This window comes from Acinetobacter sp. PW68, from assembly GCF_020982655.1.
Taxonomy (GTDB): Bacteria; Pseudomonadota; Gammaproteobacteria; order Pseudomonadales; family Moraxellaceae; genus Acinetobacter; species Acinetobacter towneri_A.
Genome location: NZ_JAHZSX010000001.1, coordinates 2,709,457 through 2,766,785, shown reverse-complemented (window position 1 = coordinate 2,766,785; position 57,329 = coordinate 2,709,457). Strand labels below are relative to the sequence as shown.

Below are 57,329 nucleotides of genomic sequence, written 5' to 3'. Positions count from 1 at the left end.
GTTAATTGATGGGGTTAGCGTAAGCGAAGCTCTTGATCGAAGCCCCAGTAAACGGCGGCCGTAACTATAACGGTCCTAAGGTAGCGAAATTCCTTGTCGGGTAAGTTCCGACCTGCACGAATGGCATAATGATGGCGGCGCTGTCTCCAGCAGAGGCTCAGTGAAATCGAATTCGCCGTGAAGATGCGGTGTACCCGCGGCTAGACGGAAAGACCCCGTGAACCTTTACTGCAGCTTGACATTGAACTTTGACCTTACTTGTGTAGGATAGGTGGGAGGCTTTGAAACTTGGACGCTAGTCCGAGTGGAGCCGTCCTTGAAATACCACCCTGGTAATGTTGAGGTTCTAACTCTGTCCCGTTATCCGGGACGAGGACCATGTCTGGTGGGTAGTTTGACTGGGGCGGTCTCCTCCTAAAGAGTAACGGAGGAGTACGAAGGTGCGCTCAGCGTGGTCGGAAATCACGCGTAGAGTATAAAGGCAAAAGCGCGCTTAACTGCGAGACCCACAAGTCGAGCAGGTACGAAAGTAGGTCTTAGTGATCCGGTGGTTCTGTATGGAAGGGCCATCGCTCAACGGATAAAAGGTACTCTGGGGATAACAGGCTGATACCGCCCAAGAGTTCATATCGACGGCGGTGTTTGGCACCTCGATGTCGGCTCATCTCATCCTGGGGCTGAAGCAGGTCCCAAGGGTATGGCTGTTCGCCATTTAAAGAGGTACGCGAGCTGGGTTTAGAACGTCGTGAGACAGTTCGGTCCCTATCTACCGTGGGCGCTGGAAATTTGAGAGGATCTGCTCCTAGTACGAGAGGACCAGAGTGGACGAACCTCTGGTGTACCGGTTGTGACGCCAGTCGCATCGCCGGGTAGCTATGTTCGGAAGGGATAACCGCTGAAAGCATCTAAGCGGGAAGCCTACCTCAAGATAAGATTTCCCCGAGGCTTTATGCCTCCTAAAGAGCCGTTGAAGACTACGACGTTGATAGGTTGGATGTGGAAGCATAGCGATATGTGAAGCTGACCAATACTAATTGCTCGTGAGGCTTGACTATACAACACCCAAACAGTTGGGGTTGAATGCTCAATCGATTTCATATTGATCTAACGATCAAACAAAAACTTGATTTAGTTAAGGCTAAACAATAAAATTCAGACCCAATAGCCAACCTGTTAATAACTCATTTGGAACCAAGTAAGGCATTACATGCAAAAGCATCAAGCAAAAGCAATGTAACTAAGACCCGAACAAGTCCATAACAGTTGTGCTGGCGACAATAGCAAGAGTGAACCACCTGATCCCTTCCCGAACTCAGAAGTGAAACCTCTTCGCGCTGATGGTAGTGTGGGGTTACCCATGTGAGAGTAAGTCATCGCCAGCTCATTATTCAAAACACCCTCAACAAACGTTGGGGGTGTTTTTTATTGTTTTAAAATAAGCGCTATAATAATGAGTTCATTAAATGGACTTAATGAATATGGATACTTCTTATTTAGCTGATTTGGACCAACAATTTCAACTTGATGGATTGGTTAAGCTACCTTAATTTATTCCTTAAGGATTAAAAATTATTCAACAAACCTTGTTATCAGATTTAAAACGCTTAAATATTTATTCATCGAACAAGGTTTTGTCTAAGACATTACAAGGTATGAGTCCTTTTCAGCAGATTGTTAAACTCACTCAAATACTAAATAAGCCAAGATCTTTAGATATCCGAAGTCCAGTCCTGTTGTCCGTGCTTGCGTGACCATTCCAGCACAGTTGATCTTCCTTGAATACCATATTTTACCTGAGCTTGTTTATAAGTAATTTGCCCTTTTTCTACTTCATGTAGAACCATCATTTTAAAGGCAAAGCTATAATCACGTTGTGTACGTTTAACTCTTTGTTCTCGTTCATGTTCCATAAAATAAGCCTCTTAAATGTGTAAACTTACTTCAGGTCGGGACAAAAAACAGATAGAAAAAAGCCCCAACATCATGTCAGGGCTTTTTCAGATTTATGTTTAGGTATTACTCCTGTTATACCTTTCAGCGTCCTGCCGTTATTTTATTTATTATTGTTATTCTTGCTTTTAGAAACATCCTGTTTCTGTATGAGTTAAATATAAAAGGAAAGCTTAACTTAGCCTAGCGTCAATTTTCTGCAGTGCATGTAAGCGAAAACGTACAGCGGCATATCCGCAAAATAAAGATCAATAAACTGGATTTATTTAATTTTAAGTGGTTGATTATATTTAATAATTATATTTTTCAATAAAAATCCCCCGAGTTCATTTTCTTGTACTTGGGGGGATTTGGACAGCAGCAAGATACAGCAAGTATGTAAATTGATTACATCAATTTAATGCCTTGTTGTCCTGCAGGGGTGACTCTAAAGATTTCCACTTCAAAGGTAATATTTTTACCCGCTAAAGGGTGGTTAAAGTCTACTTCGGTCACATCATCATTTACAGATTTCACCACGCCATAGAGGCTTTGTTTGGCTTTATCTTCAAACTCAATCATGTGTCCTTCAACTGGACGTTGCTCAAATTTAACCGTATCAAAAGTTTGTACGTTTTCAGGATTCCATGGACCAAATGCATCTTCAGGTTGAAGACTCACGGTGCGGCGGTCACCTGCACGTAAACCAAATAATGACTTTTCAAAACCAGGTAACAAACTACCATCACCCATAACCAAACTTACAGGTTCAGCGCGGCTACGGGTGTTGTCAATTTCTACACCATTTTCAATGGCGACAGAAAAGTGCAACTCGACTTTTGAGCCATCTTCAATACGAGTTTCATCATTTGGATTAATAATTTCAGTCATGTTGCGCCTGCGCTCGTTCAATTCGGTGTTTTTCTAGGAAAAACGTATCAATTAACAGCAGAATTGTGCCAAGCGTGATGGCACTGTCTGCAATATTAAAGGCAGGGAAGTGGCTGTTGTTATAGTACACGTGAATAAAATCGACCACGTAGCCAAGGCTGACCCGATCAATTAAATTCCCAATCGCACCGCCTAAAATTAAGGCAATCGCTAAAGGCAGTACAATTACATTTTTTGGCATACGCATTAGCCAAAATACAAAAATTACAGACACTAAACCTGCTAGTGAGGTAAAGAAATAACGTTGCCATCCACCTGCATCGGACAAGAAACTAAAGGCAGCGCCATAGTTATGCAGTAAAGTCCAATTCAAAAAAGGCAATACAGGCACAGGATCTGCGTAATTCAGATACGATACTGCAATCCATTTGGTCCATTGATCGAGAATAATCGCGACAATGGACAAGCCAATCCACCATAAATTGTGCGGATAAAACTGGAATAAGCCCTTTTTGTGTTGTGGATTAGGCATATTTTCTCTCTTCGCCTTGACCTGTTGGAAGGTTGATAATACAACGTGAGCATAAGCCTGGATGTGCAGAATGTGTATTCACATCTGGTAAAACGTGCCAGCAACGTACACATTTTTCACCATCTGCCGCAGAGACTTTCACATTTAAACCTTCAAGGTCTGAAGCTTCGCCTTGTGCTGTATCAAAGCCATTCACAATCACTTGAGAGGTAATGAGGACAAAACGCAATTCATCGCCCAGTTTATCCATGACTGCTTTCAGCTCATCATTGGCCCAAAGTTCAACTTTTGCAGACAGATTTGAGCCGACTGTTTTAGCCGTACGTGCAGCTTCAATGAATTTGTTCACTGCAGATTTTACGGCAATCAGGGTTTGCCATTCGGCTTCTGCCAGCATGTTTGCTTCAGAAGCTACAGGAATTTCGTACCATTCTGCTGTGAAAACATATTTTTCTGATTGCTCAGGAATTAGCGGCCATGCTTCTTGTGCGGTAAAGCTTAAGATTGGTGCCATCCAACGAACGAAAGCCTGAACCAAGTGATACAAAGCGGTTTGTGCAGAATGACGTGCTTGTGAGTCGGCTTTAGTGGTGTACTGACGGTCTTTAATGATGTCGAGGTAGAAGCCACCCAAATCGTTAATACAGAAGTTGGTCAGCGCACTGGTTACGATATGGAAGTTCATATCTTCATAGGCTTGCTGAATGGTTTTTTGCACTTCTGCGGCACGTTGCAGGATGTATTGATCTAAAGCAATCAATTGATCTACAGGAAGCGCATCTGTCGATGGTTTAAAGCCATTTAAGTTGGCCAACAAGAAACGCAAGGTATTACGGATACGACGATAACCGTCTGATGCGCGGCTAAAGATTTCCTTACCTGCAGTCATTTCATAGCGGTAATCTGCAGATGCGATCCAGAAACGTAAGCCGTCTGCACCCATGTCTTTAATGATGTCTTGTGGGGTGATGATATTGCCCAATGACTTCGACATTTTACGGCCTTTTTCATCGACCACGAAACCGTGCGTTAACAAGCCTTTATATGGTGCACGTTCATTGATGGCAATTGAGGTCAGCAATGAAGACTGGAACCAGCCACGGTGTTGGTCTGAACCTTCAAGGTAAAGATCGGCAGGGTCTTGTAGTTCTTCACGCTCACGTAGTACAGCGTAGTGGGTTGTCCCTGAGTCGAACCATACGTCTAATGTATCGCGTACTGCATTGTAGTGCTCGGCATCATCACCAATGAAGTCTTTGGCTTCACGGTTGTACCAGCCATCAATCCCTTCTTGCTCGATCAGTTTTGCAACGTCTTCGATCAATTCAGGTGTGCGAGGGTGTAATTCGTTGGTGTCTTTGTGAACGAAGAATGGAATTGGCACACCCCAAGTACGCTGACGTGAAATACACCAGTCTGGACGGCCTTCAATCATGGCTTGAATACGGTTTTTACCCCAATCTGGCACGAAGCTGATCTCATTTTCGATCGCATTCAATGCACCTTGACGTAAACCTTGGTTATCCATGCTGATAAACCATTGTGGTGTGGCACGGAAAATAATTGGAGTTTTATGACGCCAGCAGTGTGGGTAGCTGTGCTTGATTGGGTGATGTGCCCAAAGCTTATTGCTTTCTGCCAAAGCAGCAATAATTTGCGGATTGGCTTTGTAAATGTGCTCGCCTGCAAAAATTGGTGCGGTTGGTAAATAAACACCATTGCCACCAACCGGGTTATCGACTTTCAGGTTGTATTGTAAACCGACTTTATAGTCGTCCACACCGTGTCCAGGTGCAGTATGTACAGCACCTGTACCGCTGGCAGCGGTGACGTGTTCACCTAAAATTACCGGTACTTGACGCTCTTGAATTAGTGGGTGTTGCAAGATCAGGTTTTCAAGTTTGTCACCAGTAAAGTCTGCCAACACTTCATAGCTGTTAAAGCCATAGCGTTCAGTTGCAGACTGTACTAATTCTTTGGCTAAAATAAAGTTTTGTGCTGCTTTTTCATCGCTACGTGCTTTTACCAATTGATATTCAATTTCGGCATGCAAGGCAACAGCTTGGTTAGCAGGCAATGTCCACGGTGTTGTGGTCCAAATCACGATATCTGTTGCATCGGTAATTTGAACGCCCAAACGTGCAGATAAATCGGCTAAATCAACAACAGCAAAACCGACGTCAATCGCATCGGATTTTTTATCTTCATATTCAACTTCGGCTTCTGCCAGTGCAGAACCACAATCTAGACACCAATTCACAGGTTTTAGACCAGGTTCAATATGGCCTGCTTTGGCAATTGCACCCAATGAACGTACGATGTCGGCTTCTTGCTTGAAATTCATGGTGAGGTAAGGGTTATCCCAATCACCAAATACACCCATACGCACGAAGTCTTTTTTCTGTAATTCAACTTGGGTGTAAGCATATTCACGGCAGGCTTTACGGAAAGTTGAGGCATCTACTTTAACGCCAACTTTACCGACTTTTTCTTCTACTTTGAGCTCAATTGGTAGACCGTGGCAGTCCCAGCCTGGAACATAAGGTGCGTCATAGCCATCCATGACACGACTTTTAATGATGATGTCTTTTAGGACTTTATTGACCGCATGACCTAAGTGGATTTGACCATTGGCGTATGGAGGGCCATCGTGAAGCACATATTTTTTCTTGCCAATACGCGATGCACGAATCTGCTGATAAATGTTGTCGGCATACCACTCTTCTAACCATTTCGCTTCACGTACTGCCAGATTTGCTTTCATTGCAAATTCAGTACCTGGGAGGTTTAGCGTGGCTTTATAATCCACTGCATTTTCAGGAGTTTGCTTATCGCTCATGCAAGTTGTCTTCCAGTTGAATCAGCCCATGGACTGACGCGTTTTACATTAAATATTCAGGGTAAAATTAAAAAGGGAAATCGGGATGATCTTGTCGAAATTCAAGAAGTTTTTCAACATCATCATCAATTCCCGCTTTGAGTGCTTCAAGCGAAGGGTAATTTTTTTCGCCATGTAAATAGTTTAAAAATGTGACCCGCATTAATAAGCCATACAGATTAGCAGAAACATTGGGGAAATGTACTTCTAATCGCCATTCGGGCTGTACTTGTTGGATGGCTGGGCGCGTACCTACATGCCCTGCACCAAATAAACTGTTTGGACTGTAGCCTGCAACACCTGTTTTGCTAGGATGTGCATTGCTGACTGTGTCGGTTAAGGAGGTGGTTTCGCAGACCACTTCAACGCCATAAATACCGTTTAAACAAGGACGATGACGGTTTAAGCGTACGTTAATGGTGGGGAAATCTAGGGTACGACCAATTTGATCGCCATATTGTACGCGTCCGGTAATACTATAAGGACGTCCGAGCAGTTGTGCAGCGAGAGCCAAGTCACCTGCTTGTAGGGTTTGGCGAATACGTGTGGAGCTGACCCGTTCACCCGATAAATTTACAGTGCTTAAATTGGTAACTTGAAAACCAAAGTTACGTAAAAAGTCACTGTTGCCTTGACGGTTTTTGCCAAAATGAAAATCATCACCCAAAACTAAATGTGTGGCATTTAAACTATTTTTTAAAAGGTGGGCAAAGGCTTCAGCACTTAAACTGCGGAAGTGATTGTCAAACTTGGCCACGGCAATATAGTCGATGCCCAATTCGGTCAGATATTCAACTTTTTCCCGCAAAGAACTGATACGTGGCGGTGCATCATAACCTTTAAAAAATTCCAGTGGTTGTGGTTCAAATAGCATCACCACAGTTTTTAGTTGTTGTGCGGCAGCCACTGCTTTGAGTTGTTGAATCATCGCCTGATGACCGACATGCACGCCATCAAAATTGCCAATGGTCACGGCAGTTTGAGCTAAGTCGGTGGTAGAAGATAAAGCATTCAGGCGGAGCAGCTGCATGGTCGAATGAAAGTTGAAAATTTGTAAGAGCTATATATTGCCATATTCTCGCGCTTTCGTCTTGTTGTTGTGTTTTTAACCTGAAAAATTATCGAAAAATCAGGCAAAATCCGACAATTTAATCTGTAAATTGCAATGGGGTTTGCACCGCGTTCAAATTTCTTTTCTAATGGGGCGGTTTTAATGAACTGCACGAGTAGATGGCTATGAATTCTGATTTTGCTTTAATTATGGCATTGCCCAGTGAGTCTAAAGGCTTGTTTGAGCAAGCAGGGATTCAGGTGCATTACAGCGGCATTGGTAAAGTGAATGCTGCATTTAAAGCCTTTGAAGTGATTCAGAAAACAGGCTGTAAAACCTTGCTCAATTTAGGCACTGCGGGCAGCTCCCATTTTGATGCGCATGCTTTGGTGGAGGTGAGTCAGTTTGTGCAGCGTGATATGGATGTTTCCCCGTTGGGATTTCAGGTGGGGATCACGCCAATGGATCAGGAATATCCTGCAGAAATTCATTTGGAACGCTATTTTGAGCATTTGCCGAGTGGTGTTTGTGGCACGGGAGATAGCTTTGAAACGGGTACACCTAAAGTACCGTGTCAGTTGGTCGATATGGAAGGCTATGCCATCGCCAAAGTCTGTAAAAAACTAGGCGTGCGCATGTTGTCGGTCAAATATATTACCGATGGTGCCAATGATACAGCGCATTTAGATTGGGAAGAAAACTTGTTGTTGGGTGCGCAAAAACTATTGTCTTTGTATCAGGGTCTTAAATAATATCGTTGCCAAAACGCCACGACCCTAGTCATAACTAGGGTCGTGAGTAAAAGTGCGTATCTTAGTTAGTACTGCGCAATTAATCTTCTGATTCTTGTTTAGGTGCGGCAATGTTCACAGCGGCTTGAGGTGCATCCACTTCGTCCTGACGCGGCATAATACCGTAGAGCATCATGTGAACCGTATGTTGCAAGACACGTTGCAACATGCTGCGGTTGCGCAGGGTTTTACCTGTCACCATTTCCATTTGCGTTGCAAAGTCGGCATAGTTTTGAGTAATCGCCCAAATATTCAAAATAAGCAATTCAGGATCAATCTGTTTAGACAGTTTGCCTTGCTCTTGCCACATGATAATGACTTTGGCTTTGCGTTTGACTAGTTTTTTCAGAGGACCTTTTAAAATTTCGTGAATATGTGGTGCACCTTGAATCACTTCTAATGCGAATAGACGTGATGCTTTGGGTTGAGTACGTGAAACCTCAATTTTTTGCAGCAGATAATTGGTGATTGCTTCATCAGGCTCGAGTTCAGCTTCGAGCATTTGCAAAGGTGCTAGCCATTTTTGCAGTACTGTGGTCAGCACTTCAACATATAAGGCTTCTTTGTTTTCATAATAATAGAAAATATTCGACTTATGCATCTCTGCAATTTGTGCGATTTCGTCCAAACTCGCGCCACTAAATCCGTATAAAGAAAATACGTCGAGCGCGGCATTGAGAAGCTGATGGCGTTTTTGTGTACTCTTTTTTTGTTCCATTCGTAATTTTAAAACAATGAAAAAAAGGAATTATTTATTGTACGGCAAATCATCATGCTTGTGCATCTTTTAAAGATGTATTTGTAAAATATTTTTAGTTTATTCTGTAGTTTAGCTCTTCAATTCATGAAAATTGTGAGTAGGATGGCGGAGTTTATTTCTTGATATTTTTTGACTAAATGATGGGTGATTTTTGATTTTATTTATAAATGGTAAAAGTGACGTTTTCTTTTGCCTTGTATCAATTTTATCTAAAAAAACTAAAAAGTGGTGTGAGTGCTGCCAATTTTGATTATCCCTACACTGTCGTGCTGACAGGTATAGGTGTGATGACCTGATTTAATCGGCAGCATGTTCCACGTGAAACATGTTTGGTTTTGGTTGTGCTGTATCATTTAACGTGCAAAAAAATCTCACTTAGAGCCGTTTTTTACAAACAATTGAGTTGCGTTGATAGTTATATAAAGCCTGACGTGCATCGGGTAAATCATCAACACTGGCAGGTGCAAAACCTTGTTCTAAAAACCAGTGTGCGGTGCGGGTGGTTAAAATAAACAACTGCTGAATGCCCATGGTTTTGGCTTTATCTTCTAAATAATCCAGAATTTGGCGACCACGGTTCGATTTACGATAAGCAGGATGCACAGCTACACAGGCAATTTCAGCCGACTTGAGTTCATGACCTGTGGTCGGAATTGGATACAGAGCGGCACAGGCGAGAATCATGCCGTCACGTTCAATCACTGCAAATTGTCCAATTTCATTTTCCAGACGTTCACGTGAGCGATAAACCAACACACCTTCTTCTTCTAAAGGACGTAATAAACGAATCAAACCGCCCACATCTTGAATATTGGCCATGCGGACTTCTTCATAGTGTGCATCACTCACCATTGTCCCTGAACCATCGCGAGTAAACAGTTCTTCGAGTAAAGCCCCATCGTAAGCATAAGAAATCAAATGCACACGATGTACGCCGTTGAGTGAAGCTTCTTGTGCTGCATTTAAATGTAAAGCCAGTTCAGGCTGATGTCGCTGAGCATCTTCAATATAGGGATTTAAATGTTGAGGATGAACTTCACGTTGCAATTGACCTGCGGCATTTTGTAAGCCGTGCTGCGCGCCTAAGAAAATCAGTTTGTCGGCTTTTAATTGAATGGCAGTTTTAGTCGCCACTTCTTCGGCTAACAAGTTAAATACTTCACCTGTGCTGGAATAACCTGTCGGGCCGAGTAACACAATATTATAATTTTCTAAATGGCGTTGAATGGCATCTTCATCTACTGTGCGGACTTCACCTGTGAGTTGATAATCGACCCCATCACGAATGCCATACGGTTTGGCGGTAATAAAATTGCCCGAAACCACATCAATCCGTGCGCCGTACATCGGGGAGTTCGCTAGCCCCATCGACAATAAAGCTTCAATTTGCAGGCGAATTGAACCAACAGCATTCATGACACAAGATAAAGACTCACGCGTGGTGACACGACGTTGCAAATGAAACGGTGTATCAATTTGGCTGGATTCTAAGTTTTGATTAATTTGTGGACGCGCACCATGTACCAAAATTAAACGAATACCAAGCGAGTGCAGCAGGGCAATATCATGAATAATGTGCTGAAAGTTTTCATGCAAAACTGCTTCGCCATCGAACATAATGACAAAGATTTTATTGCGGTGGGCATTGATATAAGGCGCAGAATGTCTAAACCAATGCACATATTGTAAGGTTGTGCTGTGCGGGTTTTCAGTCGGAGTCATTCGTTGGCCTGCTGTAATGGTCGATGGTGCTGTCTTTGATTCTAATCAAAAAATTCTATAGCGGAAGTCTAAATATAAAAAAACACCTGAATGGTGCTTCAGGTGTTGTGGAGAAATGCTATTTTTCAGCTCAGGCTGAACGGTTTTAGCCAATAATACGAATAATACGCTGGGTACGTTCATTAATCAGGACATAGTCACCGTTGACTTTATACCACTGCTGAAAGCGCCCTGTGTTAGGTAAACGACGTGCTTCACGATCACTGACTTTGTAGCGGTTCGCGTCATATCCACGTGGAAGGTTTTGCCCTACACGCCAGTCGCGACTTGGATTTACACGTTTTTGATCATAACGCTTTTGTTCCCACTGTGTAGGATGACGTGGATTGTCCCAATGCTTGTCGTGATGTTTGTAGCCAGCATTTGCTTGATGATGACGATCATCATAACGATGGTCGGGTGCTGCCATAGCCGATGTTGCCATAATTGCGCTTAAAGACAGTGCTAAGGTGCTGAGTAATTTTTTCATGCGACTTACCTTCAGTTTTAAATATGGGGTAGATGTGTCCAAATTAATCAAATACTCAAGATAAACGATGGTGGAAATAGAGGTGAATTGTGAATTTTATGGAGAAAACAAGGAGAGCCTGAGCGGGACATCATCCTATAAAAAAGCCCAAAGTTGACTTTGGGCTATGTATTTAGACATCGAGTACGCACAACAGTAGGTTATAAACCTGCGATACGTAAAATATGGTGATTTTCGACATCGACCAAAATGTAGTCTTGGTTGATTTTATACCATTGTTGTTTGCGTTCAGGGCGGGGCAAGTTATGTTCCTGATAATCGACTTTATAACCATTGCCACGATAATGCTGCGGCATGACATAACCGGTTTGCCATTTATGTTGCTGTAGACGTTTCACACCGCGTTCTTCACGCATGCGACGTTTGTCTTGCATGCGCTCTTCTGCATCGGCACGAAATTCACGTTTATTGTGAGCTTGGTTACGAGGATGGTCAGCAGAGTCTCGATCAAATTGAGGAGCGGCAGTTGCAAAATTGCTGCTTAGTAAAGCACTGAAAGACATTGCCAGAACTGTCAAAATCTTTTTCATGTAAACCCCTCATCTTTTATCTCTATTTCACAGTTCATACTTTAGCCATTAAATGCAGAGAAACTGTGAAGAAAGCACATGAATTTTTTAAATACGCATCTGCAGGATGCAGCGTGGCATTGAATCTATTATGCGACAAAATACGAAATTTGCAGCAAGTATTGCTCAGAAAATAGGGGCTGGATGCTTTTCGTTGTGCTGAGGAAAGGATGAGGCATCACCATAGCAGCGTACTGCTATGGCCTGCTCTAGTTCCAATGTTCAGTTAAGCCTTGTAAGGATTGCACAGCAATGGCAATACTTTCGGCTGTTTCACGATCATCTAAAGCCACAATTAAATGCTGACCTAATTGTAAGTTTTCAATACTTTGAATCACGGCAGTTTTACGTTGAATATCAGTCATCACAATTTACCTAATGCTTGTTGGGGAGATGCATCAAGCATAGGTGATTTATATTGATTTGAAAAACCGTATAATTTTATGAAAACAATCTGATAAAACGATTTGTTCCGCCGTTGCCGTGATTTTTGCTTAATAGGCGTAGTTTAAATCGGTGTAGTCGGTCAGTGATTTTTGAATATGTGCATTGATAAATTCACGCACATCTTCAGTACTCATTGGTGTACCTTGTTTGGTAATCACGTGTTCAATTTCAGGTTGCCCTTCAATTTTAATACGATAAACAAAGTTTTTAACCACTTTGTAGGCATCGTCCAATTTTTCAATGCCTGTGACATAGTGGTAAGCATGTTCAAAATTAAGATCGGTATGTGAAAACACAAACTGATCAAACAGTTTGATTTTCTGACCGTTGTCGAGTGCCTGAATGTCATCTACGATGCTGGCTTCAAACTTCATTCCATATTTTTCAGAAATAGGCTGACCATCAATGAATAAAGACACCATACCATCTTCAAGTGGTGTCACGGTGATGTTGTTTAATTCAGTCATGTTGCTCTCTGCATCGTTGAGGTTGAATGGAAATGTGGAAGCATGGTAATCAGGCTTTGTGCTGTCAAAAATAGGCAGGATAAAAACCTCAAAATGCTTGTGTGATGCCATTTTATCGCAAATCAATGTGCAAAAATTGGCAATATGCTAGGTTAAGTCCATAAAAAAGGAAGCAAGCGCTTCCTTTCTTAGAATCAAATGACAGGACTAATCCTGTGCATCAATACTTTGACCATTCATGTGCAAACTGTCATCGCCCATTAAATATAAATAGGCCGGCATGATGGCATCGGGTGTAGGTAAAGTTTTTGGATCTTCATCAGGATAGGCTTTGGCGCGCATGGCCGTACGGGTCGCACCCGGGTTAATGCAGTTGTAGCGAATATTCGGATGCACGTTTTCTTTGGCAAATAATTGACTCACTGCTTCAATTGCAATTTTAGACACCGAATAAGCACCCCAGCGTTCACGTGATTCACGACCTACACCTGAACTGGCAAACACCACTGAAGCATGTTCCGATTTTGCTAAAAGCGGCAATAATTCCTGAGTAAGTACAAATGGCGCACGTAAATTCACGGCCATGACGTCATCCCAAACATCGGCAGGGTAATTCGCTAACTCAGTCCGTTCACCCAAAATGCCCGCATTATGCAAAATACCATCCAAACGTCCGAATTGTTTGTCTAGGGTATCGACTAGTAATTCATAATCTCGTGGTGAAGCACTCGAAAGCTGCAGCGGCAAAATTGCAGGTTGCGGTGCGCCTAAACTTTCAATTTCGTCATAAATCACTTCAAGTTTATTGAGAGTACGACCATGCAGTACCACGGTTGCTCCGTGTAGTGCATAACTGAGGGCAGCCGCTCGTCCAATACCATCACCCGCACCTGTAATGAGGATAATACGATCTTTGAGAAGATCGGGACGAGGTTGATATTCTGAATATTTCATGGGCTCCCTCCTGTTCATTTCTGATTGCTTATGGGTTGAGTTTCATGTCATCGCTTTGCAGAATAGATTCAAGCATTGGTGCTGCTGTTTTGCGTACTAACCTGTAACACCATTTTGTTTAAAACCGTATGTAATTCAGTCACTGAATCTACTATACAATCTGCTTGCCATGCTGTTAAGTCATCTTTGTGTTGTAACGGTAAATAACCGTAAGCGGCTAAAATCGTATACATATTGGCATTGCGGCCTGCATCTATATCACGTGGATGGTCACCTACATAAATACAATCTTCTGGGGCAACTTCAATCTGTTTGGCCGCCAAATACATAGGTTCTGGGTCTGGTTTGGTACGGCTAACATCTTCAGGGCAGACCAAAACGGCACAGCGTTCAGTTAAATTCAGTGCTTTGAGCAGCGCTTCGCTAAGCCAACGCGGTTTATTGGTCACAATGCCCCACGGAATTTGACGCTGTTCTAACGCTTCAAGCAGGGGATACATGCCTTCAAACAGATCAGTTTCGACTGCAATATCTGCGCCGTACAGGTCTAAAAAACGCTGTCGATGGGCCAGAAATACAGGGTCATCTACATCAAGTTCTGGGTAGACCAGTTTGACCATTGCCCGTGCACCTTCAGATACCTGTGTGCGAATGGCGTCTGCTGCCACAATCTCACAGCCTTTATCGCGGCACATGTCTTGAATGATGCGAATAAAATCTGCAGCGGTATCAATTAAGGTGCCATCGAGGTCAAATAAAACCGCCTTCATTTTGTTGCCTCGTTGACCGTATAGACCATGTAGTTCACATCCACATTTGGTGCTAACCAATAGCGCTTGGTGAGCGGGTTGTAGTGTAAGCCCGTCATATCTTTTAGTTTTAAGCCTGCTTGGCGAATGTCATGTGCCAATTCAGATGGTTTAATAAATTTATGATAATCGTGTGTGCCTTTGGCCAGCATGCGCAGCACGTATTCTGCCCCAATAATGGCAAATAGGTATGATTTAGGGTTGCGGTTAATGGTGGAGAAGAATACATGACCACCTGGCTTGACCAGCTTTTGGCAGGCTTGAATAATTGAGGCTGGGTCGGGTACGTGCTCCAACATTTCCATACAGGTCACCACGTCGTATTGACCAGCTTGCTCATTAGCCAGTTGCTCAACAGGAATTTGGCGATATTCAATATTTTGTACACCTTCTTGTTCTGCATGCAGGCGTGCCACGTTTAAAGGTGCTTCGCCCATATCGATTCCAAGCACATTGGCACCGCGACGGGCCATGCTTTCAGCCAAAATACCGCCACCGCAGCCGACATCTAGCACTTTTTTGCCTGCCAAGCCGCCTGCGTGTTCATCAATCCAGTTTAAACGTAGTGGATTAATCATGTGCAGAGGGCGGAACTCGGAATGCTGATCCCACCATATGGCAGCAAATGCTTCAAATTTGGCAATTTCTTGTGGATCAACATTCAAATGCGACATGGGTGTCACCTCAATTTAATCGTGATGATAGTAAAAATATGTATAAATCCTAGTGTAGCGTTAATTCTAAAAAAAGCGATAAAAGCTGTAAAAAAGTTCACAGAAGGAAAACGAAATCGGCATAATTGATTTATAGTGTTGCCATACACTAAACAGAATGATTTAGAGGATTATAAACGCAATGAAAAAATTCCTTTTAGGTAGTTTGGCAACTGCCATCTTTGCTATTTCTGGTAGCACTATGGCGGCAAATTTTGTAGCAGGTAAAGATTATAGCGTTGTCGCTAACCCAGGTAAGGTCGATGTACCGGGTAAAATTGAAGTGCGTGAGTTCTTTTGGTATGGCTGTGGTCACTGCTTTACTTTAGAACCATATATGCAAACATGGTTACGCCAGTTACCTAAAGATGTGAATTTTGTGCGTACCCCTGCGGCTATGAACCCTGTTTGGGAAATGAATGCGCGTGGTTATTATGTGTCTGAAGCTTTGGGTGTGCGCAAGAAAACTCACTTGCCACTTTTCCATGCCATTCATGACAAAGGCCAGCAAATTTTTGACCAGCAATCACAGGCTAAATTCTTTGTGAAATATGGTGTACCTGAAGCGAAATTTAACAGTATGTTTAACTCGTTTGCGATCACCTCTAAAATTTCACAAGCTAAACAATTGGCGCGTCAGTACCAATTGACGGGTGTGCCTGCGGTAGTGGTAAATGGTAAATACATTGTGCAAGGCGATAACGGCAAAGTGATTCAAGTAGTCAACTACTTGGTTGATCAAGAGCGTAAAGCCAAGAAATAAGCAGCTGCAATAACAAGATGATGTGATGCTGAATCAGCAGCACATCGTTACAAACCGCAATGATTGCAATGTCATTGCGGTTTTTTAATGCAGGTTAAAAGCCTGTTGTATGTTTAATCTGTGACAGGCTGTGGACGTTGCCAGTGGCAAATGCCACGAAATAATAAATGTACTTGGGTAATGGTTTGTTGAATAAAATGCTGCTGTTGTTCTGGTAGTTTTTCGGCTTCAAATTGGCGTGCTAAACCAATCCAGCTCATTGCCCAATTTAACAATAAATTAATTAAAATATTGGCCAGAATGTGAAAGTCTTCAGCATGCTGAAACTGTTGTAAACTTTCGACCCGTTGTAATTCATTGGCTAAATCTTCAATTAAAAAATCAATTTCACGGGCAATGGCTTGGCGTAAAACAGCGGAACCGCCCCAGCGTTCGGAAATTAAAAAAATCCATTGTTGTGGGTGATGATCGACCGATTTAAAAAACAGGGTCAGTGCCGTTTCGGTCTGTGCATTGGGTTGGTACAAATAGTCTTGACCCAATTGATTTAAAATCCCTTTAATGTGCAAGGCAACTTGATCGACCAAATCTAGCCCCAATTCATCCATATCTTGAAAATGCCGATAAAACGCGGTGGGCACGAGTCCAATCTGTCGTGAAATTTCTCGTAAGCTAATGCTACTAAATGAACGCCCTGCGCTGCTGAGGTGTAGCACTGCATCAAAAATTGCCTGACGACTTTGTTGTTTTCGTTCTTCCCGAATCGACATTGTATTTCCTGATTCTGCCAGTGCCACGCAGTCTAACAAAAACCTGTGTTTCAGGATAATACTAAAAGATGAATGAAGCTACCTTATAAATTACAGCTAAAATTTACCGAAACAGAACACGACAAGCTTTGGATCAGCGACCTGCGCGGTGGCATCTGTTATACTTGCGGGCAATTTATTTGAGTCAAAAATAGGACACATTATGCGTATTGACCAACGAGCTTTAGATCAATTACGTGAGGTAAAAATTACCCGTAACTATACTCGCTATGCTGAAGGTTCAGTGTTAGTAGAGTTTGGTCATACCAAAGTTTTGTGTACTGCAAGTATTGATAACTCTGTACCGCGTTTTTTAAAAGGGCAGGGACAAGGTTGGGTAACTGCAGAATATGGCATGTTGCCACGTTCAACGCATACCCGTAGTGACCGTGAAGCGGCACGTGGTAAACAAAGCGGGCGTACACAGGAAATTCAGCGCTTAATTGGTCGTAGCTTACGTGCTATGGTTGATTTGAAAAAACTGGGCGAAAACACCATTACTATTGACTGCGATGTGATTCAGGCCGATGGTGGTACGCGTACGGCAGCCATTACAGGTGCAGCAGTGGCGTTGATTGATGCCATGAATGTGTTGCTAGAAAAGAAAAAAATTAAGCATGATCCATTAAAGGGTTTGGTGGCTGCAATTTCTGTGGGCATGTACCAAGACCAAGTGTTATTGGATTTGTGCTATGAAGAAGATTCAAATTGCCAGACAGATTTAAACGTGGTGATGACCCAAGCAGGTGAATTTATTGAAATTCAGGGTACTGCTGAAGATAAGCCGTTTAATCGTGTGCAATGTAATGCCATGTTGGAAATGGCAGAAAAAGGCATTCAGGAATTGGTGAAAAAACAGCAGCAGGCTTTGGGCTGGTAAGCCAAGTTTTCTAAGATTGCAGCACTGTTCAAAACGCATCTTCGGATGCGTTTTTTTATGGATGACGCGTGGATTGCGATAGGAGGCATGAAGCAAAAAGCTACAATATTGCAGGATGCGTTCTTTTAAGATGGAAAACTGTATGCAAAGAGCTTGAATGAAAAGAGGAGGAAAGCATGAAACTATTGATTATTTTAATGTCTGCCATGATGTTGTTTTTAACTGCATGTGATTCACGTACTGAGCGTGAAAATGAAGACAATCGTAGTGTACTCGGTCAAGCTTCTGACAACGACAACGACAACGACAACGACAACGACAACGACAACGACAACGACAACGACAACGACAACGACAACGACAACGACAACGACAACGACAACGACAACGACAACGACAACAAGGACGATGATTAAATTCAAAATTGAGGCATAAAAAAAGGAGGCTCATTTGCCTCCTTAAAATCAATTTTTGGAAAAAATTAAGGGTGCAGATTGCACCCTTAATTTTAAAAGTAATCGTTTACGCATTAAAACGCATTGATAAATCCACAGCTTTGACATCTTTGGTTAAAACACCCATCGAAATATAATCTACGCCTGTACTAGCCACTTCACGTAAATTTTCAATGGTGATGTTGCCCGACGCTTCAAGTTTGCAGCGACCTGCTACATGCTTGACCGCCTCAATCATTTGTTGCTGGCTAAAGTTATCCAACATTACAATATCAGCATTGGCTTCAAGGGCTTGATTCAGTTCATCCCAAGTTTCCACTTCAACTTCTACAGGTTTGCCCGGGGCAATGGCATGTGCTTTGGCAATCGCCTGAGTAATGCCACCTGCTGCCATAATGTGATTTTCTTTAATCAAAAAGGCATCAAACAAACCTAAACGATGGTTTTGTCCACCACCGACCGAGACAGCATATTTTTGTGCAATGCGTAAACCCGGTAAGGTTTTACGGGTATCTAGCAGTTTGGTGTTTAAGCCTTCGAGTTGTTGTACATAGGCTGCGGTTTTGGTCGCAACAGCAGACAGGGTTTGCACAAAATTCAGCGCAGGGCGTTCTACGGTTAACAGGCTGCGTGCAGAACCTGCCAATTTCAAAAAGGCTTCATTGGCAGCAACATGGTCGCCATCATTTTTTAACCACGTGACTTGCACATTGGCATCGTATGCTTGAATCAGGGCATTTACCCACGGTTGACCTGCCAAAATCATATCTTCACGGCTAATAATCGTAGCAGTGGCCTGCTCATCTTCAGGGGTCAATAATGCGGTAATATCACCATCGCCAATATCTTCTTGCAAGGCTTGCTGAATATTGATTCGGATGGATTGTTCAAGCAAAGCTGGAGAGATGCTCATAAGATTTTCCGTGTCGATCTTGCCCATGAAAATTGCGCGTTATATTAACACTGTTCTGCGTCTGGATGTGTTTTTTAGCCACGTTCGGGTGTAATTTAAGATGTTCATTGTCACGTGTTGGCATTAAACTGAAATTTCTGTTCTAGTTTTCTATTCTAATGGTTTGGGGATTGCCTTATGCAGCATGTGCCGTCGTTTCAGGTGGTTGAGGGTCAATTACAAGGGGCAAGACAAGTCCCATCTCCGAATTTCAACGCCCGTCCGACAGACCAAGAGATTCAATTGCTGGTCATTCACAATATTAGTTTGCCGCCGTCACAATTTGGTGGCGGTTATATTGTGCAATTTTTTCAGAACCAACTGGATTGGTCGCAGCATCCTTATTTTCAGACCATTCAGGGCATGCAGGTTTCGGCACATTTGCTGATTTTAAGAACAGGCGAGGTGCTGCAATTTGTTAATTTTGCAGATCGGGCGTGGCATGCGGGACGTTCTAGTTATTTGGCACAGCCTGAATGTAATGACTATTCAATTGGGATAGAGTTGGAAGGGAGTGATGACTTGCCTTTTGAAACAGCGCAATATCAGAGTTTGGTGCAGGTGGTACACAGTTTGCAGCAGGCCTATCCGAGTATTCAACAGCATATTGCAGGACATTCTGATATTGCACCGGGACGCAAAACTGATCCGGGGCCGTATTTTGACTGGCAGTATTTTCGTGAACAGTTATCTCAACTTAAAGCTTCGACATCACAGGAAAAATTGATCAATCAATAACAAAACTTTGTTGATGCTTTGATTACAATAGCGACTAAATTTTTAATTGGGTGGTAACGATGGCGCTTTGGCGATCGACCTTTATTGTCAGTGCAATGACCATGCTGTCACGGGTGCTAGGATTAGTCCGTGATGTGGTGTTGTTGAATGTGTTTGGTGCAGGTAAAGATTTCGATACCTTTGTGGTGGCGTTTCGCATTCCGAACTTTTTCAGGCGACTATTTGCTGAAGGGGCATTTTCGCAGGCTTTTATTCCTGTATTGACCGAATATAAAACCAGCCGCACTCATGCCGAAGTACAAATTTTAATTAGTCGGGTTTTTGGCTGCTTAATGACGGTAATGACAGGGCTAACCTTTGCCGCCATGGTGGCTGCGCCTGCGGTGATGTATATCTACGCACCGGGTTTCCATAGCGACCCTGAAAAATTTGCGCTAGCCACCGATATGTTCCGCCTGACCATTCCTTATTTGTTGTTTATGTCGCTGACGGCATTTGCCAGCAGTATTTTGAACAGCTATGGCTCATTTACCACGCCTGCCTTTGCACCTGTATTGCTGAATGTGGCGATGATTGCAGGTGCATTATGGCTTACTCCGTACATGGCAGAGCCGATTATGGCACTGGGTTGGGCGGTGATTATTGCGGGGGCTTTACAACTTGCGATTCAAATTCCTGAATTGTGGCGTAAAAAACTGCTGATTCCACCCAAGGTTGATTTTAAACACGAAGGTGTGGATCGGATTATGAAGCTGATGCTGCCTGCCTTGTTTGGGGTGTCGGTCACGCAAATTAACCTGTTACTCAATACCATTTGGGCCTCTTTTATGCAGGATGGTTCGGTATCTTGGTTGTATAGTGCAGAACGTATGACAGAGTTGCCGCTAGGTTTAATTGGTGTCGCGATTGGTACAGTGATTTTACCGTCACTGTCTGCACGTCATGCAGAACAGAATATGGATAAATTCCGTGGCATGATGGACTGGGCGGCACGGGTGATTATTTTGGTGGGTGTACCTGCCAGTATTGCACTGTTTATGTTGTCTACCCCGATTATTCAGGCCTTGTTTGAGCGTGGTCAGTTTACCTTTCAAGACACTCAAATGACGGCTTTGGCCTTGCAATGTATGAGTGCAGGGGTAATTTCATTCATGTTGATTAAAGTTTTTGCACCAGGCTTTTATGCGCAGCAAGACACCAAAACCCCAGTACGTGTTGGTTTAATGGCCGTAGCAGCCAATGCCATTTTAAACGTGGTGTTCATTGGCTTCTTTAAACTGATTGATTGGGAAGCTGAGCACATGGCATTGGCGTTGGCATCTTCAGGTTCGGCTTTGGTCAATGCTGGCATGCTGTATTTTTATTTGCATCAGCGTAAGATTTTCCGTTTTGGTGCACACTGGAAAAAACTTATTCTGCAATTTTCCGTTGCCAATGCGGTGATGATTGCTGCGTTGTGGTACGCCTTAACTTGGTATAACGGTGATGTATCACAGTGGATGCGTGTCGCTGAAGTGACTGCACTATGTGTGGTAGGGGTACTGGCGTATGCGATTGGTTTATTGGCAACAGGTTTTAGACCACGTCATTTAAAACCATAAATACAGAAATCGCTGTTGAATGCATCCCAAACATCAAAGTAAAAAAATACCGCAATTTAAATTGCGGTATTTTTCTCTCAGCGCTTGATCAAAAGTGTGAGCGGTGATTATTTTAAAATCTCTAAGAGTTCCACATCAAAAATAAGTGTACTGTTTGGCTCAATGGCATCACCTGAGCCAATTTGACCGTAGGCCAATGCAGCAGGAATGAAGAAGCGGTATTTGGCACCGACTTTCATTAGTTGTAAACCTTCTGTCCAGCCCTGAATGACTTGACTCACCTGAAATTCAGCAGCCTGATCACGAGCAATGGAGCTGTCAAATACCGTACCATCAATTAAACGACCTTCATAATGCACTTTAACGGTAGAGGTGGCTTTGGGGGATTTGCCCGAACCCGCTTGTAATACTTGATATTGCAGTCCAGATTTGGTGACTTGGACACCTGCTTTTTTGGCATTTGAGTTTAAAAAGGCTTCTCCAATTTTGGCATTGCTATCGGCTACTTTTTTAAGCTCCATCAGTTGTTTGGCTTCGGCCTGCTTTTTGAATTGAGTCAGCACGCGTGCCATTTCTTCATCACTTAAACTAGCAGTTTGGTCTCGAGTTGCCGTTTCTAAGCCAGCAATAAAGGCTTCGATATCAATATCTTTTAAGGTTTCCGCATTACTGCGCCCCATTAAATAACCAAAGCTATAACCGACCTGATCTGCAACAGGACTTTTATTAGTTACGGTTTTGGCAAAACTGCCATTGCTGAGCAGTGCGATACACACAAGGGCAAGGTGTTTTTTCATTCTTTACGTCCTAAGACCATACAGGAGAGCCAAGCTCTCCTGAAAGGGTGATGTTGTTATTTCACTTCAATCAGTTCAACATCAAAAATTAAAGTGCTGTTGGCAGGAATCATGCCGGGTACACCTTGTTCGCCGTAGCCCAGTTTTGATGGAATATACAACGTAGCTTTACCACCTTCTTTCATCAGCTGTAAACCTTCAGTCCAGCCGGTAATGACTTGATTCAGAGGGAATTCAATTGGCTCACCACGTTGCACTGAGCTGTCAAATACTTTGCCATCGACCAGTTTACCCGTGTAGTGCACTTTGACCACAGAGCTTGCCGTAGGTTGTTTACCCGTGCCTTCTTTAATCACTTGATATTGCAAACCTGAAGCTGTGGTTTGTACGCCTGCTTTTTTGCCATTTTCAGTTAAGAATGAATCACTGGCTGTTTGTGCAGCTTGCGCTTGAGTGGCTTGTTTTTGTTGCAACTCTTGCTGAAATTGCTCATAAGCTTTTTGTAATTCTTCTTCGGTGTAGGCAGGTTGTTTACGCGCATGACCTTCACGCACACCTGTTACAAAGCTGTTGATGTCTAGCTCTGGTGGGGTTTGATGTGCCACTTCATAACCCAAAGCGTAGCTGATTTTTTCAACCGCAGAAGCATTTGCCGACGCTTTAGAGGTCGCCACTGCTGGATTTTGAGAGGCATAATAAACAGGAACAAGTGCAGCACCGCCTAAAATTACAGCAACAGCGATGGGTAAGGCTTTACTCATAGGTTTTCTCAAATTCATTTTATAGTTAAAAAAGCAGCATTCATCTTAGCAGACTTTTTCACAGACTTTTCTAGTTTGGCACGTGGCTTTGCAGCCTGTGTCGATTCAACTTTTTAATATATGCTGCTTATCAACTTTTTAATATATGCTGCTTACGCAGTTTATTCTATAACAGACTGAATATCTAAAACATTTTTTATACATAAATCTTGCCCATCTGAGATGAGCAAGACCGTTAAATTGGACATGACTTATCTTAAAAATCAGTCAAAGTCGGCCTTTAACACCACCCGATAGCGTGCCTTGCCCTGATGCAAATGTTCAATTGCCTGATTGATCTGTGACATCGGAAAAACTTCCACCTGTGGGGCAATCTGTTTGCGTGCGGCAAATTGTAGTAATTGACGCAGCGCTGCAGGCGAACCTGTCGATGAACCAGTAACCGATTTTGCACCGCCAATTAAGCTGCCCGCCTTAATTTGCATGGGTTCTAGCGCTACACCTAGCATGTGAATAGTGCCATGTGGTGCAAGCGTACTTAAATAAGCATTCCAGTCCAAGCTTACGTTTACCGTACTTAAAATCAGGTCAAACTTGCCACGCTGGGTTTTAAGGGCAGCAGCATCACGGCTGTTCACTACATGGTATGCACCCATAGCCAGTAATTCTGCGGTTTTGTCTGGATTGGAACTGAACGCCGTAATTTCACAGCCCCATGCTTTTAATAATTTGATGGCGATATGCCCCAAGCCACCAATACCAATCACCGCAACATGATGTACTGCCTGAATTTGATGTTTCAAGATCGGATCAAATACGGTAATTCCACCACAGAGCAAAGGCCCTGCACTGACAGGATCGACCTCATCGGGTAATGGAATGACCCACTGCCAACCTGCACGGACTTTATCGGCAAAACCACCTGCATGTCCCACAATGGTTGCGGTGGTGCCATTGCTGCACAGCACTTGTTCGCCTGCAATACAGGCATCGCAGTGTTGGCAACTGTCTGCAGTCCAGCCAATGCCTACACGTTGCCCCACGGTTAAGCCTTTGGCTTCACTGCCCAATTGAGTAATCGTGCCAATAATTTCATGTCCTGCCACCACAGGATATACTGAGGAATGCCAGTCATTTTGAATGACTGAAAGATCGGAATGGCATAAGCCACAATATTCGACTTTGACTTCTACCTGATGCGCCTGCAGTTCACCCGCATCAAATTGATAGGCTTGCAGGGCTTCACCTGCCTGCATTGCGGCATAGGCTCGAATGGTATTACTCATATTGCACCGTCCTTGTCATAAGGCTGACTGTATTGATTGGTGATCTTGCTATTATGGGTTGAGCAGTTTTGAATACTAAAGCTTGGATGTTGCTTTAAGATGTTGTTTTAAAGTGACAGTGATTTTCATGATCATCGACTATGCCTACAGCTTGCATAAAAGCATAGCAGGTGGTCGGGCCTACAAATTTAAAACCATTTTTCTTTAGGGCTTTCGACATGGCAACACTGGCGTCGGTTTGTGCAGGTGCAAGACGATAGTCAGGCACATCATTCCTAAAAGGTTGTTGAGCGACAAAATCCCAAATCCAAGTCACGACGTTTATATCGGCGTCTTTTAGTTTCTGCCATGCCCGTGCGTTGTCACGAATCGCTTGTAATTTACCTCGATGTCGAATCAATCCAGCATCTTGTAATTTAAGTGCGATATCGTCATCACTGAGGGCTGCAATTTCAGCAATGCTGTATTGGAAAAAATGCTGACGATACGCTTCACGTTTTTTTAATACAGTAATCCAAGACAAGCCCGCTTGCTGTCCTTCTAAACACAGCATTTCAAATAAATGCGCTTCGGTAAATACAGCTCGTCCCCACTCTAAATCATGATAGGCAATATAGAGCGGATCATCGGAACACCAGCCACAGCGCTGTATCGTCATGGGTCATGCTCCTTGTTGAATAGATAGCTGAATATATATAAATGGGAAGGACTTAAAGCTGAAAAGCTGCCCATTGGTTGTTTTGGTTATCCCAGTAATATAGTTCTGCCTGTTGCAGATCGTGAAAGGAAATCCAGTTGTCTTTACCGACTTTATCTGAATAACCTGTGCTGATGAGCAGGGCATCTTCAGTAATTTCCATGACCCAGCCTTGGTGGACTTGTCCTGTCAACACAATTTTTTGTTGATTGCCAGATTCTGCAAATTCCACCAATCGATTTATCAAGGCTTCAGACATGAAATGTTCCTAACAAAATTAACGTAAATAAGGATAAGGGTTGACTGCGCCGCGTCCTTTACCATTTAAATAAAGTCCGTAATGCAAATGTGCGGCAGTGTGTCGGGCGTTGCCTGTATTGCCGACATAGCCAATATGCGTTCCTGCCTTGACATAATCGCCCACGTTTAAACCGCGTTTGTGTCCATCTAAGTGTGCATAATAATGCCAAGTGCCTGCAGGCCCTAATATCCAAATTACTTTACCACCTAAGCGATTATCGCGTAAGTCTGCAATTAAACCTTCTGTGGCGCTATACACTTTGCTGCCTTTCGGAGCAATGATGTCGATGCCTTCATGTAAACGTCCGCGACTACGAGATGCGCCCCAAGTGTCATTCAATTGATTCGCTTTAATGCCCTGTACTGGAATGGGTAAGCGGTTTTTTAAACTCATTTGATTGAGTTTTTGCACCAAGGCAGGCGGGAGTGGGGAGCTGGGACGTTTCGGTGTAGAACTACAGGCCGCAATCAATAAAGTGAAGAGTGATAGGCTTAAAACAGCAATCCATCGAAACATAAGACATCCTTGTAATGGCAGTGAAAAGCAAAAATTTCATTCATCACGATGCTTGACTATGTCACAGATTGATTGCCGAGATCAATTTTTTCATGGCGGTTGGAATGCCTAAATCGCTGGCGTGTTGCGGACTATGCCATTCTCCATTCAGTTCAATTGCCAAGTGTTCTTTTAAATCAGCATCGATCTGAAAACAAAGAGCTTCAAGCTGCCAAGTGAAATGGGTAAAGCTATGCGAAATCTGTGCACGTTGCTTTACGTGTTTAAGGTGCAAGCTTTGACACAGTTGTTCAAAAGCTTTTGCATCTTCAATGACAGGCAAACACCAGAGTCCACCCCAAAGTCCTGTATTGGGACGTTGTTGCCACAACCATTGATCAGCACATTGCAGCACCAAGACGTGTGCAGCTTTAACAGGCACAGCTTTTTTTGGTTTTTTAAAGGGCAATTCCTGTTCTAAACCTTGTTGATGTGCTTTGCAGTGCTGTTGCATCGGGCAATATAAGCACAGTGGTTTTTTGGGGGTACAAATGGTGGCACCCAAATCCATAATAGCTTGTGTATAGTCGTGATTACGCACTTCGGGGCAGAGTTGTTCTGCCAGTTGCCACATGGCACGTTCATGCACAGGTTTAGATAAATCGTCTTCAATAGCAAAAAAACGTGCCAACACCCGTTTGACGTTGCCATCCATAATCACGCCGTATTGGCGTAAACCCAGCGACATCATGGCACCGCCCGTAGAGCGACCAATGCCCGGCAAAGCCATCCACTGCTCCAGTGTGTTTGGAAAATATCCTTGTTGAGCCACAATGGCTGCTGCTTTGTGCAAGTTACGGGCGCGGGCGTAATAGCCTAAACCTGCCCAATATGGTGCAACTTCATCCCAAGTTGCGCGTCCTAAATCTTGCACTGTCGGAAAGCGCTGCAAAAAACGTTCAAAATATTGCAATACGGTTTTGACCTGAGTTTGTTGCAGCATGATTTCAGACACCCACACCGCATAAGGATCATCGGCGACTTGCCACGGCAGGTCATGGCGTCCGTGTTGATCGAACCATGTGAGGAGAGCATCGGAAAATGAAAAAGCAGTCATGCGAACCCAGTTTGTAAAGTAGCGGCTTAGTATAGCCAAACTGGCGTGGGAATTACGTGCATAAAAAAAAGAAGATGAGCTTGCATCTTCTTCTTTAGGTTTTGTTTCACTTAGTTTGGGATAAAACGAGTCGTGGTTTAAATTTGACCGCTCATACCCCAACGGTTATCCAATTTTAAGGTCTGACCTTCGTAGCGTGGAATAATGTGGATGTGTAAATGCTCAGATTTGGCATCAAATACATCGCCATCATTAAAACCCACATGGAAACCTGCAGGTTGATGACGCAATTGCAACTCATTGCGCGCCAATTCTAATAAAGACAATAAACTTTTACGTTCTTTGTCTGTAATGTCAAAAAAAGAGCCGACGTGACGTAGCGGAATGATCACGCAATGTCCTTTAGACAGGGCATTGGGTTCAGGTAAAATTACCCCAAATTCATTTTTTGCCAAAACATCATAATCATCAAAATTGCAATAAGGGCATTGCTCAGTCATTGTTATATCCTCTTCTTTAAAATTTTCTTGGCTTGCGTTGAGTATATGCTGCGAAATTTGAACAGCAGATTAATCTGCTAAACGACGATCCAATACTTCATACATGGCAGCTAAACCTTGTTGCTCTGCCGATGCGTTGTAGCCTAAATCGACCCCATTGGCTTTGGCACGTTCATCGGCTTGAGGGTTACTAAAGCCGTGTTTGGCATCTTCAAAAATAATCACTTCATGCTCTACTTGAGCCGCGTGCATTTCTTCACGGAAACTTGCGACGTCGTCTAAAGTTACCATGCTGTCCAGTTCACCATGCAACACCAAAATCTCAGCTTGAACCTGACCTTGTTGTGCGGGGGCTTTCGGGCTGAGGTTGGCGTGGAAGGTCACCACGGCTTTTAATGCTGCGCCAGAACGAGCCAAATCCAGTACAACTTTGCCGCCATAACAGAAACCAATTGCAGCGAGTTTATCGCGATTTACTTCAGGTTGGGCTGCTAAAGTGTCCAAAGCTGCAGACGCACGAGTCACAATTGTGTCGGCATCTGCAAAAGTTTGCATCATCCATTCATTGGCTTGGGCTGCGGTGGTGGTGACTTTTTTATCGCCATACATATCAATCGCTAAGGCTGCAAAACCATGTTCAGCCAATTCACGCGCGCGTTGTTCGGTATATTCGTTACGTCCCCACCATTCAGGTGCGACAATCACCCCCGCGACAGCTTGAGCTGCTTCTGGTGCAGCAAAATAACCGATCAGTTTGCTGCCATCTGCAGCCGTATATTCAATTTCGCGAGTTTTGATTGCTAAAGCCATGTCTTATCCCTTATCGTTTTCAATGCCATGATTAAAGCATAATAATATGGCACGCATTTTTAAAAACAGGGCAAATACTGCCTATAAATGTGAGAAAATATTTTAAAAACGCCCCAATTGCCATCTGTTGCGTAAAAAGCACATATAAAAAAAGAAGGAATCAATCCTTCTTTTTTTAACAAATTTACAAGTCTATAGACGAGATCACTAGACTTTGCCGCGAGAGAGGAAACCAACAATTGCTAAAATCACAGCAATCACCAATAAAATAATGGCAAAGTCTTTGGATAAACCTGCGACACCACCAAAACCAAGTAAACTCGCGATTAACGCAATCACTGCGAAGATTATAGCCCAACGAAACATAATTGTTCTCCATGTGTTTTTATAGCTTCTGGATTTAGTATAGGGGGCTGAACGCAGCACACTGTTTTGTTTTTGTGTATTAAATGTTCAGTTGTTTGAGTTAAGTGTTTGATTCATTTAAAGACTAAACAAAAGCAACAAGTTGAAACAAGGCTGTTATAATGACGCAGTTTTGTTATTTTCTGTGCGCTATGTCTGATCAATTACGACCTGAATTTTGGAAAAACTATCCGCTGAATGCCTTAAATACTGCGGAATGGGAAGCCTTATGCGATGGTTGCGGTTTATGCTGTTTGGTCAAACTAGAAGATGAAGACACGCAAGAAATGGCCTATACCAAAGTGGCGTGCAAGTTACTGGACTGTAACACAGCACGTTGTTCAGATTATGCCAATCGCTTTGACTTTGTGCCCGATTGCATTCAACTTTCCCCCGAAAAACTAGAAAAAATTCACTGGTTGCCGCCAAGTTGTGCCTATCGTCGTTTAAAACAGGGCAAAAATTTGCCATCTTGGCATTACTTAAATACGGGCTCACGCCAAAGTGTGATTAAAGCCAAAAAATCTGCGGCAGGGCGTTGTATTTCAGAACTGGATGTTGCAGAAGAAGACATAGAAGATTACGTGGTGCGTTGGGTGCGTTAATTCATATTGCAGAATAAACCGTGAGTCGCGTTTTAGAGATAAAACGGCACGATTAGAAATACTCCAAAGCTTGAGATCATAGTAGACTAGGTTGAAGTCAAGTAAAGAAATAACAAGATGTCAGAGAGTCATATTCCACTGCCTGAGCGTTTGCGCCCACGCGATTTAGCGCAAATTATTGGTCAAGATCATCTTTTAGGTGAGCAAGCGCCGTTACGCCAAATGATTGATCAGGGGCATTTGCCGTCGATTATTTTCTGGGGGCCACCCGGGGTGGGGAAAACTACCATTGCTTTGCTGTTGGCGCAGGCGGTAGATCGTCCTTTTATCAGCCTTTCTGCGCTGAATACTGGGGTCAAAGAGCTGCGTGAAATTATTGCCGAAGGCGGTGACTTACTTACACCTGTGGTCTTCATTGATGAAATTCATCGCTTTAATAAGTCACAGCAAGATGCCTTATTGAATGCAGTTGAAAAGGGCAAAATCACCTTAATTGGTGCGACCACTGAAAACCCTTCATTTGAAGTGAACAGTGCTTTGTTATCTCGCTGTCAGGTCTATACCTTAAAAGCGCTAGATGCCGATGCAATTCAGACCTTGCTAACACAAGCCATTCAGCAAGATCAGTTCTTAAAAGACCGTTATATTCAGATTGAAGAATTTGATGCTCTAATTCAGTTTGCCGCAGGCGATGCACGCAAAGCTTTAAACTTACTGGACTTGGTTGCAAGTACCTTTGAACCAGATGTAGAAAACATCATCACCAATGCCATTGTGGTGAAGGTCGCACAACAAAATATTGCTCGTTATGACAAGTCGGGCGAACAGCACTACGACTTGGTGTCGGCCTTTATTAAGTCAATTCGTGGCAGTGACCCCGATGCAGCATTGTATTGGATGGCACGCATGCTTAAAGGCGGTGAAGACCCGACTTTTATTGCACGCCGTATGTTAATTGCAGCTTCAGAAGATATAGGCAATTCCAACCCGAATGCCTTGTTGCTGGCAGGCGAGTGCTTTCGTTCGGTACAAGTCATTGGCATGCCTGAAGCACGGATTATTTTAGGACAATGTGCGGTGTATCTGGCCACCAGTGCCAAAAGTAACAGCACTTATTTGGCAATTAACAAAGCGATGGATCTGGCCGAAAAAACAGCGAACTTGCCTGTGCCACTGCATTTACGCAATGCACCAACCAAGCTGATGAAAGAACAGGGTTACGGGGTAGATTATTTGTATCCACACAATTACCCAGAGCATTTTGTGCTACAGGAATATATGCCACCTGAATTGAAAGGTACTAAACTGTATGAGTCGGCACGCAACAAGCGTGAGGTTGAAGGCGAACGTTTACAGCAACGTCGCTGGCAGCAGACTCAATCCTAAGCAATTTGGTATAGCTGAAAAGATATTTGTAAAAGTATTGGCATAAAAAAAGCTCAAGAATCAACTTGAGCTTTTTTAGATTTGTTTGCAGCCTTGAGTGCTGCATTCAAAGGTTTAAAGCGGTTTGATGTTTACAGCATTCGGGCCTTTTTGACCTTGCGCAATGCTGAATTCAACTTGCTGACCTTCGTGTAAAGTCTTGAAGCCTGAGTGTGCGATTTCGCTGAAATGCGCAAACACATCTGGACCAGATTCTGGTTGAATAAAACCAAAACCTTTAGTTTCGTTAAACCACTTTACCGTGCCTTTCATTGTCGGATTTGACATAGGGAAATATCCTGCTGAATTTTAATATGTTGCAATCTAAAAAAGATTTGGAATAACTGGGAAAAAGATGCGACTTAAAATCTGAACAAACGAAGGATTACAAAATAAAACTACGGACTTAGACGATTAAAACGAACTTCATATTTTTCTAGTATGACAACAAGCATACACGGAATTGCAGAATACACAATTTAAATTCAGATAAATTTAAAAATAGGCAGACAGACTGGGCATTGTGGATGGGGCGATTTTTTCAAAGATTTGGTTTGTAAACCCTGTTTGGTCTACAGCAAAATACAAAAAACCGAGCAATGTTGCTCGGTTTTGGGAATTCAGCTTTTAAAATTGAAAAGCTTGAATTAGATATTGTCTAAGTCGATGCCTAAACGTGCAGCAACTTCTTCATAAGCTTCAACCACACCGCCTAAACCTTGACGGAAACGGTCTTTGTCGAGTTTTTTCTTGGTGTCTTTGTCCCATAAACGGCAACCGTCTGGAGAGAACTCATCACCCAACACAATACGGTCGTGGAATACACCAAACTCAAGTTTGAAGTCGACCAAAATCATGTTACCTGCATCAAACAATGCTTTTAATACATCGTTGACTTGGTAAGTTAATTCTTTCATTTTTGCCAATTGTTCAGCATTGGCCCAACCTAAAGCAATCGCTTGAGATTCGTTTACCATTGGGTCGCCAAGAGCGTCATCTTTAAAGAACAATTCAAATGTAGGTGGGGTCAGTTCTTTACCTTCTTCTACACCTAAACGACGGCAGAGTGAACCTGCAGCGTAGTTACGAATAACGCACTCTACAGGAATCATGTCTAACTTTTTCACCAATACTTCGTTTGGTGTAAGTAGTTTTTCAAAGTGAGTTTCGATACCCGCTTCAGCCAATTTTTCCATGATAAAGGCGTTAAAACGGTTGTTCACCTTACCTTTACGATCTAGTTGTTCGATTTTTTCGCCATTGAACGCAGAGGCATCATCACGAAAGACTAAAATCAGGTGGTCTGCACTGTCTGTGGTATAAACAGATTTTGCTTTACCAGTATAGAGCAAGGTTTGTTTTAACATGAGGGAACCTTTTTCAAAAAAAAATGCCTAGTACGGCTAGGCTGGCCAATTTTGGTAAATCTGGGCCAACAGATCTGCAGCTTTTTCTTGATCTGCAAAGCTGTTATCGGCATTGAATACAGCTAGGTTGTTGCTCGAACCGACAGAGGTCAATCTTAAGACATAAATCTGTTGATCGACCTTAATGGTTGCCTCGTAACGGTTCTTACTTTGACCAACAATGCTGTAATTCAGACTGCTGAGGGTGGCAAGTGTGTATTGCCAAATTGTAGCAGAATTTCCATCAATTTTGAGCAACGGATTTTGGTTTCCGTCAACTACGGGTTGAGGACGTCCAATTTGCGTACTGTCTTGAACTGTGTTGCTGCTGGCTTGCATGGCTTCAGGACGTGGCATCGCAAAACGGTTGCCACGTGCATTTTCAAGCTTAGGTGCATTTGCCGTTGCTAAAGGGTCAACGCTTGGTGCAGGATACAACGGTGTTGCAGGTCGAACCACAGAACCTTCTGGATATTGAAGTGGTGCTAAAGTAGCGGCGTCTTTATAGTCCAAGGAACCATTATTGATGGCAAGAGAACTACAACCAGCCAAACTCAATACTGAAAGTGCGGCGATAAAACCAAAACGTAATTGCATCATACTAAGCTCTTTTATTGAATGACACCCGCAGCCTGAAGGGCTTCGCGTAACGGTGCACGATATTGTTCTGCAAGCGGAGTTAATGGTAGGCGAATTCCTGTACCAATTAATCCCATTTCATGAAGTGCCCATTTCACAGGAATTGGGTTCGATTCACAAAATAGAATATTGTGTAAATTTGCAATCGTACTGTTTTGTTGCTCTGCAGCTACAGCATCACCTGCAATCGCAGCCGCGCAAACTTGGCTCATGGCTTTTGGTGCAACATTGGCAGTTACAGAAATATTGCCTTTCGCACCATGTAGCATCAATTGATATGCCGTAGCGTCATCACCTGAGTACACCACCATGTTTTTGCCTGCCAAGCCAGCCAGTAATTGCTCACCACGTGGCACATCGCCCGTTGCATCTTTTACACCCACAATATTGTGGATGTCAGCGAGACGGATAACCGTTTCATTGGACATATCTACACCAGTACGACCTGGTACATTATATAAAATGATAGGTAAATCAACTGCTTCTGCAATTGCTTTATAGTGCTCGTATAAACCTTGCTGAGTTGGCTTATTATAATAAGGCGTTACCAATAAGGCTGCATCTGCGCCTAGGTGTTGCGCTTCTTTGGTGAGTTCGATGGCTTCATGCGTTGAGTTTGCACCAGTACCAGCAATGACAGGAATACGCTTATTTGCGACGCGAATAATTTCTGCGATTACTTTGGTGTGCTCTTCCATGCTTAAGGTCGATGCTTCACCTGTTGTACCCACAGCAACAATACTGTTGGTTCCTTGTTCTATGTGCCACTCAACCAGCTTCTCGAGACCTTTCCAATCTACGCTGCCATCTTCTAACATTGGGGTGACAATTGCGACAATTGAGCCTTGAATGGTCTGTGCTTGCTGAGTCATTTTTTAAAAAGATCCTATTTTTCCATCCACAGAGGTGTAGAAAAGTAGATGTGGATGGTTGCAGTATTTTGATTTTGGGCATAATTCAATCAAATTGATTAAATAATGCTTAGCCAAATTATGACTGATTCAGTGTGTCAGAACAATATGCTTTCGTCAAAGCAATCATAAACTTTGTTTAATTTAGTATTTTAGGATCAGTTGCTTGTTCTTTAAAATGAAAATAATGATTATCTCTTTAGTGCCCAAATTTTTACCCGTATAGCGCAACGGTCACCAGTGATTTATTAGCCTTAAGTGGGAATACTACGATACTGAACAGCAGATTTTTTATATAACTAAGGCTCAATTCAGACCTTTTAGCGCTTATATCTGAGAATTTTATTGGGAATATTTTGTTTTTTTAAATGATAGAAACGCAGCTGAATGATTGTTTTTGGCTATATTTTGCTACGTCATTTATTTAGATGGTTTATTGTCATTTATTGTGATTCCCTTGATGATGTGGTTATTGCTACGTCGTATTGCAACTGTTTAAAAGAATGAGAACAGTTGAAAGACCAATAGCCTGAATATGCAGGCTATTTTTTTTGTATGTTGATCGCTGATTTTTTTGCAAAAACTATTGAATGAAATGTGACAAGTACTGTCGCACAGCTGGCTATTCTACTGGGTGGCAATAACGCAAGCAGGGTATAATAAGACCTAAAAAACAGTAAAGATAAGAGCGTTATTTGAAGCAGAAAAAATTAATCGCAGAATTTCAGTTGAATCAACAGCAGTTTTCGCTGTATCTGATTGAATATGAATTTATTTTAGAATTGAAACGCTATTTTCGGGTAACACGGATTTCTCCAAAACAAAATGCATGGCTGGCATTTGCCGATCAAGCCACTTATGAAGATGTCAACGCAGGTATTGATGCCTTTCAGGTGATGCGTTTAACTCGACAGCATTTGGTCAATTATTTAACTCGGCATCCACTGCCTTATTTTTATTTTCATGCTGCGACTGCACGCAAAGCCAAAATCTATCCACGTTTTGTAAGGCAATTATTGTTACAGCTACCGAACTATCAACATTGTGCTGAACACAATTCTTTTTATTTTTATCAAAGTGAAACCACTCAGACTTAAATTTCAGCTATGCTGAAGGTCGCATTTAGGATGAGAAAGGAAACAGCATGCAGCAGCTGAATAGCGCCTTGATTGTGGTCGATGTGCAAAATGGTTTTTGTCCAGGAGGTAATTTGGCGGTTGCAGATGCCGATCAAATTATTCCCTGCATTAATGCGCTTGGGCGTGTGTTTCAAAACATTGTGATCACCCAAGACTGGCATCCTGCAACGCATGTGTCCTTTGCTGCTAATCATGCAGGCAAACAGGACTATGAACAGATTCAACTCAGTTATGGCGAGCAAGTGTTGTGGCCTGTGCATTGTGTACAGGGCACACTCGATGCCGAATTACACCCAGACCTAGATTTGCCTACAGCGCAATTGATTATTCGCAAAGGTTTCCACGAGCAAATAGATAGCTATTCTGCCTTTATGGAAGCAGACCGTAAAACCACCACAGGTTTGGCGGCTTATTTAAAAGTCCGTGAAATTGATACGGTTTATATTGTGGGCATAGCTACCGACTTTTGTGTGGCTTGGACAGCGATAGATGCCTGTGAGATGGGTTTTAGCACCTATGTCATTGAAGATGCCACCAAAGCGATTGATTTAAATGGCTCTTTAGAACAAGCATGGCAACAGATGATGGCACATGGGGTACAGCGAGTGCAGAGTCAGCACTTACTTGGCTAAAATTAGATAATAGACTAATTGTGAAAAGGAAGGGTTATACCTTCCTTTTTTGCTATTAAATTAAATTGAATTTAGAATAAAGTAAATAAAAATCATGTTTTTATATTAACCTTATCCTAGCGAAATATTCTGCAATTAAGTGTGGCTGTAACATGATTGTCATAATCTCTACCTACCATGCCTTGCACAGAGGCGAAATAAGCAGACTGTCTTAAAACAGCATAGAGAAGATATGGAACACTTTCAGCATTCATCTGATACTTATTTTAACCGTGAACTCTCTTTAATTGAGTTTAACCGTCGGGTTTTGGCGCAGGCTTTAGACCCGGAGTTACCTATTTTAGAGCGACTCAACTTTCTAATTATTTTTTCACGCAATTTAGATGAGTTTTTTGAAATTCGTGTTGCAGGTTTGATGAAGCAACTTGATTTGAATGCCACTACCCGCACCCCAGATGCCATTCCGACTGAACAGGTCTTGGCAGAACTCTCTGATAAAGTGCATCAGGCGGTGAAGCAGCAATATGACACGTTAAACTATGCCATTTTGCCGCAGTTGCAAAGTTTAGGGATTCACTTTATTCAATATCATGACATTTTGGATAAACATAAAGCGTGGATTGCCGATTATTTTGCGCGTCAGGTACAGCCTGTTTTGACGCCAATCAGCCTTGACCCATCGCATCCATTTCCACGTTTGGTCAATAAAAGTCTGAATTTTATTGTCAGCTTACAAGGCAAAGATGCCTTTGGCCGTGAAATTGAAATGGCGATTGTACCTGCGCCACGCTCCTTGCCACGTTTAATCAATTTGCCAAAAGAAGTGGCAGGCAGTGCAACAGAACACATTTTCCTGACTGCGATTATTCAGCAACATATCAATGATCTGTTCCCAGGCATGAAAGCCACAGGTTGCTATGCGTTTCGGGTGACCCGCAATGCCGACCTGATTTTGGCCGAAGATGTTGATGATTTGGCAGTCGCCTTAAAAGATGAATTATCTTCACGTCGTTTTGGGCGTGCAGTACGTTTAGAAATTGAAGATGATTGCCCGCAAGATATTATTGATTATTTGCTCAGCGAGTTTGATTTAGATGAACAGCAGCTATATCGGATTAGCGGTCCGATTAATCTGTCGCGTCTGACCAGTAGTTTTGACCGACCTGAATTGAAATATCCCCCTTTTGCACCTGTGATTCCTAAAATATTTCGAAAGCAAAAGCCGATGTTTGAGATTTTGAAAAAGCAGGATGTGTTACTGCATCATCCATTTGACTCTTTTCAGCCCGTGATTAATTTACTCAAAGAAGCGGCTAAAGACCCAAATGTGTTGGCGATTAAGCAAACGCTGTATCGCAGTGGCCCAGATTCTGAAATTGTGCAGGTACTTGCAGAGGCCGCGCGTAATGGCAAAGAGGTCACTGCCGTGATTGAGCTACGCGCACGTTTTGATGAAGAATCTAACATTATGGTTGCTAATGTCTTACAAGAGGCAGGTGCTGTGGTGGTGTATGGCATTGTGGGTTATAAAACCCACGCCAAAATGATTTTGATTGTGCGTCGTGAGCAAGAGCAGTTGGTGCGCTATGTGCATTTGGGCACAGGCAACTATCACGCAGGCAATGCGCGGATGTACACTGACTACGGTTTAATGACCACACATCCTGATATTTGTGAAGATGTGCATCGGGTGTTTCAGGAGCTCACAGGTATGGGCAGATCGGCAAAATTAAAAAACTTGCTGCATGCACCATTTACCTTACACAGTGAATTACTCAAACTGATTGAACAAGAAATCGGGTTTGCACAAGCAGGCAAAGCTGCCCGAATTATCATTAAAGTCAATGCATTGACTGAGCCTGAGTTAATTACGGCTTTGTACCGTGCTTCGCAGGCAGGGGTACAGGTCGATTTAATTATCCGCTCGATTTGTTGTTTGATTCCAAAAGTGAAAGCGATGTCTGAGCGTATTCATGTCCGTTCGATTGTGGGACGCTTTTTGGAACATACCCGCGTGTATTATTTTGAGCATGGTGGTGCGAAAAAATTGTATTGTGCCAGCGCAGACTGGATGGGACGCAACTTATTTTCACGTGTGGAAACCTGCTTCCCTATTTTGGATGAGAAAATTAAACAGCGTATTGTGAAAGATGGCTTGCTGAGTTATTTGCATGACAATCAAAATGCGTGGGAGCTACAAGCCAATGGTGAATGGCAGAAAGCTGCTGTGGTGGGGCAGGCTGCCGTACACAATGCGCAAATGTATTTGGTCGAGCAAAAGCAGCTGAATGTGTAAATTTGGCTGTAGTGAATGGATGTGATCTCGCATCTACGAATATGAAAAAAACCTGAGTATGTGCGCATACTCAGGTTTTTATGTTTTTCAAAGCATCTTATGGATTATTTTAAGAGGCTTTTGAATGTTTGCCTTTTAGAATTTCAGTGCGCAGGCTTTGCGCCAACTCAGCCGATTGGCTGTCCATACCATTGACCATAAAGGCGTGGCGCATCAGCACATTGGTCGGATTTGGCATACTCACCAATTCATAATGCGCAGACAGTTCATCTAGCAATTCTTTTGGTAGATGCACTGCATTTTCACGGGCAGATAATTGATGCACCAAACGCTCTGCCGCCTGCACCGCAGATAACTGCATGGCTTCGACGGCGGTAGATAAACCACTGCGAGTTTGCAACACAAAACGTTTTTCTTCGCGGTAACGTTTATACAGCACTTCAGACAATAACTGGAACACCGTGCCAATCATTGCCATACAGGCTGCTGCATTTGGCGTATTGGCTGCAATACTGAGTGTTGCACCATCTTCATTGAATGGCTGTACCGTTTGAATATCGGAGCGGTTTAACTTGTAGTATTGTACGCACAGTTCAATGCTTTTGTTCAGGAAAATCTGACATAAGCTAAAATAAGGCACAGACACACTTTGCGTGACCGTGTCTAATAATTGTTTCGGGTCATAAAACTGAATATTCAGCGCAATGTTGTTCTGATCTTGGCTTTGCTCAATGGCTTTTTTTGCTTTAGGCGAAATCACAGGTTTAGGTTGTTGCTGTGCCTGCGCAAGTGCCAAAGCAGTCTGATGTTTTTCTTGCTCAAGGGCTTGCGTCAATAATTGTAATTCGTGTTTGAGGCGGGATTCATTATTAATGCGTGCCAAATATTCACTACGGCTGGGACGGGCAATCGCGCGATAAGCCAACCATAACAAGGCATGAACCAGTAATGATAAAAGTGTGGCTAGCCATTGGGTACGCAGAATTTCACCAATACTTGGCTGAATTAAGGTAATTTCAATAGTGCCGACTTTCTTTTCATTGATGATGGCGTCGCGGACAAAGACTTCACCTACACGGGTACGTGACTGTCCACCTGTCGCCAAGACCTGATTTTTTGCATCTAAAATACGAATAGAAGCAATGCTTGGATTGGTGGCATAACGATTCACCAATAATGCTAGTGATACTGTATTAGGAGGTTCCAGCTCAGAAAGGCTGTCTGTGACCAGTTGGCTGGTCATTAACTGCCCCTGATTGGCGCGGTTTTCATTTAATTGGTGTGTTGTTGCAAGCACCAATAAAAAGGTGTGAAAAGCAAAACTTACAATCAATAGGCTAGCAAATAGCCCTTGTCTAGGCGCATTCAAGGTAAAACTTCCAAGGCATTTATATTCAATTTAGATTATGATTCTCACAATAGTTGTAGCTCAGACCCGAGTCAATTCATGCGAGAAATCATTCTTATATCATTTTTAGGACCTGACCAACCTAATCAGTTTACTCGATTAATGCAGGTATTGTCCGCTCATTCCTTACAAATCTTAGATGTTGGCCAAGCTGTTATTCATAATCAACTGACTTTAGGTATTGTTGTTGCATCAGAAGACCAGACTGCAACGGCTTTAGCCATGAAGGAGATTCTGATTTTAGCACATGATATTGGCTTAACTGTGCGTTTTAAACCAATCTCTGCAACTGAATATGAGCAATGGGTCAAAGAAGGTGGTCGTACTCGCTATATCGTGACTGCACTGGCGCCAGAGCTGAATGCCTCACATTTACAGGCGGTCACGCATATTGTATCTAGCCAAGGTTTTAACATTGAAACTGTGACCCGTTTGTCGGGTCGTCCGCAGCTTAATGCAGCCGAAGATGAACCTAAACGTGCCTGTATTCAGTTTGGATTAAGTGGGCAAATGCTAGATGCAGTGGCTATGCGTGCTGCGTGTTTAAGCCTCTCGAATGAACTGAGTGTGGATGTCGCGGTACAAGAAGACAATGCCTACCGTCGTAACCGCCGTTTGGTGTGTTTTGACATGGACTCAACGCTCATTGAGCAAGAAGTGATTGATGAGTTGGCGATTGAGGCAGGTGTGGGCGATCAGGTGGCGGAAATTACCGAACGTGCCATGCAGGGTGAACTGGATTTTCAGCAAAGTTTCCGTGCGCGCGTGGCATTGCTCAAAGGTTTAGATGCTGCTGTGTTGCCTAAAATTGCCGAACGTCTGACCGTGACCGAAGGTGCTGAACGCCTGATTTCAACCCTGAAATCTTTGGGTTATCGCACCGCTATTTTGTCGGGCGGTTTCCAATATTTCGCAGAATATCTGCAGGAAAAATTGGGGATTGATGAGGTGCATGCTAACATTCTAGATGTAGAAAATGGCATGGTTACAGGCGAAGTAAAAGGTCACATTGTGGATGGTGCGCGTAAGGCATTATTGCTACGTGAACTGGCAGACAAAATGGGGATTTCTTTGGAACAAGCCATTGCGGTGGGTGATGGTGCGAACGACTTACCAATGCTTTCTATTGCAGGTTTAGGTGTGGCATTCCGTGCTAAACCGTTGGTACGTCAAAACGCCAATCAAGCCATTTCAAGCGTGGGCTTAGATGGTGTGCTGTACTTATTGGGCGTGCATGACAAAGACTTGAACCGTGCCTAATATGACAATTCAATGAAAAAAACGCAGCAGTCATGCTGCGTTTTTTGTTTGTATAATCAGCAGATAACGATGAACGGTAAACAAAAACTGTCGATAAAAACCGCAACAGCATTGAATGAAAAAAATATTTTTTAAGGCAAAAAAATAAGGTGTTTTTTTGTAATGACACGCGAATAAAGAGCTAGCTTAGCTTACCGAAAACTACAAAATTTAAAAAATGTAATGACAATATAATATTGCGACAAGGTGTGTCGCTTTATGAAAATACAAGTCTTTTTTTATCGAAAAAACGCAGCATAATGCATGCATAGAATTTAAATCGACATCCATTATTTATTTAAACGGTATTTGAAGTCGCAGACCAATTTAAAAAATGAGGCTGCATCTTTAGACGGAGGTTTTTATGGTAACAGCGAATTTAGCGACCATTGTTGGCTTAAGCCTCGTCGCAGCTGCGTTGATTGCTGTTTTCTTTTCGCCTTATCGTCGCTGGTTAAACTTTATGTTGGCAGGTATGGTTTTTTGGGGCTTGTTAGAAGTGGTACGCTACAGTGTACAACGTGTGTTTGAGCTGCCAATTACCTATAGTTATCTGTCTGCAATTTGCTTGGCGATGGCATTGGTAACTTTATTATTATTACGAGAAGATCGACGCGCAGAACGTGCTTTGGCAAAACGCCGCTATATTGAACATACCCCAGTGTATGAAGATGATCAGCAGCAATGCTCAAGCCGTTAATTAAAATAGATCCTTGATTTAAAAAAGATGCAACAGGTTTGCATCTTTTTTAGTTTATAAACACGGCTAACTCACCCATAAAGTGTGCGACAAAAGTTTAACATCCAGCTTAAGATTGTTATACAAAGCCTTGCGGTAAAAAGCAGGAGTTGTGATAGGATGATGCGATCAACTCTCCAACAATTACAATAGGCTTCACAGTCATGAAACTTTCTGCAATTCCTGTGGTCAAACTTCCTTTAGTTGATGTCAGTACCGATCCACTTGACCTTTTAGTGGCAGGTTTGGCATTACGCATGAAACAGCTGGCACGTACCAGTCCAAAATTTATTGAGCTAGTGCATGAGCGTCAGTTCCGCATTCAGATTGGCACTGATTTAGGTCTGGCGCGTCAAATTATTGTCAACAATGGACATATTGATACTGTGGCAGGCGATGCAGAAAAAGCTGACTTTATTTTGCAGTTTGCAGACAGCGAGCAAGGCGTAAAAACCTTAATGAAAGGCGATCCAACTGCGTTTATGACCGGCATGCAAAACGGCAGCATTAAAATGGAAGGTGATTTTGGCTTATTGGTGTGGTTTAACCAAGTAGCGAAATTGATTCCACCGAAACTGCCAAAACCTGTAAAAGAAAAAATTAAAATGGCACGCCAGTTTATTCAACAAAAAACGGGCAAATAAGTTATTTAGCCATCAAAAAACCTCTGATCAATTTTTGACAGAGGTTTTTTTTTATGTGATTTACTCGACTTCCAAACAAAAAGTCACAGGCCCATCGTTTACCAGATGCACTTTCATATCGGCAGCGAAAATACCAGTTTCCACCTTGTCAAACTGACTTTTGGCATAGTCTACCAATTGTTCATACAGTGCTTTGGCATCGTTAGGTGGCATCGCAGGGCCAAAATCAGGGCGCAGGCCTTTTTGGGTTTGTGCCATGAGGGTAAATTGTGAAACCAATAGCACACTGCCGTTGGCCTGACTGACATTCCAACCCATTTTGCCTTGTTCATCATCAAAAAAACGATATTTCAAAATTTTATCAATCAGCTTTTTACCTTTCTCAAAATTATCGTCTTTGCCTAAGCCCAAAAACACCAAAATACCCTGTTGAATCTCGCCAGTGATTTCACCATCGACCAAGACTTTGGCTTCAAGAACTCGTTGTAATAATGCACGCATGGGGGACTAACTTTCTCAGTGTGGGGATGGCTGCAGATTGTACCAAACTCAGGCACTTTGGCGTGCATTAACATCAGTCAGGTAAGCTCCAGACGGTCGCTGCTCGTAAAGAGGTAAAACACCACGATATAGCTAAACTTAAGCAAAGCTCTAACAAGATTGTCGATAAAAGCCCTTTTTTGCTGAATAAAGTATGCTTTAATGCAAGAAGTACCGCGAAATGATGATCCCTATGAGCCCCATTATTCAATCTCTGCTCGATACTGATTTATATAAATTCACCATGTTACAGGTGGTGCTGCATAAATTTCCACAAACGCACAGTGTGTATCAATTCCGCTGCCGTAACCTTGAAGATACTGCGTATCCACTGAGCGATATTTTAGCTGAGTTGAACGCACAGCTTGACCATTTGTGTCAGTTGAAATTTAAAGAAGATGAATTGCAGTATTTGCGTAATTTACGCTTTATTAAAAGTGACTTTGTCGATTATTTAGAATTATTTCAGCTCAAGCGTCGTTTTATTCAAGCCAGTATTGATGCGCAAGGTCGTTTGGATATTCGGATAGAAGGTCCGATGGTACAGGCCATGATGTTCGAGATTTTTGTCTTGGCAATTGTCAATGAGCTCTATTTCCAGCGCATTCGCAATGATGAGGTCTGGGCAGAAGGTGAACGTCGTTTACAGCAAAAAATTGCCCTGATTCAAAGTTACCAACAGCAACAACAAGCCGAAGATCCACCATTTTTGGTTTCAGATTTTGGTACACGCCGCCGTTATAGTTTTGCATGGCAAAAACACGTGATTACGGCCCTTCATCAAGCTGTACCTGAGGTGTTCCGTGGTACCAGTAATGTATTTCTGGCTAAAGAATTAGGCATTACCCCAATTGGGACAATGGCACATGAGTTTTTACAGGCTTTTCAGGCGCTAGATGTGCGTTTACGTGACTTCCAAAAAGCCGCACTAGAAACTTGGGTGCAGGAATATCGGGGGGATTTAGGTATTGCCTTGACTGATGTGGTTGGAATGGATGCTTTCCTGCGTGACTTTGATTTATATTTTGCCAAGTTGTTTGATGGCTTACGACATGACAGTGGCGATCCGTATGTATGGGGCGATAAAGCTTATGCCCATTATAAAAAGCTGAAAATTGACAGTAAAACTAAAATGCTGACCTTCAGTGATGGCTTAAATGTCGAAAAAGCGTGGGCTTTACATCAGTATTTTAAAGACCGTTTTCAGGTTAGTTTTGGGATTGGTACCAACTTAACCAATGATATGGGGCAAACTGCGCTGAATATTGTGTTGAAATTGGTGGAATGTAATGGGCAGTCGGTGGCAAAATTGTCTGATAGTCCGGGTAAAACCATGACCGATAATGACACTTTCCTTGCATATTTACGCCAAGTTTTTGAAGTGCAAACACCTGTTTAAAAATTTAGCTCATTCAAGAAACCGAAGAAAATCTTCGGTTTTTTTTCTAGATTAAAGCATGTGATTGTTAAAATTCTGCGAAAGTTATGAAAAAAACAGCATGCCATCAAAAATGACCTATACTAAGTTAAAGTTGATTGCCAAACAGACTGAACCGCATAAAAATGAGCACTTCTCCATTCAATTTTGGACTGCTGATTGAAGCAGAAGATTTAGTTCCCTATTTAGGGCATGAAAAATTGCGCATTGTCGATTTGAGCCGCAATTCGGTGTACGAGCAATTGCATCTTCCGCATGCCTTACAGGTCAAACCGAGCATGTTGCTACGTCAGGATGAAGATACGTCGGGTTTATTGCCTGAACATGAAGCTTTACAAGACTTAATTCAGTATTTGAATATTTCTCCTGAACATCATGTCGTTGCCTATGACGATGAAGGTGGTGCCTGGGCAGGGCGTCTGATCTGGAATTTACACTGCTTGGGTTTTGAGAATACCAGTTTGCTGAATGGTGGGATTCACGCCTGGTTGGCAGCAGGTTTTCCAACCACTTCGGAGGTTGAACCACTGACCTCCGTTAGTACGCTTGTTCCTGTTGTTGAGAAAAATCAGTATCGAATTCAATATGATGAGTTGCTAGAAAAATGCCAAAACCAGTCGGTACAACTTTGGGATTGCCGCACTACTGATGAATATACAGGGCTACGTTTGGCTGCACGACGCGGCGGTCACATTCCTGGAGCACTGCATTTTGAATGGAGTACTGCCCTTAATCGTGAAAATCATTTAAAATTGCATCCCTTAGAACGCACACGACAGCGTCTCGAACTAATCGGATTCAATTTAAACGAACCTGTAGTGGTGTATTGTCAGTCACATCACCGTTCAGGTTTGGCCTACATTTTAGGGCGTTTATTGGGTTGGAAAATTCAGGCCTATGATGGTGCGTGGAGTGAATGGGGCAACCGCCCTGACAGTCCTGTTATTACTGGAGAGTTGCCGTCTTGAGCCTCACATCACGTTTAAAAAAACAAATTTTCATTCAGGCACAACGCGTTGTGCCACAACATCAATTATCACGTGTAGTGGGTAAACTAGCAGCCAGTGAGCATCCTGTGCTCAAAAATGCAGTGATTACTGCATTCAAGGCACAATACGGCATTGATATGTCTTTGGCAGAGCAAAGCAATGCCTTGAAATATAAATCTTTTAATGATTTTTTTACCCGTTCTTTAAAGCAAGGTGTGCGGGAAATTGACAGCAATCCGAACAGCATTGTATCGCCTGCAGATGGGGCGATTTCGCAGCTAGGTAAAATAGAAGATGGGGCAATTTTTCAGGCCAAAGGTCAGCAATTTACTGTTGAAAACTTAATTGCCGACCCGCAATTGGCTGAACCCTTTAAAAATGGTCAGTTTGTAACCGTGTATTTATCTCCACGTGATTATCACCGTGTACACATGCCTTTTGCAGGCACGCTCACTGAAACTTTATATGTGCCAGGCGAGTTGTTTTCTGTCAATCAAACCACAGCCGAAAATATTCCGGGTTTATTTGCCCGCAATGAGCGCATGGTCTGTTTGTTTGATACCGAACTGGGACGTATGGCGGTCGTTTTGGTGGGTGCTATGATTGTGGCGGGTATTGAAACCGTGGCGACAGGTAAAGTAAAACCATCGGGACGTTTGGAGCTGAATCAACACCAATTATTCCTTGAAAAAGGTGCAGAATTAGGACGTTTTTATTTGGGTTCTACCGCGATTGTTTTGTTTGAAGAAAATAAAATGCAGTGGGATGCCGAATTCAAGGCTAATTCTGTGGTGGAAATGGGGAAAGCCTTGGGGCATGTTGTTTCCGCAGAATAAAATCTGATGAATTGAGAAATAAAAAAACGCCAAAATAATTTGGCGTTTTTTATTTTTAACTTTGTAATTTGTTGGGGGTTGTACCAAATCAGCGCTTAACTTTCGTAATACAAACGCTCTTTCGGGAACACAGCTTTGAATATAGAGCCTTGATTTTCTTTAGATTCGACTTCTAAGTGTGCATTATGCTGCATCAAAACGTGCTTCACAATTGCTAAACCTAAACCTGTGCCGCCTGTTTGTCGGCTACGCGCGCTGTCTACACGATAAAAGCGTTCAGTTAAGCGTGGTAAGTGTTTCGGATCAATCCCGATGCCAGTATCTTCTACAGTAAAATAGCCTTGATTGCCATCATCATGCCAGCCAATGGTAATCGTCCCGCCTTTTGGGGTGTATTTAATTGCATTAGTGATTAGGTTGCTAAAGGCACTGGCCAATTCTACATCTGAACCAATCAGATCATAATGACTGTCGATATTTAAGTTGAGCGTGTGTCCATAATCGACGTTATAGGCATGTGCATCGTCAAATAATTGATTCATTAAACTTGGCATTTCAATGATTTGATTTTTGGCGATGGTTTTTTCATTTTCCAGACGTGACAATAGCAGAAGGTCATTCACTAAAGCATTCATACGTCGGGTTTGTGATTGCATTTGCTCAAAAGCACGTTTCCAACGCGGGTTAATATCATCCTGATCGGTAAAGGTTTCGATATAACCACTCAGCACGGTTAGTGGGGTACGTAATTCGTGTGAAATGTTATCGACAAAGTCTTTACGCATTTGTTCTAGGTTATGCATACGCGTCATGTCGTAAGCAAATAACAAACGGCTATTGCCACCAAACTGAGTCATTTTGACGTGCACATATTGCCCTTCATGCACACTCGATTTCATTTTTAAACCGTCGGGTGCTTGGTCAATATGATTAAAATATTCAATAAAACTAGGTTGGCGCAAAATAGTCAGGATGTTGCGTCCACGGTCTAAAGGCTGAATACCTAACAGTTTTTCTGCAGCAGGGTTCCACCATTCAATCTGATGATTTTCATCAATCAGCATCACGGCTTCATCTAGTGCCACCAATGAAGACTGGGCGCGGTCAATCAACCCGACCATTTCAGCCTGAACAATACGTTCCTGACGTTGCGAGCGATAAACATTGAATAGTAATGCACCCCAAATTCCATGCAGATTCGGCGGGACATCATAAGGACGATTGGAAATCCAATCATTGACTAAATAGAGCGAGCGCATTTGCTGAAGAAAAAACAGCAAAAAGGCGAGGCTAATACAAATCCAAAAATACCCAATCCCAAAACCAATCAAGCTTGCAATAATTAGGAAAAAGGCCAATAAACGAAAATCTTGTTTGGCAAAAGTCCATAAACTGCTGTAACGAACTTGTTTGAGGTCACGAGCGAGTTCAGGGACTGGGTAAGGTTCGTACATAAAATAATTTTAGCCTAAAGCAACATCCGCACGTGTCGAGAAGCGATAACCTGTACCACGTACCGTTTGCACAAAACGGTCTACACCATACGGCTCTAAGACTTTACGTAAACGACGAATATGCACATCAATAGTTCGGTCTTCAATATATACATTGCCGCCCCAGACTTGGTCAAGCAATTGCGCACGGGTGTAAGCGCGCTCTGGGTGCGTCATAAAGAATGCCAATAAGCGATATTCGGTTGGGCCCATTTCTAAAATATTGTCGCCAAAACTGACACGCTGGCTAACTGGGTCTAAAATTAAACCGTTGGCATCAATGGTTTTTTCACCGCTTAAGGCATTGGCACGACGCAAGACGGCTTTAATTCGCGACACCAGTTCACGAGTTGAGAATGGCTTGGTCATGTAGTCGTCCGCGCCTGCATCTAAACCTTGAACTTTGTGATCTTCTTCACCACGTGCAGTGAGCATAATCACAGGAATTTCGGCAAGGTTGTCATCGCGTTTTAGGCGACGACACAAGTCTACACCGCTGACACCGCCTGGCATCATCCAATCAAGCAAGATAAGCGCTGGACGTTGATCGACAATCATCTGATGAGCTTGTTTTGCATCTTCTGCTTGTAAGCACTGAAAGCCTGCCATATCTAAAGAGGTATGGATCATCTCCCGAATTGGAAGTTCGTCATCGACGATTAAAATGTAGTCATCTTTCACAACGCAATATCCTATAGATGTTAACGGTGGGCCGTTTTATTTATGACAGGCTTATTACAAAGATTAATTATGACAGTATCATTGCAGAAAGGGTTAAACGGGCTGTTTTTGCAATAATTTGTGACAAACTAATGTCGATTTGATGAAAAAACTGAACAGATTCAGTAAAAGTAAAATAATGATTTGAAAAATATTATGACTGTTTTTTCAATGTGATGACAAGGTCGAAGAATCTTTCATAAAAGTTTGCTCTTTTTCCGAAAAGGTCTGTAATAACGATAAAAATACAATACGGCAAGAAGACAAGACATCTTCCATAGATTGTTTGAAATCGCTTATGACCCAGCGAATCGCAATTTGGGTGACATAACCATTTAAGCCTGTCGCCACCAGTGAAATCTCTCGATTGGGGCGGTCTAAATGCGGCATCATCAGCATGACAAAGGCCTGAATCATGCGGTCAAAACGTGACATGGTTTCGTGAATAGTGGCTTGGTTATGCAGTTCTTGCACCAGCATGGCATCAATATAAATAATACGTGCCATTTGCGGGTTATTTTTTAGCGTAGTCAATAAAGCCGTTAGTCCAGCATCAATCATTTTTTTTGGATCCGCCGAAGCTTGCATAATGGCTTGCATGACATTTTGCTGTAATTCATCAATCAGTTTTAAAAAAATGGTCTGAAACAGTTCTTCACTTTTTTTAAAGGATTCGTAGAAATAGCGTTCGGTCAGTTTAGCTTCGGTACAAATATCTTTTACGGTCACGGCAAAAAAGCCATGCGTCCCATAGGCTTGAATACCTGCCTCAATCAATTTCTCACGACGTACCTGTTTGCGCTCAGTTAAAGATAAGCCTTTAAACTGACGTTCTTTTTGTGGTTTCTGGGTGGTTTTTTCTGTTTGTGCAGTCATGGGCAGTCGTTCTGTCCTGTTCAGTTAAGCCAAATACGAACCGTAAGCAGGCTTTATATTAGCAATAATTATCTGTTAAACCTATGATTTCAGATTCATTTGCGATATTCGTACTGGCCTATATTGACAATACTTATTGTCAAAATTATATTTAAACCACAGCGCATCGCATAGCCCTACAAAACAACAAGCAGGTCTGAACTGTGCACGCCATATACTCAAGGAAATCATATGAAAAATTTTAAAAATAAAGTTGCCGCAATTACAGGCGCAGGCTCGGGTATTGGGCAGCAACTGGCTGTTCTATTGGCGAAGCAAGGCTGTCATTTATCGCTCAGTGATGTGAATGAACAAGGTCTGTCGCAAACAGTAGATTTACTCAAAGACAGTAATGTGCGCGTGACCATTAAAAAAGTGGATGTTTCTCAATTAGAACAAATGCGCGAATGGGCAGCTGAAACTGTGCAAGATCACGGCTCGGTCAATATGATTTTTAATAATGCAGGCGTGGCATTGGGTTCTACCGTAGAAGGTGCAAGTTACAAAGAATTGGAGTGGATTGTTGGTATAAATTTCTGGGGTGTGGTGTACGGCACCAAAGAATTTTTGCCTTTCATCAAACAAACTGGGGATGGTCATATCATTAACATTTCTAGTTTATTTGGTTTAACCGCACAACCCTCGCAGTCGGCTTATAATGCGACCAAGTTTGCGGTGCGCGGTTTTACTGAATCCTTGCGTCAGGAATTAGATTTGGAAAATTGTGGAGTGAGCGCGTTGAGCGTGCATCCAGGTGGGATTCGCACCAATATTGCCAACAACGCCAAAATGAACGACAGCATACGCACTTTGGGCATGAATCCTGAAAAATCGGCACGTGCGTTTAATAAATTATTGCGTTGCCCGCCTGAAGAAGCTGCACGCCAAATTTTAGAGGCAGTACAAAAAGACAAACGCCGCTTATTGATTGGTAATGATGCTAAAACTTTGGATTTAATCCAGCGTATTGTTCCAACGGGTTATCAGAAAGTAACCGCATGGGCGACTAAGTTGGGCAAGAAACGCGGTTAATCTAACTTACAAATATAACAGACCATTCAGACCAAAACCTGAATGGTTTTTTTCTTCCAGACAAATTGATAATACGCACCTTGACCGATGCACAGACTCACAAATGCCAAGGCATAGGCATACCAAATTCCTTGCAAACCCCACCACTGACTGAAGAAATAAGCACACGGTACTTCAATTAAAACAATCGCTAAAATATTGATGATCATTGGAACATTGACCGTGCCACTGGCGCGCATAATGGAGGCAAAAATTGCACTGGCACCAAAAAATAAAATGGCCCATAACACAATAAATAAGAGCTGCTGACCCAGTACCACCACCGCCGGATCGGTAATAAACAACGCCATCAGATATTTAGAAAATAAATAACCCAAGGTGACTAAAATACCTGTAATTAGCAGATTCATGCCCAAGGCAGTACGGGTGACTTTGGCCAGTAATTCGGCTTTGCCTGCACCAATGGCTTGTGCTGCAAAAATTGAAGCAGCTATGGCAATGGATAGAGCAGGAAATTGAATATAGTTCAACACCTGATTAACTGCACCATAGGCGGCAGTGGCCTCAGCACCATGTCGATTAACCAAACCGACAATCACCAAACCCGCCATAGAGGTGGTGACCATTTGTAAGCCTGTAGGAATGCCTAAGCGTAAAATCACCTTGCTTAGATTGGGTTGATGCCGAATTTGACGTAGCAGATGCCTATCCATTTTGAGGGGATGGTTCTTTTTATTCAGGTAAATCACCAAAAAAATTAAAACAGCCAGATAGCCCAGAATGGTGGCAATGGCAGGGGCAATAATGCCCAAGCGAGGAAAGCCAAAATAACCTGCAATCAGGATGGGGGTAATCACTAAGCCCATTAAACTGGTCAGACTTAGGGCAATGAGTGGCGTAAGGCTATCGCCCACTCCACGCAAAATAGAGGTATAAATAATATACACAAACAGCAGTGGGCTGCCTGCTAACATCCATTGCACATACGGCAGGGATAGATGCATCACTTTAGGGTCTGTGCCCAATAAGATTAAAATTTGTTTGGCAAAAATTACCCCTAAACAGGCAATCAAACTGCCGACGATCAGGGTCATAAATAAAGTCGAGCCGACAATACAGCGCACTTTTTCGACATTTTGTGCGCCCCATGCTTGTCCAACCAACACAGTCGAGCCTGCCGAAAGCCCAATCACAAAGGCCATCAGGCAAAAAATAATGGGAAAAAATACCGACACTGCAGCAATAGCTTCCACACCCAGCATTTGCCCGACAAAAATTGTGTTAATGGTGCCCGAAAGATTTTGCAAAATATTGGTGGCAATCAGTGGCAATAGAAATACCAAAAAGGTTTTCCAAAGCTGAGGGTGATCGACCAGTGCCTGAGGTCTTGCCATGCCAAATCCTGCGCTTCAATATGCGGTTGTTTGAAATTTCACCCTAGCATGATTTGGTCATAAAAAGCCTTAGCTTTTCAGTAACTCAGTGACATTTCAGTAGAGCTTCACTACTTAAATTGCCGATAAAATTTCACCTGCACGCAACAGGGTTTCAGTTTTTTTAGCAAAGCAGAAGCGGATTAAACGTAAATCATCGGGTGGGGTTTGATAAAATGCAGACACAGGAATACCGACAATGCCGTACTGCTCGGCTAGAAAATGACACATATCTACGGCATTTAAGTCAGGGCGGATATTGCTGTAATCTAAATTTTGAAAATAAGTGCCTTGAGCAGGGCTGAATTGAAAACGTGAATTGGCAATCCCTTGATTAAACAAATCACGTTTGTCCTGATAAAACTTTGCCAATTCTGCAATATGTTCAGGATGCTGCTGCATATAATTCGCCAGAGCTACTTGCACAGGGCTAACCCCGCAGAAATTAATAAATTGATAGGCTTGGCGAAAGAGCTGCATTAAGGCAGCTGCAGCCGCACAGTAGCCTGTTTTCCAGCCTGTGACATGAAAAGTTTTACCAAACGAGCCCACGACAAAACTACGTTCCCTAAGCTCAGGAAAAGACAGCGCAGAGCGATGTTGATGCGTATCAAAGACTAAATGTTCATAGACTTCATCGGACAGCACCACAATATTATGTTCCTGAATGACATCAATTAAATGCTGCCAATCTTGCGCTGACCATACTGTACCTGTGGGATTATGTGGCGTGTTGATGATGATCATGCGGGTTTTTGAATGAATGGCATCTTTGACCCTATTCCAGTCCACCTGAAAATGTGGAGCCTGTAGCGGAATATGAATGGCTTTTGCACCCAATAATTTTACACAGGGCGCATAACTGTCATAACTTGGATCAAAAAGAATGACTTCATCGCCTGCCTGCAGCACGGTTTGCATGATGCTAAAAATAGCCAGTGTTGCCCCAGGTGTGATGGTAATTTCACTGATCGGGTCAAGTGTTAGCTGATCACGCTGTAAAAACTGCTGTGCCAGTTGTTCACGTAACGGCAAGTAACCATCGCCCGAAGGATATTGATTGAAGCCTGCGTGTGTGGCTTGGCTTAAAGCATCTAGTAATGCTGCAGGTGCACGAAAATCAGGAAAACCCTGCGATAAATTTAAGGCATTTAGTTGTTGTGCCAAGTTAGACATGGTACTAAAAATACTCAGACCTTGAGCAGGCAGTTTCGCGTGAATATCGAGCATAGTGAGGTTCTAGTGGTGGCAGCAGCTTATTTTACATCGTAGCTTTTTCAGGCGTGAATGCAAATGGGGGTAAGTTCGGTGATGTAGCTTGAGTAGATCATTCGGGGCATTATTTTTATTTAATACCTCAAGATCGTCTTATCAAAAACTTGCATCTTAAATCCACTCCACCAATGCCCGAATAACCCCCAATCCTAGACCAATAAATGCACCTACGACCACACCATTGACCCGAATCATGTGTAAATCACCACCGACTTCGTTTTCAATTTTACCAATCATTTCGCGCGAGTCCCATTCGTGAATACGCTCACTAATAAAACGAATCACTTTTTCACTATATTGATCAGACAAATTCACCGCAATCGTACTCATTTTTTCATTCAGTAACTGACGTACTGCGGTATTTGCAATAATATTTTCACCGACTTGCTGAAGGGCAACACGCAGATTTTGCGCAATTCCTGAATCAGGTTTTTGTAAATCTTCCTTAATCGCATTACAGAGAATGACCACGGCACCACTGATAAAATTCAAAACTTGTGGACTGTCTAACAGAGCATTTTTAGTATCATTTAGGCGCAGACTGGCACTGCTGTTGTTATCTGCCAGTTGTAACATGAGTTGTTGCCCAGCCTCTTCAATTTTTTGTCGCCAAGGATGTTCAGGGTCTGCCAGCATGGATTCGACCCGTTGCAGTAAAGAATCTATAGTGCGTTGCTGCACATCAATTCCAATCCAGCTCGCACCTTTGGCCAGTTTCCACACGCCAAGTTCTTTAAATAATTGACCGGTCAATTCACGGCTTTTTTCAGGATGTTTCAGCATCCAGTCATGGGCAAGGTCTAAACCGCGTTGCAGCACATCCTGATGGAAGTCATTTTCCAAAACTGCACGCAGCATTTCACTGGCCAAGAGGTTGACCTGCGTGTTGCGAACCCATTGCACACTATTGCTTTGAATAAAGCGGCCAATTTGTTCTTGCCCGACAAATTCAAAAATTTTCGGTACAGTCTGCTGAATGACTTGGGTCACTTGCGCATTATTTTGTGGATTGGCCAGCCATTTGCCCACGGCTAAAGATAAGTCAGTGCTGTGCAGGCTTTTTTGTACAACGTGTGGCGATAAAAAGTTTTCCTGCACAAAACGGCCCATAGACTCGGCAATACGGTCTTTGTTGCGTGGAATAATTTCGGTGTGATCACGTAAGAATTTAGGAATTGGCATTTTGCCAAAAGGATTGCGAAACAGCACCGTAATCGCATACCAGTCTGCTAGACCACCCACCACACCTGCTTCGGCAGACAGCATGAGTATGTGAATTAACCAGGTGTATTCTGGCAGTAATTTTGCAGTCAGCATTAATGCTAGCCATGCCACCACGGCAATCACTAAAGCAATGGTGGCAAAGCGTTTACTGCGTTGCAGACTCGGAGAAGTACGCTGCGAGCTGCTCGCTAAAGTGTGGTCAGACGCTGTATTCATGCAGGCATCCTTATTTCATTAGGGCGCGGCAGGGGCAGAGGTTGGTGGGGGTAATGGTTGTCCTGTTGCACTTAAACCATATTTTGCCCCCAGTGATTGTAAAATCAGGCTCGCATCAAAAGCATCTTCCGGTGCAGATTTTTGATCTTTAAAACACTGAATGGTGTAAGACACTTGAGTCGGATCGAGGGTCACCACTTGCGGCATATCATAGAATGGGTCAGGCCAGAATGGTGCACGACGATGATAATATCCATACGGCGAATAGCTATAAGGATAGTAACTTGGTGCAGGGTAAACCACGGCTTGTCTAGGTGGTTTCTGGCTACGGTTACTCGGATCATCTAAAACTTTAAAAAAGCGAAAACCGTGTTGCAGCGTGGTTTGTGCTGCTTTCACCAAAGTAATTTCTTCTGCAGTGCCAAAACTCATGTTATGACCCGCTAAAAAACTAATCCGATAGGTCTGCACATTTAGTGGTGTGGTGCTGAATTGCCCCAACTGTTCAAAGCTGAGCGGTTTAGAGGGTGTCGTGGCACAGCCTGTAAACAGCAAACTGCTGGCAAGGGCAAGACCGAGTAGGAAATATTTCATGTGAAAGCTCCTGTACACATCAACCAGCCAAGACAAACTTGCCAGTTAAAAACTGCTATTGGGTTGGGTTAAAAACTCAAGTTCTTCTGCGCTAGATGGGCGTCCTAACACCTGATTTCGATGTGGATAACGTCCAAAACGGTCAATAATTACTTTATGTTTCAGTTCATAGTCCAACACGGTAGGGTCATTCAAACTTTCAAACAACGTCAATGCGACTTCGTGAATATGTTTGGATTCACTGTGCATAAACGGCATATATAAAAAACGGCGTTGAGTTAGGTTTAAGTCCTGATCTAATTTTAAGTGAATCATTTCCTGTGCCAATACCAAGGCCATTCCATCTTGGGCAAAAGCACGCGGGTCATTGCGGTATAAATTACGTGACAATTGATCTATAACAATGATTTCAGCCAAACGACCTGCAGGTGTTTCGCGCCATGTCCATAATTCTCCTTGAGCCGCTTGTTGCAATACATCGGTAAATTTTTCTGCGAGCAGGGCATCAAATTCTGCGCTTTTGACAAACCAGTTCGGTTCTGCAACAGGAGAAAACCAAAAATTTAAAAAATCTTGATAATTCATACGCTTTATTATTTACCTCTGTTCTTTTGATTATAAAATCACAAATTGAGCATGTCTTATAGTGCAACTTTGTGATAAAAATTGCCAAATTAAAATTTATTGATGTTGACCACTTTATAAAATGTCAGCATGCCTCAAAATCATCATTTTGTTAGAAAAAAACAGCCCAAGCGCATGTGCTGATGCCAAATCAAGTTATACTTGAACGGTAGCAATTTCATCTCAGATCATGTGTATGATTGAGAAAATTGCCACCGACCCAAAATCAGCCTGTGGTTTGTGTCGTATTTGTAGTGTATTGGATTAAGCGAGAGTGTAATGAGTGAACCCGAACCAAATGCGCAAGATGTTCTACCAACATGGGTAGACGCTGCGTTGCTTCAAGGGATGTTGCGCGGGATTGAACGCGAAAGTCTGCGTATGCAAAGCGATGGCTTCTTGTCGCAGCAAGCACATCCTCAAGCCTTAGGTTCGGCACTCACACATCCACACATTACCACAGACTATTCTGAAGCACTGATGGAGTTCATTACTCCACCGCAAAGCAGCATTCAACACGCGCTGGATTATTTGCGTGATATTCATAGCGTGGTGCATCAACACTTGGGCGAAGGTGAAAAGCTTTGGCCGCTGTCGATGCCGTGTATGCTCGATGAAACCGATGATAATATCCCACTGGCGCAATATGGCAGCTCCAATATCGGGCGTTTTAAAACCTTGTATCGTCGTGGTTTGGGCGTGCGCTATGGTCGCCGTATGCAGACCATTTCAGGGGTGCATTATAATTTATCCTTCCCTGAACATTTATTTGCCGCCTTGCAACAACATGAAAGCGATGAGCAGCTCAAAGCACTGAGTTTGCAAGATTATCGTAGTCATCGTTATTTGGGTTTAATTCGTAATTTTATTCGTTTAACGCCATTGGTAATGTTCCTGCTCGGTGCGAGTCCATCGGTCTGTCAGTGTTTTATGACAGGGCGCGAGCATCATTTATTGCCGTTGTTACGAGGCACTTTGTATTTGCCGTATGCGACTGCGCTGCGTATGGGTAACTTTGGCTATCAAAACTCAGCACAGAAAAAACTTGGTATTCATTACAATGACTTAACAGGTTATTTGGATGGTTTACAAAAAGCTGTAAAAACCCCGTACTTGCCATTTAGCCGCTTAGGTTTAGATGATGCCACGGGTGAACCAATTCAAATTAATGACCATGTGCTGCAAATTGAAAATGAGTACTACAGTTTGGTGCGCCCAAAACAAGTACCACAAGAAGGTGAAACCCCATCTCAAGCACTTGCCAATCGTGGTATTGGTTATGTCGAATTGCGTGCGGTAGATGTCAATCCGTACAGCCCAATTGGGATAGATGAAGATACAGCAGGCTTTTTGGAAGTCTTGGCATTGTATTGTTTATTGCAAGACAGCCCTGCCTTGTTAGATGCAGAACAAAGCATTATCGAAAAAAATCAGGCTGAAGTGGTCAATCGTGGGCGTGCGCCAAATGCGCAAATTCAAGAGGGCGATGTTAAAACCCCAATTGAAGCTTGGGGAAAGCAGTATGTCACCGCGATGCAACCTTTGGCTGCTTTACTTGATCAATGTTATGCGACGCAGCTATATTCTCAAGCTTTAGAGCGCATGATGGCACGTTTGCATGAAGACGATGAAACCCTGTCGGCACACATGATTGCCGATACTATTCAACATGGCGGTACCTGGGGCTTTGGCAGTTATATGGCCCAGCAACATGCACATGCCTATGAGCAACATCTATTGCGTCCTGAAACACAAACATATTTTGATGAAATTGCAGTGCAATCTATTCAGCAACAAAAACAACTTGAACAAGCACAGGGTCTGAGTTTTGCAGACTATGTCGCACAATATAGATAACAGCTCAGAGATTTAAACATGCAATTGAGTTATCGTCTGCTAAGTGGTGTTTTATTTTTAGCCAGTGTCATCGGGATGACATTTGCATTGTATTTAGAGCATGTGCAAGGTTTAGCGCCGTGTCCACTGTGCGTTTTTCAGCGCGTGGGTTTAATTGCATTGGGCTTGGTTTCACTGATTGCTTTTGTGCATAATCCTAAATCTAACGTAGTTAAGCGTATTTATGCGCTGCTTGGCAGTATTGGAATTTTGTGGTCAGTGGGTGTGGCAGCACGACATGTGTGGCTGCAAAATCTTCCGCCCGATCAAGTGCCAAGCTGCGGTCCAGGACTGGATTATTTGGTAGATGCCTTACCCATGAAAGCTGTATTGCAACAAGTACTGTCCGGTTCAGGTGAATGTGCTGTGATTGACTGGACGTTCTTAGGGCAGTCTTTACCTGTGTGGTCATTGCTGTTCTTTAGCGTGTTGGCGATCATCAGTTTATGGCAATTGTTGCGTAACTATCCGTTTGTGGCATCGGCTACATTT

58 protein-coding genes, 2 rRNA genes and 2 pseudogenes (2 of these 62 only partly in view) are annotated in these 57,329 nt (G+C 42.9%); 22 read left to right on the top strand and 40 right to left on the bottom strand.

Going from position 1 to position 57,329, the window contains the following annotated elements; all coding sequences use genetic code 11:
- A 23S ribosomal RNA gene (locus tag K1T76_RS13230) occupies positions 1–1,055 on the top strand (it extends 1,839 nt beyond the left edge of the window).
- A 212-nt stretch (positions 1,056–1,267) separates the two neighbouring features.
- Positions 1,268–1,382: ribosomal RNA gene (rrf, locus tag K1T76_RS13225) — 5S ribosomal RNA — on the top strand.
- Positions 1,383–1,712: 330 nt separating this feature from the next.
- On the opposite strand, the pseudogene K1T76_RS13220 reads toward rrf, so the two are convergent.
- From K1T76_RS13220 to ribF, 5 genes and pseudogenes are all read right to left on the bottom strand, one after another.
- Positions 1,713–1,910, bottom strand: a pseudogene (locus K1T76_RS13220) (IS3 family transposase); the annotation flags it as partial.
- A gap of 427 nt (positions 1,911–2,337) precedes the next feature.
- Complete coding sequence (locus K1T76_RS13215) at positions 2,338–2,820, bottom strand: FKBP-type peptidyl-prolyl cis-trans isomerase (RefSeq protein WP_230245584.1); 483 nt, start codon at positions 2,818–2,820, stop codon at positions 2,338–2,340.
- Positions 2,813–3,352, bottom strand: coding sequence for a signal peptidase II (gene lspA / locus K1T76_RS13210; RefSeq protein ID WP_230245583.1), 540 nt, complete (start codon positions 3,350–3,352; stop codon positions 2,813–2,815). The genes K1T76_RS13215 and lspA overlap by 8 nt, the downstream gene beginning before the upstream one ends.
- Positions 3,345–6,191, bottom strand: a complete 2,847-nt coding sequence (gene ileS / locus K1T76_RS13205) for an isoleucine--tRNA ligase (protein WP_230245582.1) — start codon at positions 6,189–6,191, stop codon at positions 3,345–3,347. Before ileS ends, lspA begins: the two co-directional genes overlap by 8 nt.
- 67 nt (positions 6,192–6,258) lie before the next feature.
- Positions 6,259–7,260, bottom strand: a complete 1,002-nt coding sequence (ribF, locus tag K1T76_RS13200) for a riboflavin biosynthesis protein RibF (RefSeq protein WP_230245581.1) — start codon at positions 7,258–7,260, stop codon at positions 6,259–6,261.
- 206 nt (positions 7,261–7,466) lie between these two features.
- On the opposite strand from ribF, the gene K1T76_RS13195 reads away from it, so the two are divergent.
- Positions 7,467–8,033, top strand: coding sequence for a 5'-methylthioadenosine/S-adenosylhomocysteine nucleosidase (locus K1T76_RS13195; RefSeq protein WP_230245669.1), 567 nt, complete (start codon positions 7,467–7,469; stop codon positions 8,031–8,033).
- A gap of 79 nt (positions 8,034–8,112) precedes the next feature.
- Here K1T76_RS13195 and K1T76_RS13190 read toward each other — a convergent pair whose 3' ends face one another.
- The 9 genes from K1T76_RS13190 to ubiG all read right to left on the bottom strand — a co-directional run bounded on the left by K1T76_RS13190 (position 8,113) and on the right by ubiG (position 15,063).
- Complete coding sequence (locus tag K1T76_RS13190; protein ID WP_230245580.1) at positions 8,113–8,790, bottom strand: TetR family transcriptional regulator C-terminal domain-containing protein; 678 nt, start codon at positions 8,788–8,790, stop codon at positions 8,113–8,115.
- A gap of 417 nt (positions 8,791–9,207) precedes the next feature.
- Positions 9,208–10,554, bottom strand: a complete 1,347-nt coding sequence (gene argA / locus K1T76_RS13185; RefSeq protein WP_230245579.1) for an amino-acid N-acetyltransferase — start codon at positions 10,552–10,554, stop codon at positions 9,208–9,210.
- A gap of 145 nt (positions 10,555–10,699) precedes the next feature.
- Positions 10,700–11,083: an RcnB family protein gene (locus K1T76_RS13180; protein WP_230245578.1), complete on the bottom strand. Its 384-nt coding sequence runs from the start codon at positions 11,081–11,083 to the stop codon at positions 10,700–10,702.
- 200 nt (positions 11,084–11,283) lie between these two features.
- The gene (locus tag K1T76_RS13175) at positions 11,284–11,673 is read right to left on the bottom strand and encodes an RcnB family protein (protein ID WP_180005848.1); all 390 of its coding nucleotides are present in this window, start codon (positions 11,671–11,673) and stop codon (positions 11,284–11,286) included.
- Positions 11,674–11,921: 248 nt separating this feature from the next.
- The gene (locus tag K1T76_RS13170) at positions 11,922–12,077 is read right to left on the bottom strand and encodes a hypothetical protein (RefSeq protein WP_230245577.1); all 156 of its coding nucleotides are present in this window, start codon (positions 12,075–12,077) and stop codon (positions 11,922–11,924) included.
- Positions 12,078–12,206: 129 nt separating this feature from the next.
- Entirely contained in the window at positions 12,207–12,626 is a 420-nt protein-coding gene (locus K1T76_RS13165; RefSeq protein ID WP_026438096.1) for a hypothetical protein, read from the bottom strand.
- Between the two features lie 207 nt (positions 12,627–12,833).
- Complete coding sequence (locus tag K1T76_RS13160; protein WP_019837018.1) at positions 12,834–13,580, bottom strand: YciK family oxidoreductase; 747 nt, start codon at positions 13,578–13,580, stop codon at positions 12,834–12,836.
- Between the two features lie 68 nt (positions 13,581–13,648).
- Positions 13,649–14,350, bottom strand: coding sequence for an HAD family hydrolase (locus K1T76_RS13155; protein WP_230245576.1), 702 nt, complete (start codon positions 14,348–14,350; stop codon positions 13,649–13,651).
- Positions 14,347–15,063 carry a bifunctional 2-polyprenyl-6-hydroxyphenol methylase/3-demethylubiquinol 3-O-methyltransferase UbiG gene (gene ubiG / locus K1T76_RS13150; RefSeq protein WP_070155782.1) on the bottom strand — a complete coding sequence of 239 codons (717 nt, stop codon included), beginning with the start codon at positions 15,061–15,063 and terminating at the stop codon, positions 14,347–14,349. Before ubiG ends, K1T76_RS13155 begins: the two co-directional genes overlap by 4 nt.
- Positions 15,064–15,244: 181 nt before the next feature.
- On the opposite strand from ubiG, the gene K1T76_RS13145 reads away from it, so the two are divergent.
- The gene (locus tag K1T76_RS13145) at positions 15,245–15,865 is read left to right on the top strand and encodes a thiol:disulfide interchange protein DsbA/DsbL (RefSeq protein ID WP_004974070.1); all 621 of its coding nucleotides are present in this window, start codon (positions 15,245–15,247) and stop codon (positions 15,863–15,865) included.
- A gap of 113 nt (positions 15,866–15,978) precedes the next feature.
- Here K1T76_RS13145 and K1T76_RS13140 read toward each other — a convergent pair whose 3' ends face one another.
- Complete coding sequence (locus K1T76_RS13140) at positions 15,979–16,635, bottom strand: TetR family transcriptional regulator (RefSeq protein WP_230245575.1); 657 nt, start codon at positions 16,633–16,635, stop codon at positions 15,979–15,981.
- A gap of 202 nt (positions 16,636–16,837) precedes the next feature.
- On the opposite strand from K1T76_RS13140, the gene rph reads away from it, so the two are divergent.
- Both rph and K1T76_RS13130 read left to right on the top strand, forming a co-directional pair.
- Entirely contained in the window at positions 16,838–17,554 is a 717-nt protein-coding gene (rph, locus tag K1T76_RS13135; RefSeq protein ID WP_004974074.1) for a ribonuclease PH, read from the top strand.
- Between the two features lie 176 nt (positions 17,555–17,730).
- Positions 17,731–17,970 (top strand): hypothetical protein, encoded by a 240-nt coding sequence (locus K1T76_RS13130; RefSeq protein ID WP_180062232.1) that lies wholly within the window; start codon positions 17,731–17,733, stop codon positions 17,968–17,970.
- 106 nt (positions 17,971–18,076) lie between these two features.
- On the opposite strand, the gene nadC is transcribed toward K1T76_RS13130, so the two are convergent.
- The gene (nadC, locus tag K1T76_RS13125; RefSeq protein ID WP_230245574.1) at positions 18,077–18,922 is read right to left on the bottom strand and encodes a carboxylating nicotinate-nucleotide diphosphorylase; all 846 of its coding nucleotides are present in this window, start codon (positions 18,920–18,922) and stop codon (positions 18,077–18,079) included.
- Between the two features lie 177 nt (positions 18,923–19,099).
- On the opposite strand from nadC, the gene ampD reads away from it, so the two are divergent.
- Entirely contained in the window at positions 19,100–19,699 is a 600-nt protein-coding gene (ampD, locus tag K1T76_RS13120) for a 1,6-anhydro-N-acetylmuramyl-L-alanine amidase AmpD (protein ID WP_230245573.1), read from the top strand.
- Positions 19,700–19,749: 50 nt separating this feature from the next.
- On the top strand, positions 19,750–21,300 hold the full coding sequence (gene murJ / locus K1T76_RS13115; RefSeq protein WP_230245572.1) for a murein biosynthesis integral membrane protein MurJ: 1,551 nt from the start codon (positions 19,750–19,752) through the stop codon (positions 21,298–21,300).
- A gap of 107 nt (positions 21,301–21,407) precedes the next feature.
- Here the strand turns inward: murJ and K1T76_RS13110 are convergent, their stop codons facing one another.
- From K1T76_RS13110 to K1T76_RS13065, 10 genes are all read right to left on the bottom strand, one after another.
- Positions 21,408–22,097, bottom strand: coding sequence for an FKBP-type peptidyl-prolyl cis-trans isomerase (locus K1T76_RS13110; protein ID WP_019838047.1), 690 nt, complete (start codon positions 22,095–22,097; stop codon positions 21,408–21,410).
- A gap of 56 nt (positions 22,098–22,153) precedes the next feature.
- Positions 22,154–22,858 (bottom strand): FKBP-type peptidyl-prolyl cis-trans isomerase, encoded by a 705-nt coding sequence (locus tag K1T76_RS13105; protein ID WP_019838048.1) that lies wholly within the window; start codon positions 22,856–22,858, stop codon positions 22,154–22,156.
- Positions 22,859–23,121: 263 nt separating this feature from the next.
- On the bottom strand, positions 23,122–24,144 hold the full coding sequence (gene ahr, locus K1T76_RS13100; protein WP_019838049.1) for an NADPH-dependent aldehyde reductase Ahr: 1,023 nt from the start codon (positions 24,142–24,144) through the stop codon (positions 23,122–23,124).
- 94 nt (positions 24,145–24,238) lie between these two features.
- Complete coding sequence (locus tag K1T76_RS13095; protein WP_230245571.1) at positions 24,239–24,802, bottom strand: DNA-3-methyladenine glycosylase I; 564 nt, start codon at positions 24,800–24,802, stop codon at positions 24,239–24,241.
- Between the two features lie 52 nt (positions 24,803–24,854).
- Positions 24,855–25,100: a hypothetical protein gene (locus K1T76_RS13090; protein ID WP_096902478.1), complete on the bottom strand. Its 246-nt coding sequence runs from the start codon at positions 25,098–25,100 to the stop codon at positions 24,855–24,857.
- 18 nt (positions 25,101–25,118) lie between these two features.
- Entirely contained in the window at positions 25,119–25,658 is a 540-nt protein-coding gene (locus K1T76_RS13085; protein ID WP_230245570.1) for a M23 family metallopeptidase, read from the bottom strand.
- Between the two features lie 61 nt (positions 25,659–25,719).
- Positions 25,720–26,754 (bottom strand): A/G-specific adenine glycosylase, encoded by a 1,035-nt coding sequence (mutY, locus tag K1T76_RS13080; RefSeq protein WP_230245569.1) that lies wholly within the window; start codon positions 26,752–26,754, stop codon positions 25,720–25,722.
- 137 nt (positions 26,755–26,891) lie between these two features.
- Complete coding sequence (locus K1T76_RS13075; RefSeq protein ID WP_070155794.1) at positions 26,892–27,254, bottom strand: HIT family protein; 363 nt, start codon at positions 27,252–27,254, stop codon at positions 26,892–26,894.
- A gap of 69 nt (positions 27,255–27,323) precedes the next feature.
- Positions 27,324–28,064 carry a dienelactone hydrolase family protein gene (locus K1T76_RS13070; RefSeq protein WP_070155796.1) on the bottom strand — a complete coding sequence of 247 codons (741 nt, stop codon included), beginning with the start codon at positions 28,062–28,064 and terminating at the stop codon, positions 27,324–27,326.
- A gap of 207 nt (positions 28,065–28,271) precedes the next feature.
- Positions 28,272–28,430, bottom strand: coding sequence for a DUF1328 domain-containing protein (locus K1T76_RS13065; protein ID WP_004647174.1), 159 nt, complete (start codon positions 28,428–28,430; stop codon positions 28,272–28,274).
- Positions 28,431–28,621: 191 nt separating this feature from the next.
- Between K1T76_RS13065 and K1T76_RS13060 the strand changes: the two genes are divergently transcribed.
- Positions 28,622–29,074 (top strand): YcgN family cysteine cluster protein, encoded by a 453-nt coding sequence (locus tag K1T76_RS13060; protein ID WP_019838055.1) that lies wholly within the window; start codon positions 28,622–28,624, stop codon positions 29,072–29,074.
- Between the two features lie 117 nt (positions 29,075–29,191).
- Positions 29,192–30,460 carry a replication-associated recombination protein A gene (locus tag K1T76_RS13055; protein ID WP_230245568.1) on the top strand — a complete coding sequence of 423 codons (1,269 nt, stop codon included), beginning with the start codon at positions 29,192–29,194 and terminating at the stop codon, positions 30,458–30,460.
- Positions 30,461–30,574: 114 nt separating this feature from the next.
- Here the strand turns inward: K1T76_RS13055 and K1T76_RS13050 are convergent, their stop codons facing one another.
- The 4 genes from K1T76_RS13050 to dapA form a co-directional block, all read right to left on the bottom strand.
- The gene (locus tag K1T76_RS13050) at positions 30,575–30,787 is read right to left on the bottom strand and encodes a cold-shock protein (protein WP_004974113.1); all 213 of its coding nucleotides are present in this window, start codon (positions 30,785–30,787) and stop codon (positions 30,575–30,577) included.
- A 359-nt stretch (positions 30,788–31,146) separates the two neighbouring features.
- The gene (purC, locus tag K1T76_RS13045) at positions 31,147–31,866 is read right to left on the bottom strand and encodes a phosphoribosylaminoimidazolesuccinocarboxamide synthase (protein ID WP_004974116.1); all 720 of its coding nucleotides are present in this window, start codon (positions 31,864–31,866) and stop codon (positions 31,147–31,149) included.
- Positions 31,867–31,902: 36 nt separating this feature from the next.
- Positions 31,903–32,502, bottom strand: a complete 600-nt coding sequence (locus K1T76_RS13040) for a hypothetical protein (protein WP_026438344.1) — start codon at positions 32,500–32,502, stop codon at positions 31,903–31,905.
- Between the two features lie 14 nt (positions 32,503–32,516).
- Positions 32,517–33,416, bottom strand: coding sequence for a 4-hydroxy-tetrahydrodipicolinate synthase (dapA, locus tag K1T76_RS13035; RefSeq protein ID WP_230245567.1), 900 nt, complete (start codon positions 33,414–33,416; stop codon positions 32,517–32,519).
- Between the two features lie 734 nt (positions 33,417–34,150).
- Between dapA and K1T76_RS13030 the strand changes: the two genes are divergently transcribed.
- From K1T76_RS13030 to ppk1, 3 genes and pseudogenes are all read left to right on the top strand, one after another.
- Entirely contained in the window at positions 34,151–34,552 is a 402-nt protein-coding gene (locus K1T76_RS13030; protein ID WP_230245566.1) for a hypothetical protein, read from the top strand.
- A gap of 47 nt (positions 34,553–34,599) precedes the next feature.
- Positions 34,600–35,226, top strand: coding sequence for a bifunctional nicotinamidase/pyrazinamidase (gene pncA / locus K1T76_RS13025; protein WP_230245565.1), 627 nt, complete (start codon positions 34,600–34,602; stop codon positions 35,224–35,226).
- Positions 35,227–35,455: 229 nt separating this feature from the next.
- Positions 35,456–37,522, top strand: a pseudogene (gene ppk1, locus K1T76_RS13020) (polyphosphate kinase 1); the annotation flags it as partial.
- Positions 37,523–37,631: 109 nt separating this feature from the next.
- Here the strand turns inward: ppk1 and K1T76_RS13015 are convergent.
- Positions 37,632–38,891, bottom strand: a complete 1,260-nt coding sequence (locus K1T76_RS13015) for a hypothetical protein (RefSeq protein WP_180111479.1) — start codon at positions 38,889–38,891, stop codon at positions 37,632–37,634.
- Positions 38,892–38,969: 78 nt separating this feature from the next.
- Here K1T76_RS13015 and serB point away from each other — a divergent pair, with 78 nt between their 5' ends.
- The 3 genes from serB to K1T76_RS13000 all read left to right on the top strand — a co-directional run bounded on the left by serB (position 38,970) and on the right by K1T76_RS13000 (position 41,612).
- A complete protein-coding gene (gene serB, locus K1T76_RS13010) occupies positions 38,970–40,190 on the top strand; it encodes a phosphoserine phosphatase SerB (RefSeq protein ID WP_180111477.1) in 1,221 nt (406 codons plus the stop codon).
- Between the two features lie 403 nt (positions 40,191–40,593).
- Positions 40,594–40,929, top strand: coding sequence for a ciprofloxacin tolerance protein AciT (gene aciT, locus K1T76_RS13005; RefSeq protein WP_019838067.1), 336 nt, complete (start codon positions 40,594–40,596; stop codon positions 40,927–40,929).
- 203 nt (positions 40,930–41,132) lie between these two features.
- Complete coding sequence (locus tag K1T76_RS13000) at positions 41,133–41,612, top strand: SCP2 sterol-binding domain-containing protein (protein ID WP_019838068.1); 480 nt, start codon at positions 41,133–41,135, stop codon at positions 41,610–41,612.
- Between the two features lie 60 nt (positions 41,613–41,672).
- Here the strand turns inward: K1T76_RS13000 and dtd are convergent, their stop codons facing one another.
- Positions 41,673–42,113, bottom strand: a complete 441-nt coding sequence (dtd, locus tag K1T76_RS12995; RefSeq protein WP_019838069.1) for a D-aminoacyl-tRNA deacylase — start codon at positions 42,111–42,113, stop codon at positions 41,673–41,675.
- Between the two features lie 232 nt (positions 42,114–42,345).
- Between dtd and pncB the strand changes: the two genes are divergently transcribed.
- The 3 genes from pncB (at position 42,346) to asd (ending at position 45,415) form a co-directional block, all read left to right on the top strand.
- Positions 42,346–43,551 carry a nicotinate phosphoribosyltransferase gene (pncB, locus tag K1T76_RS12990; protein WP_019838070.1) on the top strand — a complete coding sequence of 402 codons (1,206 nt, stop codon included), beginning with the start codon at positions 42,346–42,348 and terminating at the stop codon, positions 43,549–43,551.
- A gap of 164 nt (positions 43,552–43,715) precedes the next feature.
- Positions 43,716–44,558: a sulfurtransferase gene (locus K1T76_RS12985; RefSeq protein ID WP_230245563.1), complete on the top strand. Its 843-nt coding sequence runs from the start codon at positions 43,716–43,718 to the stop codon at positions 44,556–44,558.
- On the top strand, positions 44,555–45,415 hold the full coding sequence (gene asd, locus K1T76_RS12980) for an archaetidylserine decarboxylase (RefSeq protein ID WP_070155808.1): 861 nt from the start codon (positions 44,555–44,557) through the stop codon (positions 45,413–45,415). Before K1T76_RS12985 ends, asd begins: the two co-directional genes overlap by 4 nt.
- 95 nt (positions 45,416–45,510) lie before the next feature.
- Here asd and phoR read toward each other — a convergent pair whose 3' ends face one another.
- From phoR to K1T76_RS12965, 3 genes are all read right to left on the bottom strand, one after another.
- A complete protein-coding gene (gene phoR, locus K1T76_RS12975) occupies positions 45,511–46,869 on the bottom strand; it encodes a phosphate regulon sensor histidine kinase PhoR (protein ID WP_070155810.1) in 1,359 nt (452 codons plus the stop codon).
- Positions 46,870–46,878: 9 nt separating this feature from the next.
- Complete coding sequence (phoB, locus tag K1T76_RS12970; protein WP_004974162.1) at positions 46,879–47,589, bottom strand: phosphate regulon transcriptional regulator PhoB; 711 nt, start codon at positions 47,587–47,589, stop codon at positions 46,879–46,881.
- Positions 47,590–47,796: 207 nt separating this feature from the next.
- On the bottom strand, positions 47,797–48,504 hold the full coding sequence (locus K1T76_RS12965) for a TetR/AcrR family transcriptional regulator (RefSeq protein WP_230245562.1): 708 nt from the start codon (positions 48,502–48,504) through the stop codon (positions 47,797–47,799).
- Between the two features lie 231 nt (positions 48,505–48,735).
- Between K1T76_RS12965 and K1T76_RS12960 the strand changes: the two genes are divergently transcribed.
- Positions 48,736–49,575: an SDR family NAD(P)-dependent oxidoreductase gene (locus K1T76_RS12960; protein ID WP_230245561.1), complete on the top strand. Its 840-nt coding sequence runs from the start codon at positions 48,736–48,738 to the stop codon at positions 49,573–49,575.
- A 26-nt stretch (positions 49,576–49,601) separates the two neighbouring features.
- Here K1T76_RS12960 and K1T76_RS12955 read toward each other — a convergent pair whose 3' ends face one another.
- The 5 genes from K1T76_RS12955 to K1T76_RS12935 all read right to left on the bottom strand — a co-directional run bounded on the left by K1T76_RS12955 (position 49,602) and on the right by K1T76_RS12935 (position 54,902).
- Positions 49,602–50,969 (bottom strand): MATE family efflux transporter, encoded by a 1,368-nt coding sequence (locus tag K1T76_RS12955; RefSeq protein WP_230245560.1) that lies wholly within the window; start codon positions 50,967–50,969, stop codon positions 49,602–49,604.
- Positions 50,970–51,083: 114 nt separating this feature from the next.
- Positions 51,084–52,238, bottom strand: coding sequence for a methionine aminotransferase (locus K1T76_RS12950; protein WP_230245559.1), 1,155 nt, complete (start codon positions 52,236–52,238; stop codon positions 51,084–51,086).
- Positions 52,239–52,394: 156 nt separating this feature from the next.
- Complete coding sequence (locus K1T76_RS12945) at positions 52,395–53,723, bottom strand: DUF445 domain-containing protein (RefSeq protein WP_070155817.1); 1,329 nt, start codon at positions 53,721–53,723, stop codon at positions 52,395–52,397.
- Between the two features lie 18 nt (positions 53,724–53,741).
- On the bottom strand, positions 53,742–54,317 hold the full coding sequence (locus K1T76_RS12940; protein ID WP_070155819.1) for a CC0125/CC1285 family lipoprotein: 576 nt from the start codon (positions 54,315–54,317) through the stop codon (positions 53,742–53,744).
- A 45-nt stretch (positions 54,318–54,362) separates the two neighbouring features.
- On the bottom strand, positions 54,363–54,902 hold the full coding sequence (locus K1T76_RS12935; RefSeq protein ID WP_070155821.1) for a DUF924 family protein: 540 nt from the start codon (positions 54,900–54,902) through the stop codon (positions 54,363–54,365).
- A gap of 318 nt (positions 54,903–55,220) precedes the next feature.
- On the opposite strand from K1T76_RS12935, the gene gshA reads away from it, so the two are divergent.
- Both gshA and K1T76_RS12925 read left to right on the top strand, forming a co-directional pair.
- On the top strand, positions 55,221–56,798 hold the full coding sequence (gene gshA / locus K1T76_RS12930) for a glutamate--cysteine ligase (protein ID WP_019838084.1): 1,578 nt from the start codon (positions 55,221–55,223) through the stop codon (positions 56,796–56,798).
- Positions 56,799–56,816: 18 nt separating this feature from the next.
- On the top strand, positions 56,817–57,329 hold the 5' portion of the coding sequence (locus K1T76_RS12925; protein WP_230245558.1) for a disulfide bond formation protein B. Its footprint extends 21 nt past the window's final position; only the first 513 of its 534 coding nucleotides appear in the window; its start codon is at positions 56,817–56,819; its stop codon lies off the right edge, out of view.

Bases quoted from the DNA above. Each gene is read 5' to 3' on its own strand.
- K1T76_RS13000 (WP_019838068.1), top strand. From the start codon at position 41,133: ATGAAACTTTCTGCAATTCCTGTGGTCAAACTTCCTTTAGTTGATGTC.
- K1T76_RS12960 (WP_230245561.1), top strand. From the start codon at position 48,736: ATGAAAAATTTTAAAAATAAAGTTGCCGCAATTACAGGCGCAGGCTCG.
- lspA (WP_230245583.1), bottom strand. From the start codon at position 3,352: ATGCCTAATCCACAACACAAAAAGGGCTTATTCCAGTTTTATCCGCAC.
- aciT (WP_019838067.1), top strand. From the start codon at position 40,594: ATGGTAACAGCGAATTTAGCGACCATTGTTGGCTTAAGCCTCGTCGCA.
- K1T76_RS13085 (WP_230245570.1), bottom strand. From the start codon at position 25,658: ATGTTTCGATGGATTGCTGTTTTAAGCCTATCACTCTTCACTTTATTG.
- K1T76_RS13155 (WP_230245576.1), bottom strand. From the start codon at position 14,350: ATGAAGGCGGTTTTATTTGACCTCGATGGCACCTTAATTGATACCGCT.
- K1T76_RS13110 (WP_019838047.1), bottom strand. From the start codon at position 22,097: ATGAAAAAACACCTTGCCCTTGTGTGTATCGCACTGCTCAGCAATGGC.
- rph (WP_004974074.1), top strand. From the start codon at position 16,838: ATGCGTATTGACCAACGAGCTTTAGATCAATTACGTGAGGTAAAAATT.
- K1T76_RS12950 (WP_230245559.1), bottom strand. From the start codon at position 52,238: ATGCTCGATATTCACGCGAAACTGCCTGCTCAAGGTCTGAGTATTTTT.
- K1T76_RS12945 (WP_070155817.1), bottom strand. From the start codon at position 53,723: ATGAATACAGCGTCTGACCACACTTTAGCGAGCAGCTCGCAGCGTACT.
- ampD (WP_230245573.1), top strand. From the start codon at position 19,100: ATGCAGCATGTGCCGTCGTTTCAGGTGGTTGAGGGTCAATTACAAGGG.
- K1T76_RS13165 (WP_026438096.1), bottom strand. From the start codon at position 12,626: ATGACTGAATTAAACAACATCACCGTGACACCACTTGAAGATGGTATG.
- K1T76_RS13145 (WP_004974070.1), top strand. From the start codon at position 15,245: ATGAAAAAATTCCTTTTAGGTAGTTTGGCAACTGCCATCTTTGCTATT.
- K1T76_RS13195 (WP_230245669.1), top strand. From the start codon at position 7,467: ATGAATTCTGATTTTGCTTTAATTATGGCATTGCCCAGTGAGTCTAAA.
- K1T76_RS13105 (WP_019838048.1), bottom strand. From the start codon at position 22,858: ATGAGTAAAGCCTTACCCATCGCTGTTGCTGTAATTTTAGGCGGTGCT.
- K1T76_RS13175 (WP_180005848.1), bottom strand. From the start codon at position 11,673: ATGAAAAAGATTTTGACAGTTCTGGCAATGTCTTTCAGTGCTTTACTA.
- K1T76_RS13215 (WP_230245584.1), bottom strand. From the start codon at position 2,820: ATGACTGAAATTATTAATCCAAATGATGAAACTCGTATTGAAGATGGC.
- ribF (WP_230245581.1), bottom strand. From the start codon at position 7,260: ATGCAGCTGCTCCGCCTGAATGCTTTATCTTCTACCACCGACTTAGCT.
- serB (WP_180111477.1), top strand. From the start codon at position 38,970: ATGCGAGAAATCATTCTTATATCATTTTTAGGACCTGACCAACCTAAT.
- argA (WP_230245579.1), bottom strand. From the start codon at position 10,554: ATGACTCCGACTGAAAACCCGCACAGCACAACCTTACAATATGTGCAT.
- ahr (WP_019838049.1), bottom strand. From the start codon at position 24,144: ATGAGTAATACCATTCGAGCCTATGCCGCAATGCAGGCAGGTGAAGCC.
- K1T76_RS13075 (WP_070155794.1), bottom strand. From the start codon at position 27,254: ATGACTGAGCAATGCCCTTATTGCAATTTTGATGATTATGATGTTTTG.
- K1T76_RS13140 (WP_230245575.1), bottom strand. From the start codon at position 16,635: ATGTCGATTCGGGAAGAACGAAAACAACAAAGTCGTCAGGCAATTTTT.
- K1T76_RS13095 (WP_230245571.1), bottom strand. From the start codon at position 24,802: ATGACGATACAGCGCTGTGGCTGGTGTTCCGATGATCCGCTCTATATT.
- ubiG (WP_070155782.1), bottom strand. From the start codon at position 15,063: ATGTCGCATTTGAATGTTGATCCACAAGAAATTGCCAAATTTGAAGCA.
- gshA (WP_019838084.1), top strand. From the start codon at position 55,221: ATGAGTGAACCCGAACCAAATGCGCAAGATGTTCTACCAACATGGGTA.
- K1T76_RS13070 (WP_070155796.1), bottom strand. From the start codon at position 28,064: ATGGCTTTAGCAATCAAAACTCGCGAAATTGAATATACGGCTGCAGAT.
- K1T76_RS13090 (WP_096902478.1), bottom strand. From the start codon at position 25,100: ATGTCTGAAGCCTTGATAAATCGATTGGTGGAATTTGCAGAATCTGGC.
- K1T76_RS12985 (WP_230245563.1), top strand. From the start codon at position 43,716: ATGAGCACTTCTCCATTCAATTTTGGACTGCTGATTGAAGCAGAAGAT.
- K1T76_RS12940 (WP_070155819.1), bottom strand. From the start codon at position 54,317: ATGAAATATTTCCTACTCGGTCTTGCCCTTGCCAGCAGTTTGCTGTTT.
- K1T76_RS12955 (WP_230245560.1), bottom strand. From the start codon at position 50,969: ATGGCAAGACCTCAGGCACTGGTCGATCACCCTCAGCTTTGGAAAACC.
- nadC (WP_230245574.1), bottom strand. From the start codon at position 18,922: ATGAGCATCTCTCCAGCTTTGCTTGAACAATCCATCCGAATCAATATT.
- mutY (WP_230245569.1), bottom strand. From the start codon at position 26,754: ATGACTGCTTTTTCATTTTCCGATGCTCTCCTCACATGGTTCGATCAA.
- ileS (WP_230245582.1), bottom strand. From the start codon at position 6,191: ATGAGCGATAAGCAAACTCCTGAAAATGCAGTGGATTATAAAGCCACG.
- dtd (WP_019838069.1), bottom strand. From the start codon at position 42,113: ATGCGTGCATTATTACAACGAGTTCTTGAAGCCAAAGTCTTGGTCGAT.
- K1T76_RS13065 (WP_004647174.1), bottom strand. From the start codon at position 28,430: ATGTTTCGTTGGGCTATAATCTTCGCAGTGATTGCGTTAATCGCGAGT.
- purC (WP_004974116.1), bottom strand. From the start codon at position 31,866: ATGTTAAAACAAACCTTGCTCTATACTGGTAAAGCAAAATCTGTTTAT.
- pncB (WP_019838070.1), top strand. From the start codon at position 42,346: ATGAGCCCCATTATTCAATCTCTGCTCGATACTGATTTATATAAATTC.
- phoR (WP_070155810.1), bottom strand. From the start codon at position 46,869: ATGTACGAACCTTACCCAGTCCCTGAACTCGCTCGTGACCTCAAACAA.
- K1T76_RS13060 (WP_019838055.1), top strand. From the start codon at position 28,622: ATGTCTGATCAATTACGACCTGAATTTTGGAAAAACTATCCGCTGAAT.
- K1T76_RS13050 (WP_004974113.1), bottom strand. From the start codon at position 30,787: ATGTCAAATCCGACAATGAAAGGCACGGTAAAGTGGTTTAACGAAACT.
- pncA (WP_230245565.1), top strand. From the start codon at position 34,600: ATGCAGCAGCTGAATAGCGCCTTGATTGTGGTCGATGTGCAAAATGGT.
- K1T76_RS13180 (WP_230245578.1), bottom strand. From the start codon at position 11,083: ATGAAAAAATTACTCAGCACCTTAGCACTGTCTTTAAGCGCAATTATG.
- K1T76_RS13040 (WP_026438344.1), bottom strand. From the start codon at position 32,502: ATGCAATTACGTTTTGGTTTTATCGCCGCACTTTCAGTATTGAGTTTG.
- K1T76_RS12965 (WP_230245562.1), bottom strand. From the start codon at position 48,504: ATGACTGCACAAACAGAAAAAACCACCCAGAAACCACAAAAAGAACGT.
- K1T76_RS13055 (WP_230245568.1), top strand. From the start codon at position 29,192: ATGTCAGAGAGTCATATTCCACTGCCTGAGCGTTTGCGCCCACGCGAT.
- K1T76_RS13190 (WP_230245580.1), bottom strand. From the start codon at position 8,790: ATGGAACAAAAAAAGAGTACACAAAAACGCCATCAGCTTCTCAATGCC.
- K1T76_RS13130 (WP_180062232.1), top strand. From the start codon at position 17,731: ATGAAACTATTGATTATTTTAATGTCTGCCATGATGTTGTTTTTAACT.
- K1T76_RS13170 (WP_230245577.1), bottom strand. From the start codon at position 12,077: ATGACTGATATTCAACGTAAAACTGCCGTGATTCAAAGTATTGAAAAC.
- K1T76_RS13160 (WP_019837018.1), bottom strand. From the start codon at position 13,580: ATGAAATATTCAGAATATCAACCTCGTCCCGATCTTCTCAAAGATCGT.
- dapA (WP_230245567.1), bottom strand. From the start codon at position 33,416: ATGACTCAGCAAGCACAGACCATTCAAGGCTCAATTGTCGCAATTGTC.
- K1T76_RS12935 (WP_070155821.1), bottom strand. From the start codon at position 54,902: ATGAATTATCAAGATTTTTTAAATTTTTGGTTTTCTCCTGTTGCAGAA.